Annotated in this window: 55 protein-coding genes and 2 pseudogenes (1 of these 57 only partly in view); 22 read left to right on the top strand and 35 right to left on the bottom strand. The window is 61.3% G+C overall.

What is annotated here, in order from left to right; translation table 11 throughout:
- The 5 genes in view from aroE to RPS27_RS21980 are tightly spaced (at most 13 nt apart) and all read right to left on the bottom strand, a layout consistent with a single transcriptional unit that may run on beyond the window.
- A protein-coding gene (gene aroE, locus RPS27_RS22000) for a shikimate dehydrogenase (RefSeq protein ID WP_313754376.1) crosses the window boundary here: on the bottom strand, window positions 1–610 show its 5' portion. Its footprint begins 218 nt before the window's first position; the window shows 610 of its 828 coding nt (coding positions 1–610); it begins with the start codon at window positions 608–610; its stop codon lies beyond the left edge, outside the window.
- A gap of 3 nt (window positions 611–613) precedes the next feature.
- A complete protein-coding gene (locus tag RPS27_RS21995; protein WP_313754375.1) occupies window positions 614–1,840 on the bottom strand; it encodes a CoA transferase in 1,227 nt (408 codons plus the stop codon).
- On the bottom strand, window positions 1,837–2,307 hold the full coding sequence (locus tag RPS27_RS21990; protein WP_313754374.1) for a MaoC/PaaZ C-terminal domain-containing protein: 471 nt from the start codon (window positions 2,305–2,307) through the stop codon (window positions 1,837–1,839). The genes RPS27_RS21995 and RPS27_RS21990 overlap by 4 nt, the downstream gene beginning before the upstream one ends.
- A gap of 13 nt (window positions 2,308–2,320) precedes the next feature.
- Entirely contained in the window at window positions 2,321–2,707 is a 387-nt protein-coding gene (locus RPS27_RS21985; protein ID WP_313754373.1) for a VOC family protein, read from the bottom strand.
- A gap of 4 nt (window positions 2,708–2,711) precedes the next feature.
- Complete coding sequence (locus RPS27_RS21980) at window positions 2,712–3,656, bottom strand: ketopantoate reductase family protein (RefSeq protein WP_313754372.1); 945 nt, start codon at window positions 3,654–3,656, stop codon at window positions 2,712–2,714.
- A 102-nt stretch (window positions 3,657–3,758) separates the two neighbouring features.
- On the opposite strand from RPS27_RS21980, the gene RPS27_RS21975 reads away from it, so the two are divergent.
- Window positions 3,759–4,739 (top strand): LysR family transcriptional regulator, encoded by a 981-nt coding sequence (locus tag RPS27_RS21975; protein ID WP_313754371.1) that lies wholly within the window; start codon window positions 3,759–3,761, stop codon window positions 4,737–4,739.
- A gap of 79 nt (window positions 4,740–4,818) precedes the next feature.
- Here the strand turns inward: RPS27_RS21975 and RPS27_RS21970 are convergent, their stop codons facing one another.
- On the bottom strand, window positions 4,819–5,643 hold the full coding sequence (locus RPS27_RS21970) for a YiiX/YebB-like N1pC/P60 family cysteine hydrolase (RefSeq protein ID WP_313754370.1): 825 nt from the start codon (window positions 5,641–5,643) through the stop codon (window positions 4,819–4,821).
- A gap of 406 nt (window positions 5,644–6,049) precedes the next feature.
- On the opposite strand from RPS27_RS21970, the gene RPS27_RS21965 reads away from it, so the two are divergent.
- Together RPS27_RS21965 and RPS27_RS21960 are read left to right on the top strand one after the other, a co-directional pair.
- Window positions 6,050–6,328, top strand: a complete 279-nt coding sequence (locus RPS27_RS21965) for a hypothetical protein (RefSeq protein WP_313754369.1) — start codon at window positions 6,050–6,052, stop codon at window positions 6,326–6,328.
- Between the two features lie 21 nt (window positions 6,329–6,349).
- Window positions 6,350–7,270, top strand: a complete 921-nt coding sequence (locus RPS27_RS21960; RefSeq protein ID WP_313754368.1) for a catalase — start codon at window positions 6,350–6,352, stop codon at window positions 7,268–7,270.
- Window positions 7,271–7,278: 8 nt separating this feature from the next.
- Here the strand turns inward: RPS27_RS21960 and RPS27_RS21955 are convergent, their stop codons facing one another.
- Window positions 7,279–8,211 carry an AraC family transcriptional regulator gene (locus tag RPS27_RS21955; RefSeq protein ID WP_313754567.1) on the bottom strand — a complete coding sequence of 311 codons (933 nt, stop codon included), beginning with the start codon at window positions 8,209–8,211 and terminating at the stop codon, window positions 7,279–7,281.
- Between the two features lie 435 nt (window positions 8,212–8,646).
- Here RPS27_RS21955 and RPS27_RS21950 point away from each other — a divergent pair, with 435 nt between their 5' ends.
- The 10 genes from RPS27_RS21950 to RPS27_RS21905 all read left to right on the top strand — a co-directional run bounded on the left by RPS27_RS21950 (window position 8,647) and on the right by RPS27_RS21905 (window position 20,710).
- On the top strand, window positions 8,647–9,591 hold the full coding sequence (locus RPS27_RS21950; protein WP_259217268.1) for a helix-turn-helix domain-containing protein: 945 nt from the start codon (window positions 8,647–8,649) through the stop codon (window positions 9,589–9,591).
- Window positions 9,592–9,642: 51 nt separating this feature from the next.
- On the top strand, window positions 9,643–10,587 hold the full coding sequence (locus RPS27_RS21945; RefSeq protein ID WP_313754367.1) for an AraC family transcriptional regulator: 945 nt from the start codon (window positions 9,643–9,645) through the stop codon (window positions 10,585–10,587).
- Window positions 10,588–11,115: 528 nt separating this feature from the next.
- A complete protein-coding gene (locus RPS27_RS21940; protein WP_313754365.1) occupies window positions 11,116–12,333 on the top strand; it encodes an NAD(P)/FAD-dependent oxidoreductase in 1,218 nt (405 codons plus the stop codon).
- Window positions 12,334–12,423: 90 nt separating this feature from the next.
- Window positions 12,424–13,335 carry an MBL fold metallo-hydrolase gene (locus tag RPS27_RS21935; protein WP_212067518.1) on the top strand — a complete coding sequence of 304 codons (912 nt, stop codon included), beginning with the start codon at window positions 12,424–12,426 and terminating at the stop codon, window positions 13,333–13,335.
- A 118-nt stretch (window positions 13,336–13,453) separates the two neighbouring features.
- Window positions 13,454–14,242, top strand: coding sequence for an acetoacetate decarboxylase (locus RPS27_RS21930; RefSeq protein WP_313754364.1), 789 nt, complete (start codon window positions 13,454–13,456; stop codon window positions 14,240–14,242).
- A 32-nt stretch (window positions 14,243–14,274) separates the two neighbouring features.
- On the top strand, window positions 14,275–15,453 hold the full coding sequence (locus tag RPS27_RS21925) for a patatin-like phospholipase family protein (protein ID WP_313754363.1): 1,179 nt from the start codon (window positions 14,275–14,277) through the stop codon (window positions 15,451–15,453).
- A gap of 34 nt (window positions 15,454–15,487) precedes the next feature.
- Window positions 15,488–16,639, top strand: coding sequence for an HlyD family secretion protein (locus RPS27_RS21920; RefSeq protein ID WP_313754362.1), 1,152 nt, complete (start codon window positions 15,488–15,490; stop codon window positions 16,637–16,639).
- Between the two features lie 21 nt (window positions 16,640–16,660).
- A complete protein-coding gene (locus RPS27_RS21915) occupies window positions 16,661–18,277 on the top strand; it encodes an MDR family MFS transporter (protein WP_313754361.1) in 1,617 nt (538 codons plus the stop codon).
- Window positions 18,278–18,356: 79 nt separating this feature from the next.
- On the top strand, window positions 18,357–19,139 hold the full coding sequence (locus tag RPS27_RS21910) for a 3-hydroxybutyrate dehydrogenase (protein ID WP_313754566.1): 783 nt from the start codon (window positions 18,357–18,359) through the stop codon (window positions 19,137–19,139).
- Window positions 19,140–19,939: 800 nt separating this feature from the next.
- Complete coding sequence (locus RPS27_RS21905) at window positions 19,940–20,710, top strand: hypothetical protein (RefSeq protein WP_313754360.1); 771 nt, start codon at window positions 19,940–19,942, stop codon at window positions 20,708–20,710.
- Window positions 20,711–20,746: 36 nt separating this feature from the next.
- Here the strand turns inward: RPS27_RS21905 and RPS27_RS21900 are convergent, their stop codons facing one another.
- The 15 genes from RPS27_RS21900 to RPS27_RS21830 all read right to left on the bottom strand — a co-directional run bounded on the left by RPS27_RS21900 (window position 20,747) and on the right by RPS27_RS21830 (window position 34,043).
- Entirely contained in the window at window positions 20,747–21,283 is a 537-nt protein-coding gene (locus RPS27_RS21900; protein WP_313754359.1) for a tetratricopeptide repeat protein, read from the bottom strand.
- An 80-nt stretch (window positions 21,284–21,363) separates the two neighbouring features.
- The gene (locus RPS27_RS21895; RefSeq protein WP_313754358.1) at window positions 21,364–21,768 is read right to left on the bottom strand and encodes a hypothetical protein; all 405 of its coding nucleotides are present in this window, start codon (window positions 21,766–21,768) and stop codon (window positions 21,364–21,366) included.
- Between the two features lie 12 nt (window positions 21,769–21,780).
- Complete coding sequence (locus RPS27_RS21890; protein ID WP_313754357.1) at window positions 21,781–23,454, bottom strand: type II and III secretion system protein family protein; 1,674 nt, start codon at window positions 23,452–23,454, stop codon at window positions 21,781–21,783.
- Between the two features lie 428 nt (window positions 23,455–23,882).
- The gene (locus RPS27_RS21885) at window positions 23,883–24,302 is read right to left on the bottom strand and encodes a pilus assembly protein (protein WP_313754356.1); all 420 of its coding nucleotides are present in this window, start codon (window positions 24,300–24,302) and stop codon (window positions 23,883–23,885) included.
- Window positions 24,299–25,636: a TadG family pilus assembly protein gene (locus RPS27_RS21880; RefSeq protein ID WP_313754355.1), complete on the bottom strand. Its 1,338-nt coding sequence runs from the start codon at window positions 25,634–25,636 to the stop codon at window positions 24,299–24,301. The genes RPS27_RS21885 and RPS27_RS21880 overlap by 4 nt, the downstream gene beginning before the upstream one ends.
- A 495-nt stretch (window positions 25,637–26,131) precedes the next feature.
- Window positions 26,132–26,779 carry an isoprenylcysteine carboxylmethyltransferase family protein gene (locus RPS27_RS21875; RefSeq protein WP_313754354.1) on the bottom strand — a complete coding sequence of 216 codons (648 nt, stop codon included), beginning with the start codon at window positions 26,777–26,779 and terminating at the stop codon, window positions 26,132–26,134.
- 2 nt (window positions 26,780–26,781) lie between these two features.
- Window positions 26,782–27,690 (bottom strand): type II secretion system F family protein, encoded by a 909-nt coding sequence (locus tag RPS27_RS21870; protein ID WP_313754353.1) that lies wholly within the window; start codon window positions 27,688–27,690, stop codon window positions 26,782–26,784.
- On the bottom strand, window positions 27,687–28,619 hold the full coding sequence (locus tag RPS27_RS21865) for a type II secretion system F family protein (protein ID WP_313754352.1): 933 nt from the start codon (window positions 28,617–28,619) through the stop codon (window positions 27,687–27,689). Before RPS27_RS21865 ends, RPS27_RS21870 begins: the two co-directional genes overlap by 4 nt.
- Window positions 28,616–30,061, bottom strand: coding sequence for a CpaF family protein (locus RPS27_RS21860; protein WP_409517557.1), 1,446 nt, complete (start codon window positions 30,059–30,061; stop codon window positions 28,616–28,618). The genes RPS27_RS21865 and RPS27_RS21860 overlap by 4 nt, the downstream gene beginning before the upstream one ends.
- Window positions 30,058–31,263, bottom strand: a complete 1,206-nt coding sequence (locus RPS27_RS21855) for a pilus assembly protein CpaE (protein ID WP_313754350.1) — start codon at window positions 31,261–31,263, stop codon at window positions 30,058–30,060. The genes RPS27_RS21860 and RPS27_RS21855 overlap by 4 nt, the downstream gene beginning before the upstream one ends.
- A complete protein-coding gene (gene cpaB / locus RPS27_RS21850) occupies window positions 31,263–32,222 on the bottom strand; it encodes a Flp pilus assembly protein CpaB (RefSeq protein ID WP_313754349.1) in 960 nt (319 codons plus the stop codon). The genes RPS27_RS21855 and cpaB overlap by 1 nt, the downstream gene beginning before the upstream one ends.
- A 1-nt stretch (window position 32,223) precedes the next feature.
- Complete coding sequence (locus tag RPS27_RS21845) at window positions 32,224–32,730, bottom strand: A24 family peptidase (protein WP_313754348.1); 507 nt, start codon at window positions 32,728–32,730, stop codon at window positions 32,224–32,226.
- A gap of 105 nt (window positions 32,731–32,835) precedes the next feature.
- Complete coding sequence (locus RPS27_RS21840; RefSeq protein ID WP_313754347.1) at window positions 32,836–33,144, bottom strand: hypothetical protein; 309 nt, start codon at window positions 33,142–33,144, stop codon at window positions 32,836–32,838.
- A gap of 124 nt (window positions 33,145–33,268) precedes the next feature.
- Window positions 33,269–33,496 (bottom strand): hypothetical protein, encoded by a 228-nt coding sequence (locus tag RPS27_RS21835; protein WP_313754346.1) that lies wholly within the window; start codon window positions 33,494–33,496, stop codon window positions 33,269–33,271.
- The gene (locus tag RPS27_RS21830) at window positions 33,486–34,043 is read right to left on the bottom strand and encodes a hypothetical protein (protein ID WP_313754345.1); all 558 of its coding nucleotides are present in this window, start codon (window positions 34,041–34,043) and stop codon (window positions 33,486–33,488) included. The genes RPS27_RS21835 and RPS27_RS21830 overlap by 11 nt, the downstream gene beginning before the upstream one ends.
- A 949-nt stretch (window positions 34,044–34,992) precedes the next feature.
- Here RPS27_RS21830 and RPS27_RS21825 point away from each other — a divergent pair.
- Together RPS27_RS21825 and RPS27_RS21820 are read left to right on the top strand one after the other, a co-directional pair.
- The gene (locus tag RPS27_RS21825; protein WP_313754344.1) at window positions 34,993–35,367 is read left to right on the top strand and encodes a DUF2235 domain-containing protein; all 375 of its coding nucleotides are present in this window, start codon (window positions 34,993–34,995) and stop codon (window positions 35,365–35,367) included.
- 5 nt (window positions 35,368–35,372) lie between these two features.
- On the top strand, window positions 35,373–35,744 hold the full coding sequence (locus RPS27_RS21820) for a hypothetical protein (protein WP_313754343.1): 372 nt from the start codon (window positions 35,373–35,375) through the stop codon (window positions 35,742–35,744).
- A gap of 474 nt (window positions 35,745–36,218) precedes the next feature.
- On the opposite strand, the gene RPS27_RS21815 is transcribed toward RPS27_RS21820, so the two are convergent.
- Window positions 36,219–36,440: a thermonuclease family protein gene (locus RPS27_RS21815; protein ID WP_313754565.1), complete on the bottom strand. Its 222-nt coding sequence runs from the start codon at window positions 36,438–36,440 to the stop codon at window positions 36,219–36,221.
- Between the two features lie 689 nt (window positions 36,441–37,129).
- Between RPS27_RS21815 and RPS27_RS21810 the strand changes: the two genes are divergently transcribed.
- A complete protein-coding gene (locus RPS27_RS21810; protein ID WP_313754342.1) occupies window positions 37,130–38,488 on the top strand; it encodes an integrase family protein in 1,359 nt (452 codons plus the stop codon).
- Between the two features lie 32 nt (window positions 38,489–38,520).
- Here the strand turns inward: RPS27_RS21810 and RPS27_RS21805 are convergent.
- The 8 genes and pseudogenes from RPS27_RS21805 to RPS27_RS21770 all read right to left on the bottom strand — a co-directional run bounded on the left by RPS27_RS21805 (window position 38,521) and on the right by RPS27_RS21770 (window position 46,851).
- A pseudogene (locus RPS27_RS21805) lies at window positions 38,521–39,657 on the bottom strand (mandelate racemase/muconate lactonizing enzyme family protein).
- A 39-nt stretch (window positions 39,658–39,696) separates the two neighbouring features.
- Entirely contained in the window at window positions 39,697–40,734 is a 1,038-nt protein-coding gene (locus RPS27_RS21800; protein WP_313754341.1) for a tagatose 1,6-diphosphate aldolase, read from the bottom strand.
- Window positions 40,731–41,681 carry a sugar kinase gene (locus RPS27_RS21795; RefSeq protein WP_313754340.1) on the bottom strand — a complete coding sequence of 317 codons (951 nt, stop codon included), beginning with the start codon at window positions 41,679–41,681 and terminating at the stop codon, window positions 40,731–40,733. Before RPS27_RS21795 ends, RPS27_RS21800 begins: the two co-directional genes overlap by 4 nt.
- Window positions 41,678–42,751: a sn-glycerol-3-phosphate ABC transporter ATP-binding protein UgpC gene (locus RPS27_RS21790; RefSeq protein WP_313754339.1), complete on the bottom strand. Its 1,074-nt coding sequence runs from the start codon at window positions 42,749–42,751 to the stop codon at window positions 41,678–41,680. The genes RPS27_RS21795 and RPS27_RS21790 overlap by 4 nt, the downstream gene beginning before the upstream one ends.
- Window positions 42,752–42,757: 6 nt before the next feature.
- The gene (locus RPS27_RS21785; protein WP_313754338.1) at window positions 42,758–43,762 is read right to left on the bottom strand and encodes a zinc-binding dehydrogenase; all 1,005 of its coding nucleotides are present in this window, start codon (window positions 43,760–43,762) and stop codon (window positions 42,758–42,760) included.
- Between the two features lie 7 nt (window positions 43,763–43,769).
- Entirely contained in the window at window positions 43,770–44,597 is an 828-nt protein-coding gene (locus RPS27_RS21780; protein WP_313754337.1) for a carbohydrate ABC transporter permease, read from the bottom strand.
- 4 nt (window positions 44,598–44,601) lie between these two features.
- Complete coding sequence (locus tag RPS27_RS21775) at window positions 44,602–45,489, bottom strand: sugar ABC transporter permease (RefSeq protein WP_313754336.1); 888 nt, start codon at window positions 45,487–45,489, stop codon at window positions 44,602–44,604.
- A 60-nt stretch (window positions 45,490–45,549) separates the two neighbouring features.
- On the bottom strand, window positions 45,550–46,851 hold the full coding sequence (locus tag RPS27_RS21770; protein ID WP_313754335.1) for a sugar ABC transporter substrate-binding protein: 1,302 nt from the start codon (window positions 46,849–46,851) through the stop codon (window positions 45,550–45,552).
- Window positions 46,852–47,042: 191 nt separating this feature from the next.
- Here RPS27_RS21770 and RPS27_RS21765 point away from each other — a divergent pair, with 191 nt between their 5' ends.
- Window positions 47,043–48,077, top strand: a complete 1,035-nt coding sequence (locus RPS27_RS21765; RefSeq protein ID WP_313754334.1) for a LacI family DNA-binding transcriptional regulator — start codon at window positions 47,043–47,045, stop codon at window positions 48,075–48,077.
- Window positions 48,078–48,092: 15 nt separating this feature from the next.
- Complete coding sequence (locus tag RPS27_RS21760; RefSeq protein WP_313754333.1) at window positions 48,093–48,827, top strand: SDR family oxidoreductase; 735 nt, start codon at window positions 48,093–48,095, stop codon at window positions 48,825–48,827.
- Between the two features lie 273 nt (window positions 48,828–49,100).
- Here RPS27_RS21760 and RPS27_RS21755 read toward each other — a convergent pair whose 3' ends face one another.
- Entirely contained in the window at window positions 49,101–50,453 is a 1,353-nt protein-coding gene (locus tag RPS27_RS21755; protein ID WP_313754564.1) for an IS1182 family transposase, read from the bottom strand.
- A gap of 167 nt (window positions 50,454–50,620) precedes the next feature.
- Window positions 50,621–50,791 (bottom strand): DUF1127 domain-containing protein, encoded by a 171-nt coding sequence (locus RPS27_RS21750; RefSeq protein WP_246776518.1) that lies wholly within the window; start codon window positions 50,789–50,791, stop codon window positions 50,621–50,623.
- A 408-nt stretch (window positions 50,792–51,199) separates the two neighbouring features.
- On the opposite strand from RPS27_RS21750, the gene RPS27_RS21745 reads away from it, so the two are divergent.
- Complete coding sequence (locus tag RPS27_RS21745) at window positions 51,200–52,591, top strand: adenylate cyclase 3 (RefSeq protein WP_313754332.1); 1,392 nt, start codon at window positions 51,200–51,202, stop codon at window positions 52,589–52,591.
- Window positions 52,592–52,727: 136 nt separating this feature from the next.
- Here RPS27_RS21745 and RPS27_RS21740 read toward each other — a convergent pair whose 3' ends face one another.
- Together RPS27_RS21740 and RPS27_RS21735 are read right to left on the bottom strand one after the other, a co-directional pair.
- Entirely contained in the window at window positions 52,728–53,051 is a 324-nt protein-coding gene (locus RPS27_RS21740) for a hypothetical protein (RefSeq protein ID WP_246776337.1), read from the bottom strand.
- Between the two features lie 130 nt (window positions 53,052–53,181).
- A complete protein-coding gene (locus RPS27_RS21735; protein ID WP_313754331.1) occupies window positions 53,182–53,904 on the bottom strand; it encodes a hypothetical protein in 723 nt (240 codons plus the stop codon).
- Window positions 53,905–54,061: 157 nt separating this feature from the next.
- Here RPS27_RS21735 and RPS27_RS21730 point away from each other — a divergent pair, with 157 nt between their 5' ends.
- From RPS27_RS21730 to RPS27_RS21720, 3 genes and pseudogenes are all read left to right on the top strand, one after another.
- Entirely contained in the window at window positions 54,062–55,621 is a 1,560-nt protein-coding gene (locus RPS27_RS21730; protein WP_313754330.1) for a winged helix-turn-helix domain-containing tetratricopeptide repeat protein, read from the top strand.
- 238 nt (window positions 55,622–55,859) lie between these two features.
- Window positions 55,860–56,075, top strand: a pseudogene (locus tag RPS27_RS21725) (DUF5939 domain-containing protein); the annotation flags it as partial.
- 14 nt (window positions 56,076–56,089) lie between these two features.
- Window positions 56,090–56,731 (top strand): DUF5939 domain-containing protein, encoded by a 642-nt coding sequence (locus RPS27_RS21720; protein ID WP_313754329.1) that lies wholly within the window; start codon window positions 56,090–56,092, stop codon window positions 56,729–56,731.
- Window positions 56,732–56,780: the final 49 nt, after the last annotated feature.

Here is a 56,780-nt window from a genome sequence, read left to right as displayed (position 1 = left end):
GAAGCGGCGGCATTTGACCCCGCAGGCTGGCCGATGTCGCGTTGACCACGACGTCGTACCCCTCGGCGAGATCGGCCAGCTCGGTGTAGCCGCTGACCATCAGGGGACCACAGCCGGCAAACTCCTCGGCCAATGCCACCGCCTTCGCCAGCGTTCGATTGACCAGAACCAGCTCGGACGGCTCTTCGCGCAGAAACGGCAGCAGCGCACCACGTGCCGCCCCGCCGGCGCCGAGCATCAGGACGCGGCGGCCTTTCATCTTCACATCGAGATTGACGGTGATGTCGCGCACAAGGCCGACACCATCGAAGTTCTCGGCAATGATCCGATCGCCTTCGAACTTCATGCAGTTTGCGGCGCCTGCGCGTGTGGCGCTCTCGGAATGCTCGTTTGCGTAGACGAAGGCATCGAGCTTGAACGGGGCGGTGATGTTCAGCCCCTTGGCACCCTCGGCGCGGAATTGATCGACCCGTTCGCTGAAGCCATTAAGGGGGCTCTCGATCGCCTCATAGACGAGGTCCTGGCCCGTCATCTTGGCGAACGCGCCATGGATGAGAGGTGATTTGCTGAAGCCGATCGGATTGCCGATTACCGCATAACGATCGCTCATGGCTCACTCCCGCACTGCGGCTTCGTTGTAGAGCACGCCATCGCGCACCATCGCATCGACCGCTTCGGCCGACAGTCCCAGCGAGGCGGCAATGCGGCGGTTGTCCTGGCCAAGCAGAGGTGCTGGAGTGCGCACCATGGTGTCGCAATCGGAGAATCGGAACGGCAGGTTCGGCAGGGTGACCTTGCCGAGCACGGGATGCTCCTGCTCGACCAGCATGCCGCGCGCATGGATCTGCGGATCCTTCACGACCTCCTCGATAGTCTGCACGGGAGCGGACGGAACACCCGCCTCCTCGAGTGCGGCGAGGCAGGCATCGCGAGAAGGTTGCGACAGCGTCCAGTTGCGCACGATATCCATCGCTTCGGCATAATGGGCGTTGCGCGCGGCAGGCTTGGCAAAGCGCTCGTCGGATGCCAACGTGTCCCCCCCGATCAGGCTCGCCAATCGTCGCCACGCATCATCGACTTGTGCGGCGATGACAAGATTGCCGTCCTTTGCCGGAAAGACGCCGTAGACGGTCGAGTCCGGCTGACCGCTGCCGGTCTGCTTTGGCAGGTCGGTACCGCCAGAAAAGAAGTAACGCTGAACCGCATAGTCGTGCATCGAGACCACGCAATCGTACAGCGCCAGATCGATATGTTGACCGCGCCCGGACGATGCGCGGCCGACCAGCGCGGCATTGACGGCAGCAACGCCGTGAATGCCGGTGTACATGTCGGCCAACGGCATCCGCAGCAGCGGCGGCGCTTCGCCGGGAGAGCCCAGTTGCGCCAAGGCACCCGACATCGCCTCCGCAATCAGGCCGAATCCGGGACGGTCGGCATAGGGACCGGTATGGCCGTAGGCGGAGACCGAGCAGTAGATCAATTTGGGGTTTCGCGCCGACAGCGCCTTGTAACCCAGTCCGAGGCGTTCGAGTGCGCCGGGACGGTAGTTTTCGATGAAGACGTCGGCCGTGTTGATGAGCTTCATCATCATGTCGAGACCGCGCTTGTCGCGCAGGTCGATGCACAATCCCTGCTTGCCCATGTTCTGCTGCAGGAAGTAGCCGGATTGTCCGTCCTTGAAATAGCCATGGGCGCGGCCCGCATCACCTTGCTTCGGACGCTCCACCTTGATCACCTCGGCGCCCATCGCGGCGAGGCAGCGGCCCATGAACGGGCCTGCAAGGAAATGGCTGTAGTCGATGACGCGAATGCCTCTCAGCGGCAGATCTTGCACTGTCATGCCTGCTCTCCTGCGGCGTTGGTCTTCGGGCGCATCGGAATCATCAGTCGATGCTCGCCGAGCTGCACCACTTCGCCGCGCTGGTTGATCAGCTCCGAGGGCAGCACCACGATGCCCCACCCTTCCCGCTTGGTGGCGCGCATTGAACCGATGCGGAACTTTACATGCACGGTGTCGCCGAGCTTGATCGGCAGCTTGAAATCCCACGTCCAGCCCAGCGACATTCCCGGAAGGAAGCGATAATCGGCACGGGTCTTCAAACCGTCAGCGAGCGACAGACCAAACAGCCCGTGCGCGACGCGCGTGCCGAAGGGCGTGGTCTTGGCGTAGTCCTCGTCGACGTGCACAGGCGTGAAATCACCCGTTAGTTCGGCATAGGCGTTCACCATCGCTTCGGTGACCGTCACCGCGGGGGTGACGCACTCGTCACCGACCTTGGCATCGTCCCAGTAGCGCTCGTCGGTCATGTCGCGTCTTCCTCTAGGCACGGGGATTGATCGCCAAAGCGGCTTCCACGGCGCCAGCGCTCGCTTGCAAGATCTCGACGTTCAACCCGCCCGGCAACGCGAGCCAGTTCGGCCCGGCCGGCAACGCCTTGGCGCCCCAGGCGGCGGCCCGGGCGAGCACGCCCTCGTAATCGTCGACCATGATGCCGAGATGGGCGAGACGCCCCTCCGGTCCGGCAAAATGCGGATCCTCGATGAGTTGCACGCTTCCGAGCACCCATACCTGACGTGGGCACGCACCGTCGGCGAGTTGCTCGTCGCGAACGGCAAGACCGAGCACCTCACGGAAGAAGTCGACGTGACGATCAACGTCCGGCACACGGATCGCGACGTGCTCGACATAGGCGCGCGGCAACGACATCGTCTCAGGCCTTTCCCGGATAATTGCTGCGGGCGTATTCGAGCCCTTTGACCAACGCGACGAGGGTCGCGTTGACGGGGGTCGGCACGTTGAGCTTGGCGCCCCAACGCACGACGGAGCCGTGAATGTAATCAACTTCAGTCAGATTCCCGGACTGCAGGCTCTGCAGCATCGACGTCTTGAACTCGGGCGGCAGTCCAGCGGACGCCATCGTCCAGGCGCGGCGCGGATCGGCGATTGAGATCTTCACACCGGCGGCCTGTGCGACCGCGATGCCCTCCGAGATTGCGGCCAGCGCGCAATCTTCCAGGATCGCCAGTGAATAGAGACCGCCATAGGTCAACCCGGTAACGGTGGTAATTCCTCCTCCGGCGACGTTGATGAACAACTTGTCCCACATCGTGCCCAGGATGTTGTCGCTGAGCTGCGTGAGAATGCCCGCACGATTGAACGTCTCTGAAATTCGCCGCGCGCGGTCCGTCAGGCGGCCATCAAGTTCGCCGATGATGGTTTCCTTGCCGATGACCCCGGAGCGAACATGGCCTGGGCCAAGCAGCACGCCACCAACGTAGGTCTTGCCGGCCATGACCCGGTCACGGCCAACTTCCTCCGCAAGGATGTCCTCGTGACCGAGACCGTTTTGAAGCGACATCACGACCGTCTGCGGTCCGATGATCGGCGTCGCCGCTCGGATCGCATCGCGCGTATGGTAGGATTTGACGAGGACAATGACGAGGTCCGCGACGCTGCCGACCTCCGTCGCGGAGGCGCAGGCGGAGACCTTCACGACGCTCTCGGCTTCACCTTCGAGAATCCGCAAACCACCGGCATTGATCGCGTCGACATGAGCCTGGAACGGATCAATTAGCCAGACCTCGGCTCCACCGCGCGCCAACGTGCCGCCGATGGTCGAACCGAGGGCTCCCGCTCCGATAAAGCAGATCCTCATCCGAACGCTTCTCCCTCGCCCGTTTTGGCGTTGGAAGCGTGCTAGCAGGCGGCCCGGTATTTGGATATTCTATGATCCTTATAACCATTATTTCAGATCGCAATGAAGCACCGGGATCCCTCCAAGACGAGCCTGCTGGAGCCGCGCCTGCTCCGGCTCTTTGACGCATTGTTCTCCACGGGCAGTGTCACCAAAGCAGCCGAGAAGCTCGGTCAAAGCCAACCGACCATTTCGATTGGGCTGGCGCGCCTGCGAAAGGAACTGCACGATCCGCTCTTCATCAGATCAGCGGAGGGAATGCTACCGACTCCGCGCGCCGAGGCCTTGATCGGCACGGCCAGACAGGCCCTGGAGATGCTGCGTCGCCTGGCGGAGCTTCGCCCGGAGTTCGATCCGGCGACTGCAAAGCGCCGCTTCGTCATCTGCATGACGGATGCGAGCCACATCACGCTGCTGCCCGCCATTCTTGGCTACGTCCGCCAAGTTGCGCCGGGCATCCGCATCGAGGCGGCGCAGATCGGCGGCGATACTCCGCGGATGCTGCAGTCTGGCGAGGCTGATCTGGCGCTCGGCTACATCTCGGACCTCGATGCCGGGCACTTCCAACAGGTGCTGTTTCCGCAGGATTGGGTTTGCCTGGCGAACGCAAACCATGCCCGGATCCGCGACCGCATCACCGCAAGGGATTTCAGGCGTGAGGCCCACGTCCTCATTCGCTCCGGCACTGGACATCTCTTGCTCGGGGACGCGCTACGGGAGCAGCGCATGGTCCTTGACGTTGCGCTCGAACTCCCGGGCTTTCTGGGGTTGCCCGCAATCGTCGGGACAACTGACCTGATCGCCACCCTTCCAAGACACATTGGCGAGACGTTGGCTCATTATTACGGACTGCGCGTGCTCGATTGCCCGCTGGCGATCGCCGGCTTTACGGTGAAGCAATATTGGCACGCCCGCTTCCATCACGACCCGGCAAACCAATGGTTGCGTGACGTCTGCGGCGAGCTGTTTCAACAGCAGGAGGTGCGGGGTCTCCATCGTTCCGGCCGGCCCAAGAAACGAAGGCCACGCGACTTGACGTCGTAGTCCCGAATGGAGCGGAAGGAAGAAAGCCTCCCGCCTCGGATCGTGGAATTCCGCGTTTTCCGCCCGGATACTCCGCATGTCATTGGTCCAGCGGGAAATTCGGGCGCATGCCACTTGCGCGATCGCGCCTCTCCATCTCTGGAGCGAGCGTGTGCTGTGGAGTGCGACCCTGGGCGGTCCAATGCATGTCCTTATAGTTGAAGCCGCGCGCGAGCGTGGGCTTCACCACCATGAAGTAAGGCGAAATATCGAAGTCGCGTGGCGCGTAGAGTGATGAGTGACGAGGCTCGGCGATTTCGCGCCGCGCAGTCTGGCTATCGATGTGCGTGATCGTGGGGAGGATCGGATAACGCACGGCTTCGAAGGCTTGCGCAATCAGCGAAGAACAGATGATGCGGCTCGCATCGCCCGAGCCAAGTGCGATCGTTCGGCGGCGACAACGCTGCGCCATTGGCCATGGGAACAGATGCCGCATCAGGTCGATGACGTTCTTGAAATCGTAGCCGAGGCCAATGCGTTCGGAAGCGTAGCGGCAGACCTTCTCGCAGTCCGCTCCGCTGAGGCCCACCGGCCGGCAGATACGGGTTTGGCAATGCAGATATTTCGACAGCGGCGCCGCCACGACACCTTCGTCTATATTGGCTTCGATCAGGACATGAGGCTCACCGTCAGTTGCGGAACCCGCCATCGGCCCGACGTACAGCGCCGAGTGCGACCAGGCCGATTGAGTGAGATACTTGATGCCGCTGGAAATGCGACCTTTGCCCTCGACCAGCAAAACGTCACCTGGTCGAAGAGTGTCGCGCAAGGCCGTCGAATCGTTCGGCGGCAACGGCGCACCGCGGTTGGCCTGCTTCTGAAGCCGCGCAATCAATCGTCCAACGCTGTCGATCATCCAGCCCATCGCTCGTCTCCTCTTTTTGGAGTGGGCACTGTGAGGATCTAGCGAATCGAATCCGGAGCTGCGCCAGAGCGATTGTCGTACCCATAGAGCGATTGCTGTTACCGAACGCGCGGGCGCCAATCGGCTGGGGGTCCGTCGGTCAGCTTACCAAGCGCCGCAGCGAAGGCTGTTTGGGAAGCATATGTTCTGCGGCAGGCCGCGAGCGTTTCCGGCCGCCCTTGACCTGGCAACAGCACGACTAGGTCGATCGCGGCGCCATGACATTCGCCTGTTCGGCCGCAGGCCATCGCGACACCGCACAACTGCCCGCAATCGCTCTGCAATTGGATCAATCGCTCTGGGGCAGTGCTGCGCCAGCTCCCTACCATCACCGTATCGACGTCAACGGTAGATGGAAGGACACGCGATGATCTGGAAGAATCTCGTCAACCAATCTGCGACCCTCGCATCGCGGCCGAAAGTCCTCTCCACCACCTTCATGTGCGCCCTTTCAGCGACGGTGCGCTTGGCTTCGACCGGAGATGAAGGAGCGAGGATTGCGGCGCAACCGGTTCACACACGAGATCCCATGGTCTCGATCATGACCAGAGACAGCGTTCCGATCTTCCGCCTGGGCTGGAGGCCAAAGCCCGCCCAGCCGCTTGTGTTTCAAAGCCCGAATGCCTGCCGCGCCTGGCCGCTTTAGCAAGACGCCGGAGGTATCGTCATGATCCGGGTCCCAACCGGCGCTGCCACGCCCGCGTCGATCGTCGACACGCTGAAAGCGTCGGCCGGTGTGTCGCCAAAGACACGCGCCAGCTTCGCCAGAGGCCGCTGTGTCCGCGGCACCTTTATCCCGTCAGACAGAGCGGAAGAAATTACGAAGTCGCAGAGTTTCACGGCCGCATCACGCGTGCTGGCGCGCTTCTCGCTGGACGGCGGCAATCCCCGCTTGCCGAACACTGATAATTTCGTGCTGCGCGGGTTCAGCTTCAGGCTCGGAGATACGGAGCATCGTTCCGACATTCTCACACAGAGCGCGCCCGTTCACTATGCGAGGACCCCGGCGCAGATGTTGGCGTATCTGAAGGCGCGCGTTCCCGGGTCCGGCCAACGACCCGATCCGGAAAAAGTCGAGGCGTTCTCCGCCGCCAATCCTGAGACTTCGCATCAGGCAAGCTATGTGGCTGCCCATCCGCTTCCCGCAAGCGTTGCCGATACCACCTACTGGGCCGTCCACGCCTTTCCCGCGACAAATCGGTATGGCGAGACTCAATTCATCAAATTCAAGGTCGTCCCGGTCGGCAGCCAAGGTGCTGCGCCGACCGAAGGCGCGGCCAGGACGAAGCCTGAAGAGTTCCTGCACGACGATTTGGAAAGCCGGATCGCGGCACGCGATATCCGGTTCAGCCTGATGGCGGTGCTCGGCCGCCTCGGAGACCCCATATTGGATGTCACGATCCGATGGCCGGACGAGGACCGCCGGGAGACGGTGCGCCTCGGAACAATCGTGATCACTGCAATCGAAAAGCGCGATGCATACGTCTTCGATCCGGCAGTCCTCGCCGAAGGCATCGGGCATCCGCCCGACGAGATCTTTGCGGCCCGCCGCGCCGCCTACACGATCTCACGGGCCAGGCGCCGCTGATCGAAGGATCAGCTTCCGCTTTCCCTGGTGCCCTGCGTTTCGCGGCGCCATGCCGCGGGGCTGGTGCCGACTTGCGCCGAAAACACCTTTGTAAAGTGGCTTTGATTGGCGAATCCTGCCGATACCGCAACTTCCGACAATGGCAGGTCCCGTACGATGGTCATCAACTGCTTGGCCGCTTCCACGCGCTGGCGCAGCAGCCATTGGTGCGGCGGCAGGCCGGTCGAAATTCGAAACGCGCGCGAAAAATGACCGACCGAGAGGCCAAACTCGGCCGCGATCTGTTGCAGTGAAAGTGTCCCGCCGAGGTCGGAGTCGAGCTTTTCGCAGGCACGCTTTACTTGCCACGGGGCAAGGCCGCCGCGAGCGGGCCCGGTCGTGCTCTGCAACCCGCCATAGGCCTGGGCAATGTGCGCGGTGAACGCCAGCATCATGTGATCGATGAAAAGCTGGTTGACCTCGGCCGGTCGGCTGAGCCCTTGCAGCAGCAATGTGCCGATATGACGCATGACCTCGTCGTCATGGCCGAAGCCGAACTGGCAGGCGAGGTCGCCAACAGGCGGTGTGCCGGATTCCCTCGCGATGCGGTCAAGCGCTGAACGCGGAAGATAAAAGTGGAGGGAATGAAATGGTTTGTCGATGATGAAACCCGGATCGCGCCTGAGATCGTACAGATATGTCGTACCGGCCCTAACATCCGCCTTCCCGACGGACTTGCCGTTTTCCCAGAGCTCGCAGTCCGGGTAATCGTGAAGCTTCAGACTGACGAAATAGGCTTCATCGGCCACGGAGCCGGAACGACCCGGTATCGGGTTATCAACCTGGGTTTCGGTGACCGCGAGTTCGATGCCGCGCAGTGAACGCGTGATCAGCGAGGGCGGTGCATCCCTCAGGTGCAACTGCTGCCTGACCCTCTGTCCGAAGGTGCTCGCATGCGTCATGTGTTTGAACCATTCGTGGAGGTCGATCGGGCCGTTCGACGCACCGCCGGCACTCCGTTCCGGCGCGCAGTATCCGGTATCCGGGTGCGGAGGTCTAGGTTCACGGCGGCGGTCAACGCAATTGTGAGGACTGGCCACCATGATGGTCACAAAGCGATTTTTCGAAGTGATTTCAATGCCCACCGCGCCTGGTTGCGATACTCGCCCCCTCGTCAATCCGACCACGGCAGCCGATCAAAAATGGCCGCCAGCGCGCTTTGAGCAGAATCAGACAAGACGCGGTTGCTTTAAGAAAGACCACGTAGTTCTACGCGCCTAGAACGCACCCGACAAACTCGCGGCGCCTAGCGGCACGATACCGCGGAAGGAAGCAGAGGCTTCACGCAGGCAGGCCACTCCGGCGCGGGTGCAATTCCCTCAAGCAAGCGCATCGCCATGAGCAAGCCGATCGATCCCTCTACAAGCCTGTCCGATGCAACCACAGCACATCGGGACAAGTCGCCAAACGCCGACCGGCATGCCGCTGATGTGGAGATGGCGCGCGTCCTCAACACCGAACCGATCCGCATGGCATTGGATCCCTCCGGTGCTGCGATCGCCCATTGGAAACATGACCCATTGCACGACGTCGTCGAGCCCATGAGCGACCACGTCATCATGGCTTACAATGGCACGGTGCAGCACGTGGAGCGCCGATCGGGAAGATCGGTCGCGAAGGGAACGTTCCGTCCCGGGGCTGTGATCGTCATTCCGGAAGGATCGAGCTCCCGGTGGGATATCCCAAAACCCGTGGATGTGGTTCAGCTCTATCTTCCGACCGCGACGCTCGAGCGGGTTGCCCGTGAAACCAACACTGCCGCAGCGGTCGATCTCCTCGAACGAACGGGGCATCCCGATCCCGTTACATCCCGATTGCTGTTGAGCGCGGCCGATGGGCTGGAGGGCAACAGCGCACTCGACACGCTGTTCAGGCATCAACTCATAGACCTCCTCGCCACGCGTCTGCTGGCTGTGCACACCGCCTCGCCAACCACGTTCGAGCCGGCCACGGGCGGGCTTTCGCCAAAGGTCCTGCTTCGCGCCATCGAACGCCTGCGCTCCGACAGCGATTCCGACGTCTCGCTTGCGGCTCTCGCTTCGGACGCCGGCCTGTCGCGCTCGCACTTCTGCCGCGCGTTCAAGGAAAGTACCGGGCTCTCCCCTCATGCCTGGCTGCGGCAATACCGCCTTGAGCAGGCCATGAACATGCTGCGCGACACCGACACATCGATCGTGTCGGTGGCGGCCGAGCTTGGCTATGCCTCGCAGACCGCATTCGCGGCCGCCTTCAGGCGCTTGACCGGCAAAACCCCGAGCGATTGGCGACAAGGCGTGCAGTAGCGGCAACTGCTTGCGGATGACGAGTAGCATTCCAAGCGCGAGAACGGCTCGATGAAGAGACCGGTCGACAACGATCCCCTGGAGGACCTGCTGGCCGCACCCGGCCGCGAGGCTCCAACGGATACCCGGCAGCGCGCTGCCGAAGCGGAGATGGCGCGCGTCTTGAAGACCGTACCGCTGCAGGTGGCGTCAGACCCCTCCAATGGAGCCATCGCCCATTGGAAGCATGGGGCCCTGCACGACGTGGTCGAGCCTATGCGTGACCACGTCATCATGACCTACCCCACCGGCGTTCAGCGTCTGGAGCGGCGCACCGGGAGATCGGCTGTGACCGGGACGGCGCGTTCGGGAGTTGTGACGATCATTCCGGCTGGTTCAAGCGCCAGATGGGATATTCCCGGCGCTGTCGATGTCATCCAGCTCTATCTTCCACACATGACGCTCGAACGCGTGGCTCGCGAAGCCGGCGCTTCCGCTCCCGGCGATCTTCTGGAACGGACGGGACATCCCGATTCCATCACATCCGGATTGCTGATGAGTGCCGCGGATGTGCTGGAGGGCAACGCGACCCTGGATGCCCTGTTCAGACACCAGCTTACAGATCTCCTGACCACACGTCTGTTGGCTGCGCATACTGGCGAGTTGGTCACGTTCGAACCGATTATAGGTGGGCTGTCCCCACATGCTCTGCGCCGCGCGATCGAACGCCTGCGCTCGGGCAGCGATGCCGACGTTTCGCTCGCTGCGCTGGCATCGGACGCCGGCCTGTCGCGCTTCCATTTCTGCCGCGCCTTCAAGGAAAGCACCGGGCTCTCGCCGCACGCCTGGCTGCGCCAGCAGCGGCTCGAGCGAGCCATGAACATGCTGTGCGATACCGATACGTCGATCGAGGTGGTGGCCGCAGAACTCGGTTACGCATCGCAGACCGCATTTACGGCGGCGTTCAAGAAGCTGACCGGCGACACGCCGAGCCAATGGCGCCGTCGCATGCGTTAACAGCAATCTCTCTGCAACCGCGTCAATCGCGCTGGCGCGGCCGCAGCTCCGATCCCGTAGATTTGCGGTATCGAACATCGACAACGGACGGAGACGAGCAATGGCCTGGAAGCACTGTGTCGCCCTCCTTGCAATTGTGCCGCGACGCCGGGTCATCGCGACCGCGCTGGTGTACGGACTGTCACTCAGCGTCCGCTTTACCTCGGCAACGGGGGAGGAAGTCGAAATTCCGATCCCGTCGACAACGTCGATCATGACCAGAGCCGGGGTCTCCATCTTCCACGATGACTGGCCCTTGAGGCCCAGCGAGTCGATCGCCTTTCAAATTCGCCGGCCGGCGGTTTCCCGTGGCTGTCACGCAGCGTGCGAGCGTCCTTCCATGATAACGCCGGGCTGCACCGCGCCTTAGGCGCTCGACCAATCCATTTCACGCCTTCGCGTCATCGCCGATCGTGACAAGCCATTCCGGATGCGGGAGCGGCAACGGTGACGCGCGAGTCCGAGAAGTCAAACCAGAGGAGTAGACACATGCGATTAGTCATCATCGGCGCCGGCTTCGCCGGCATGTACGCCGCACTTTCCGCCGCCCGCCTGCGCGACATCCAGGGCGTCTCACCCGAAGAGCTCGAGATCGCGCTGGTCGCACCCGAGCCGACACTCGTGGTTCGCCCGCGCCTGTATGAACCGAAGCCCGAGACCCTGACGGCGCCCCTCACGGATGTCCTCAAGGCTATCGACGTTGTCTATGTGCAAGGCAGCGCGGAGACGATCGACACCAGGTCTCGCACCGTGGAAATCGGCGGCGCCAAAGGTACGAAGAGGAGCCTTTCCTACGATCGGCTTGTCGTGGCGACCGGCAGCCGGCTGTTCCGTCCGGACATTCCGGGCCTCGCCGAACATGGCTTCAGCGTCGACAATCTCAATGATGCGATGACCCTCGACCGGCACCTGCACAGCCTGGCCGATCGGCCGGCGGTAAACGGGCGCGACACCGTCGTCGTTGCCGGCGGCGGATTCACCGGAATCGAGGCGGCGACGGAATTGCCGGCGCGACTTCGCGCGATCTTCGGCAAGGACGCCAAGCCGCGCGTCATCATCGTCGACCGCAACAGCGCGATCGCTTCCGCCATGGGCGAAGGACCCCGCCCCGTTATCGAGGACGCCCTGCACAAGCGCGGCGTGGAGACCAGGCTCGGCGCCGGCGTCGCCTCGCTCGACCAATCGGGCGTCACGTTGACGTCAGGCGAACACATTGAGGCCGAGACCGTGATCTGGGCGGGCGGCATTCGCGCGGCTCCGTTGACCGCACAGGTCGCCGCCGAGCGCGACAATTCCGGCCGGCTGCTCGTCGACCGTGATTTGCGCGTGCCGTCGGTACCTGGCGTGTTCGCCACAGGCGACGCCGCCCGCGCCGCCTGCGATGATGAGGGCAATTACGCATTGATGTCGTGCCAGCACGCCACGCGAATGGGCGCCTTTGCCGGCCATAACGCCGCCGCCGAGCTGCTCGGCGTTCCGACCAAGCGCTACCACCAGGAGAAATACGTCACCTGTCTCGACCTCGGCGAAGCCGACGCGGTGTTCACCCGCGGCTGGGAGCGCGAGGTGACGATGGTCGGCGACACCGCCAAGAAGACCAAGCGGGAGATCAACACCGTCTGGATCTATCCGCCGAAGGCCGAGCGCGCTGCCGCTCTTGCCTCGGCCGATCCGGAGCGTGTCGGCGATGTCAGCGGCTTCTTCTAGACCGTCACGCGAACCGGCCGCGCTCCGCGCTGGCTGCACGGCCTACCCGAACAAGACCAGCCAGCACCAACCATGTAACAGGAGAGAAATATGAATCTGCACGACCCCTCATACACCGGCAACAAGGTGCCCGATGAGTTGGTTCCGTCGCGTTACGCGCTGCGGATCGGCGAGATCGACGTGATGGTGGTCAGCGACGGCGTGCTGACGCTGCCGGGCGCGATGTTGGCTCACAACGCAGCACCCGCTATCCGCGCGGCCTGGCTGAAAGACAATTTCCTGCCACCGGACGCCTTCGATTGGGCGCTCAACGTGGTCGTGGTGCGCAGCGGCGGCCGGACCATCCTGATCGACGCCGGGATGGGTGCGGAGTTTCCCCTTCCTCGGGCCGGACAATTGATCCATCGGCTGGAGGCCGCTGGCATCGATCTCGCCTCCGTGACCGACGTGGTGCTTACCCACATGCACATGGACCACGTTGGCGGGCTGCTCGTCGAAGGCGTGAAGGAGCAACTGCGCCCGGACCTGCAGATCCACGTGGCGGCCGCCGAGGTCAAGTTCTGGGAATCGCCCGATTTCTCCCAGGTTTCGATGCCGGACGGTTTCCCGGATGCGCTTCGGGCTACGGCCAAACGGTTCGCGAAGGAGTACCGTAGCCAGCTTCGGCTCTTCGAGGATGAGCACGAAGTGGCGCCGGGCGTGGTCATTCACCGCACCGGCGGTCACACGCCCGGGCACAGCATCGTCCGCCTGGCGTCCGGCGGCGACCGGCTGACGTTCGCCGGCGACCTCGTGTTTGCCGTCGGGTTCGAACACCCCGACTGGCACAACGGCTTCGAACACTACCCCGAGGAAGCGGCCCGCGCCCGCACCAGCCTTTTGCGCGAGCTGGCGGAAACCGGCGGGTTGCTGGTGGCCACGCATATGCCGTTCCCATCCGTCGGCCATGTGGCTGTGGCCGGCGACGCCTTTCGTTGGGTGCCTGCGTTCTGGGACTACTGATTGCTTGTCGGGTTAGTGCCGACAGGCACGCCCGATCAGCGCTTCATCCGATACGGGCCGCGTTTCCCGCGCCGAAGCGCGGCCCGCGCAACCACACCCCTCCTGGAGCTCGACCTCGATGAAACACGAGACCCTGCGCGCGAGCGCGTTTGCGATGCCGCTGACGAACCCGGCCTTTCCGCCTGGCCCGTATCGCTTCGTCAATCGCGAGTATTTCATCATTCAGTACCGAACCGATCCCGAGGCGTTGCGCCGGATCGTGCCGGAACCGCTCGAACTGACCGAGCCGGTAGTGAATTACGAATTCATCCGCATGCCCGACTCCACCGGCTTCGGCGACTACACCGAAAGCGGTCAAGTGATTCCGGTATCCTTCCGGGGCGAGACCGGCAGCTTCACGCACCAGATGTTTCTCAACGATCATCCGCCGATTGCCGGCGGGCGCGAACTCTGGGGCTTTCCGAAGAAACTTGCGCAGCCGAAACTCGCCGTCGAGACCGATACGCTGGTCGGGACCTTGAACTACGGTTCGGTCCGGGTTGCCACCGGCACCATGGGCTACAAGCACCGGACGCTCGACACAGCGCTCGAAGCCCGAAAGCTCGCAGGCCCCAACTTCCTGCTCAAGATCATCCCTCACGTCGACGGCACGGCGCGCATCTGCGAACTGGTGCGCTACCACCTCGAAGACATCAATGTGAAGGGCGCGTGGACCGGGCCCGCCGCGCTGGACCTCTATTCGCATGCGCTGGCTCCCGTCGCCGAGCTGCCGGTTCTCCAAGTGTTGTCCGCCAAGCACATCGTTGCCGACCTGACGCTTGGGCTCGGCAACGTGATCCACGACTACCTCACCCCTGGCGCTGCCGTTCGTGGACCAAGGGTTCTGATCGAAGCGAATGCCGGCTGATCGGATCGACCATCATGCAAGGAGTTCTGGCAATGCTAAACGTGATACGCGAACGGACCAACCCAACGCCACAACAGCAAGGCAACGCGCTTCCCTACGACGTCGTCGCCCTCGTGCTGCAAGGCGGCGGTGCGCTCGGCGCCTATCAGGCGGGAGTCTATGAGGGCCTGCACGAGGCCGGCATCCGGCCGAACTGGCTGGCCGGCATTTCGATCGGCGCGCTCAACGCTGCGATCATCGCGGGCTCGCCTGAAGGCGAGCGGGTACAGCGGCTGCGCGAATTCTGGGAGTCCATCTGCGCCTTTTCGATCGAGTGGCCCGCCGGCGAAGGGCTCGCCAATGCACTGCCGTTTGCGTTCGACATCAGCTCGGTGCGCAACGCGCTGGCGGCGACCCGGGCCCTGGTGCAGGGCCAGCCCGGCTTCTTCAAGCCGCGTTTCCCGCCGCCCCTCTGGTCCCCGTTCACGGGCGATGCAGCGACAAGCTTTTACGACACGGCGCCGTTGCAACAGACGCTGGAGCGACTGGTCGACTTTGACCGCCTGAACTCGGGCGAAATGCGCGTCAGCGTCGGCGCGGTCAATGTCCGCACCGGCAACCTGACCTATTTCGACACCGCTGAGCGCCGGCTCGGAGCCAAGCATTTCATGGCTTCCGGCGCCCTGCCGCCCGGATTCCCCGCCGTCGAAATCGACGGCGAGCACTATTGGGACGGCGGCGTCGTGTCCAACACGCCCCTCTCCCGCGTGCTGTCCGGCGAGCCGCGCGACACGCTGACGTTCCAGATCGATCTCTGGTCGGCCAGGGGCCGTGTTCCCCATGACATGATGGAAGTGTCGAGCCGCCAAAAGGACATTCAATATTCCAGCCGCACGCGCGCCATCACCGACCACATGACGCGGATGCAGACAATGCGTCAGGCGCTGCAGCGGACGATGGAGAAATTGCCGGCAAGCGCAAAGGACGATCCGGAAATCCGCGCCATTGCCGACCTGGCCCGCCATCGCTCCTACAACATCATCCACCTGATCTACCAGTCCAAGCTCTACGAAGGCCACTCCAGGGACTACGAGTTCGGGTTGAGCGCGATGCGCACGCATTGGCAGAGCGGGCTGGATGACATCCGCCGCACGCTGGCAGAGCCACGACGCCTCGACCGACCGCCCCCCGAACTAGGCATGGTCACCCACGACGTCCATCGCCGCGACTGAGCTTCAACGCATCCTGCAGATTTGGGAGAACGCCGTGTCCACACTTGCCTATGCCGATGAGCAAAAAGCCAAAACCAGCCTTCGTCCCTCACGGCAGGCGATTAAGCGTGCGGCCCTGGTGCTGGCGGCGGCGCTTGGCGTCGCTGCGGCCGCCACGTTCGGCCACTACTACTTCACCACCGGCCGCTATCTGGAAACGACCGACGATGCCTATGTCAAAGCCGACTCCACGATCGTCGCGCCGAAGGTTTCGGGCTATATCGGCGAAGTCCTCGTTGCCGACAACGAGCCGGTCAAGGCCGGGCAGTTGCTGGCGCGAATCGACGATCGCGACTTCAGGGCCGCACTCGATCAGGCTCGCGCCGATGTCGCCGCGGCAAGTGCCGCGGTGCGCAACCTCAATGCGCAGATCGAATTGCAGGAGCCGGTCATTCAGCAACAGGCTGCCCTGGTCGAAGCCAGCGAGGCCGCGCTGAAGTTCGCGCGGGAAGAACAGGCCCGCTACGACGGCCTGATGAAGTCCGGTTCCGGCACCATTCAACGCGCGCAGCAGACCGACGCGGCGCTGCGCGAAAAGTCCGCCCAGTTGGCCGGCGAAAGATCGGCATTGATCGCCGCCAACAAGCGGATCGAGGTGCTCGCCACCGAACGCGCCAAGGCGGCGGCCCAGCTCGACCGCGCCCGCGCCGTCGAGCAACAGGCGGCGCTCAACCTGTCCTATACGCAGATCACCGCGCCCGTAGAGGGTACGGTCGGTGCGCGCTCGTTACGTGTGGGCCAGTTCGTGCAAGCCGGCACGCAGTTGATGGCGGTGGTTCCGCTCGATGCCGTGTACGTCATCGCCAATTTCAAGGAGACCCAGCTCACCCATGTGCGAACCGGTCAGCCGGTCGAACTGACCATCGACGGTTTCCACGACATCAGGCTGCGGGGCCGTGTCGACAGCCTCTCGCCGGCCAGCGGCCTCGAATTCGCGTTGCTGCCGCCCGACAACGCCACCGGCAACTTCACCAAGATCGTGCAGCGCGTGCCGGTCAAGATCGTGCTCGACGATCACGATCTGAAAGGCCTGCTGCGTCCGGGCATGTCGGCTGAACCGACGATCAACACCAAGTCGGCGGCCGTTGCCGCGCGTGAAGCGAAAAAGCGCCTCGCCTCGCGCGGCACGAGCGCCACGGCTGAATGAATCCGGATCCTGGAGAGTGTCATGAGCACGCTGCAAACCGCTGCCGATGCAAACGCCGCCGGTGAAGGCCGGACAACGGCGGCGCCGGCGGATCCCGCCGTAACCGCAAAGACCTGGATCGCGGTGGGCGGCGCGACACTCGGCGCCTTCATGGCGGTGCTCAACATCCAGATCGTCAATGCCTCACTCGCCGACATCCAGGGCGCGATCGGCGCCGGAACCGACGACGGCGGCTGGATTTCGACCTCGTATCTGATCGCCGAGATCGTGGTAATCCCGCTCTCCGGCTGGCTGGCCCAGGTGTTCTCGATCCGGGTGTATCTTCTCACCAACGCGATCCTGTTCCTGCTGTTCTCGGCGGCCTGCGCACTGGCCCAAAACCTGCCGCAGATGATCGTATTGCGCGCGGTGCAGGGCTTTACCGGCGGCGTGCTGATCCCGATGGCATTCACGCTCATCATCACACTGTTGCCGAAGGCGAAGCAGCCGATCGGGCTCGCGCTGTTTGCGATCTCCGCGACGTTCGCTCCCGCAATCGGGCCAACGATCGGCGGCTATCTCACCGAGAACTGGGGCTGGGAGTATATTTTCTACGTCAACCTGGTACCCGGCACCGTGATGATTGCGATGCTGTGGTTCTCACTCGAGCCCGCCTCGATGAATCTGTCGCTGCTTGGCGAAGGCGACTGGCCGGGCATCGTTACGATGGCAATCGGCCTGTCCGCGCTGCAGACGGTGCTGGAGGAAGGCAACAAGGACGACTGGTTCGGTTCACCCTTCATCGTCAAAATGTCAGTTATCGCCGCGGTCGCGCTGTCCGCCTTCCTGTGGATCGAATTGACGGCGAAGAAGCCATTGCTAAATCTGCGGCTGCTGGCTCGCCGCAATTTCGGCTTCGGCATCCTTGCCAACTTCCTGCTCGGCATCGCGTTGTACGGCTCGGTGTTCATCCTGCCGGTCTATCTGTCGCGTATCCAGGGCTACAACGCTGAACAGATCGGCATGGTGCTGGCGTGGACCGGACTGCCGCAATTGCTGTTCATCCCGCTGGTGCCGCAACTGACGCGGCGTTTCGATGCCCGGATCATCATCGGCATCGGCTTCGCGCTGTTCGCCGCCTCCAATTTCATGAACGTCCACATGACCAATGATTACGCTACCGACCAGTTGTTCTGGCCCAATGTCGTTCGTGCGGTCGGTCAGGCGTTCGTGTTTGCACCGCTGTCGGCCGTCGCTACGGCAGGCATCGAGGCCGAGAACGCCGGCTCGGCCTCCGGCCTGTTCAACATGATGCGCAACCTCGGCGGCGCCGTCGGCATCGCACTGTTGCAGACGTTGCTGACCAAGCGCGAACACTATCACTCCAACGTGCTGATGCAGTCTGTCTCGATGCTGGAACAGGCGACGCAGGCGAGGGTCGAGAAGCTGACGCAGTATTTCATCAGCCACGGCGTGATCGACCGCAGCGATGCTGCGCACCGGGCCTATGTCGCGATCGGCAGGATCGTGCAGAAGCAGGCGTTCATCCTCGCCTTCAGCGACATGTTCTTCCTGCTCGGCGCCGCGCTGATCGTGGCACTCGCGGCCTCCATGTTGCTGAAAAAGCCCGGCCAGCTCGATGCCGGCGGCGCCCACTAACCATCCGTTCAACCCGCACCTCAGGAGTACGACCATGAACCCGCGCATGAATCTCGACCAGGCGTCGAAAGCAATTCCGATGTTGAAGGGCAAGGTGGCAATCGTCACTGGCTCGACCAGCGGCATTGGGCTCGGAATTGCGCGAGAACTCGCGCGGCTCGGCGCCGACCTTGTCTTGAACGGCTTCGGCGAGCCAGGCGAGATCGAGGCGATCCGCGACAGAATCGAGAGAGACCACGGCGTGCGCGTCGTCTACGACGGTGCCGACATGTCGAAAGCGGCCGCCGTGCGCAGACTCGTTTCCGCGACGATCGAGAAATTCGGTCGTCTCGACATCCTGGTGAGCAATGCCGGTATCCAGTTCACTGCCCCGGTCGATGAGTTCCCGGCTGCCAAGTGGGATGCAATCCTCGACATCAACCTGTCGGCCGCGTTCCACGGCATTGCGGCAGCGGTGCCTCAGATGAAAAAGCAGGGCTGGGGACGGATTATCAACATTGCCTCCACCCACGGACTTGTCGCTTCAACACACAAGGCCGCCTATGTCGCGGCCAAGCACGGACTGGTCGGCCTGACCAAAGTCGTCGGCCTGGAGACGGCAGGAAGCGGCGTCACCTGCAATGCGGTCTGCCCCGGCTGGGTGCGCACGCCTCTGGTCGAGAAGCAGATCAGCGACATGGCCACGCAACGCGGCATCAGTCAGACGCAAGCCGTCGAGGAACTGCTGTCCGAGAAACAACCGTCGCTCGACTTTGCCTCGCCGGAGCAACTTGGAGGCACCGTGGCCTTCCTGTGCTCGCCGGCAGCAGACCAGATTACGGGAACAACGATCGCCGTCGATGGCGGCTGGACCGCGCAATAGCCGGGAGTCGAGCCATCCGGCAGACAGTCGATATCGGAGCAGCCCACGGGTGATGGAGCAGAGCTGTCGCGTCTGGAGGCGCGGCTGCCGCTGTCGCTCAGCATGATCGCCGGAACGGTCGACTCCACGGATTTCCCTTGCCGGGAGACTTGAACGGCCGCGTTCAATTCTCTAGCCGCGGTCGCGCAATGCCAGCCGTGCCGAGCTCAGGGACTGAAGCCCCTCACACGAGTTGTCGCCAGATTTTTTTGATCTCCGGTGCACACGTCGTGCAACGCCACTCCCGCTCCAGTCCATCATTGGAGAAATCCGGGACCAGCCCAACCACCAAACATCCCGGCTGCTTAGCTATGCAAAGAGCAGCCCATCGCGCGCTGGCTGGTCTTTCAAAACAAACATCGTTTGAGAAATTAGTTACTCAAACAGTCTTTCTCGCTAAGGCCTTGATATGGTGGGCGCACCAGGGCTCGAACCTGGGACCCGCTGATTAAGAATCAACGGCGAGTTGAGCACAATCAATGGCTTATTGGTCGCACCACTGGACTTGTCCCGACTGAAAGTGGGCATTCGTCGCACGATCATAGTGCTTCATTTGACCGGCTACGTCGGCGTGGTCGGAGCATCCGCGGGGGTGAACTCTAGCAACTAGTTGGCTCTCTATCTTGAAGCTGCCCTTGGAGCGGCTCACGCCGCGGCTTAGAGCCTTTTCCGTTCCGATTGATCGAATCCTCGGGTACCCTTCTGGCCGCGTCGGCGCAACTGCTGAAGTTGGTTAATAGATGGCTGCATGGAGAGCGGAGATGGCCCGGCTCGATAAGCAGATGGATCCCCTCCACCCTGCCGCTCATCTGACGACGACGGATCGCGTCCCTGACAATCCAGGGCTTGAGCAAGTCGACACGGCGTCGTTCATCGATCCGGCGCGAGAGCAATCCGCCTCGTCACCCTCGCATTTTGGGTCGGGCCGGGCGGCAACCGTCGTAACGGGCTCCACCAATTGGATCGACCGAGCACGTCGCATCTGGCGGCGCCATCTCCAGCGCGATCAACTCGCCCGGACCACCGGAGGGTCGATGAGAAACTTCGAGCGGTGGCTGATCGCACTGCTGAGCGTCGGCTTCGTCGTGAGTTGCGTTTGCGCGATCATTGTCTTCATGCAGGTCAACGCGCGCAAATCGGAGATCGCAACGCTGCAACGCGACATCATCGCGCTCAAGCTACGCGTAGCCAGGCTCGATCAAATCGCAAGCACCAATGAGATACGTGAAAAGGCTGGCAGCGGAGCACCCAAACCGCTGTCGGAGGCCCAACCTGACCAGGCGCCGCTGATCCTGTCACGTGAGGAGATTCAGCTTGTCCGAGACTACATCAAGCCTGCACCGGTTGCCGGCCCCGCGACCGAGACGATAAAGGTCGGCGATCCCGTCGTAGGAGAAACCGTTCCTTTTCCCTCTCCGATCACGGAGAAGGTGCGGAAACTGCTCGGCGCGCGATTCACCGTTCGCAATGGCGTTGTTGTCATCGTACGCAGCGGCAGCCGTCAGGCTGATGCTGTGATTGGGCCAAATTGACGAGAACTGGCCGCGATCGCAGTAGCCGATCGTCAGTTAAGGCTGGTTGTTTGGTGGTCTTTCAATGAACCGCCGGCTGCCATTGAGAAGCTCGAGGTTATTGGCGATAACCGGGTTGCCTGGGTCGAGCGAATAAGCCTTCTCAAACTTTCGGCGCGCCGCACTCAGATTGCCGCGCAGCATGTACGAATATCCCTGGTCATTCAGGACTTGCACAGTTTCGCCGCCGAGCCGGATCGCCCGGGCATAGGCCTGATCAGCAAGGTCAAACCGACGCAGCTTGTCGTAGCTCGCCGCGAGCCCAATCCAGGCGGTGACGTCCCTGGGTGATTTCTCGACCGCATCCTTGAAATAGCGCTGTGAGAGTCCGTAACTGCCGCGATTGTAGTGCTCCAGGCCGAGCCGCACAGGCTCGTCGGAGGGATAGTACTTGACGTCGGTCGGCTCCTGCACGGGGTCCCCGCCCGGTGGCTCGACCGGAGCCACGATGGCAGCTTCCCTCGTTGTGTAGTCACAGCCTGCAAGGCCTGGCGCCAGCCAGCAACAGGTCAGCAGTATGATGGCACGCCGCATAACCCTTTTCCCCGCTCGGCCTAACATTTCCCACTCCACCGAGCGCAAATACGCGTCGCTAAACTCACCTACCAACACCGCTACCTAGCCCCCGCTGCCGGACCGCCGACCGGCACCGATATTCCCGCCGATGCTCCCGCGCCCAGGCCGGTGACATTGACATTCTGCGTGACCGGAGGCCGCTGGCCCATGAGCTTCGTCGGATCGCCCATGTCGGGGAGTTGATCCACCGGCTGTTGCTGGTTGCCGTAACGCGTCACGGCGGCCCCCACGCGCCGCGCGTCGTACGCAATCCGACGGTCACCGACGTTTCGCGGCCATGGATGGATGGTATGGGTGACGGCGTTGACCTGCTTGGCATCGCCGGCGGTCACCGTGATGCTGTCGGAACGCTGAAAGTAGCGGTCCACCTCGTCGTGACCGGCGACGCCGTAACATCCCCCAAGGAGGAACGGCGCAAACAGAGCCAGATACCTGATCGTCATCTCGCGCGTCCTCTAGTTTAGAGTTTTGACGACCGTCTGATCGGCACTCGCGGCCGGGACGACGACGGGGGCCCTGAGTTCAGGCGCGATGATGTGGCCGTACGGTCCTTTCACCTCGCCTCCGGAATTGACGTAATCATGGTACCGCTTGCGGACCTCCATCTGACCATTGAGGAAGAAATCGACATCGTTGGCCGGAAGCCGCGAGTCGAGCGGCGACGCCAGTTGCTGACCGGGCGCCGCCGGGGCGACCAGGCGCGGCGTCACGATGATCACCAGATCCGTTTCCTCCTGCTGATACGACTTGCTGCTGAACAGGCTTCCAATCACCGGCACCGAGCCGATCCACGGCAATTGCGAAACGTCCTGGCGGTTGCGGGTCTGCAGCAGGCCGGCGATGGCAAAGCTCTGACCGTCGCGCAACTCAATCGTGGTGCGCGCGTCGCGGCGGGTCAGCGCCGGAACGGTCGTCCCCTGGATCGTCACGGCGTTGGCGAAATCAAGTTCGCTGACCGACGGCTCGACGCGAAGATTGATCACACCGCGCGAGAGCACAGTGGGGACGAAGGCGAGCTCAACGCCGAACTTCTTGTAGTCGATTGTGATGGTGGGAAAGCCGTTCGTCGTCTGCGTCGGTATCGGCACCGGAAACTCGCCGCCAGCGAGGAAGCGGGCGGCATCGCCGGACAGGGTGGTCAGATTTGGCTCCGCCAGCCGACGTGCCAATCCTTTGGTTTCCAACGCCGAGATCAATAGGTCCACCGAGCCGCCGCTGCTGGTCCTGATAATGCTGGTCAACAAGCTACCGAACGGGGCCGGCGCGATGCCGCCTGCGGTCCCGGCGAGTGTTCCCAAAGTTCCGAGTATCGGAAGACTGCCGGCAGGATTTGCGCCAACAGGGGTGCTGCTGCCACTAAGGCTGCTAGTGTTGCCGGTGGTTGGGGCCCGCGTGATGTTATTGATGCCGCCAATCGGCGCCCGCCCGACGGCGGTAGTTGAACCAAGCCCGGTATTGCCGACGTTGGTGCCATTAGCGTTCGCAGCATAAAGGTTTACGCCTAGGTTGCGGCCAGCTTCCCGACTTACCTCGAGAAAGCGCACCTCCAACATCACCTGCTGCGGGGCCGCGACGCTCATCGCGTTGACGACCGTGCCCCCCTTCGCCACCGTGCTGGTGGCGATGGCCATGGCCCGCTCGGCCGTAACCGCATCGGCGGCCGTTCCGCTGAGCACCACTTGCCCTTCGGAAGCCGAGACGCGAATCCCGTGCCCGCCAGTGCTGCTGCGGATGTTCTGCTGGAGATTGCCGGTATCGATCACCACCTCGACGTCGAGGATGCCGATCTGCTTCATCGAGGAGTCGAGCAGGATGACGTTTGTCGTGCCGGTCTGCTTGCCCTGGACGTAGATCAGGTGATCGCTGAGCGACTTCACGTCCACAATATCAGGCGAGCCGGCCACGATGGTCGCGAATGCCGTGTCGACCCTGAAGGTACGTGACTTGTTGACGACGAGCTTGACCCGCTGGACGTCATTCATCTCGCTAACGAAGACGCCGCCGGAGCGCCGGTCTGCAGCCGTCGCGCGGTCCGCGGACGCAAAGGAGGCGAGCGCAGCACCAAGGCCCATCACGCCGAAGGCGAGAAGCCTCCCTACAGCCCTACCCGAAACGCGATCACCACCCATTCGAGTCCCCCCCAACTGTAATCCGCGGCCACCCCCGCAAATCTACGTGCTCGATGTCCCCAACAATTTGCCTCCGCGTATCACGTCGCAGAGTTTACTAGCTGTCCCACTACAATTCGTTACTTGCGTGCTTCCAAGATCATCCTCCCTCAAACAGCCTCCTTGCAAGAAGAGACGATTACCGCGCTGCCTCAAGCGACAAAGAAAACTTTCCAATGTTGCCGGCAAGCATCATTTCTTCTCCTCTCGTCGTCGAACGAATCGCTGGCTCGCAGGCATGGAGACGCCCAAGCACGCGCCACGCGACCGGCGCGGCAACGGCGAATCTCAGGTAAAAACGCGTAAGCTATGCTGCCATATTTCAAGCTGCGCTGAGGTGCCTTTCTTGGCATTGGCCTGGAGGTTGGGTGTCATCGGCTGGGACTGCACTAGAAAGGAATTTGCGTTGACGCGCTCGGCGCATTGAGTGCCGTGCCCCATATCGGCATCAGCATGGTAAACTGGGCCTGGGAAGCTGTAACGGTCAAATTGTTGGCGTTGGCGCCGACAGTCAGCGTTGGTGTGAGGTGGCCGAAATACAGGAAGGGCGCCGCGTTCTGCTTGGCCGCCGTGGAGAGTGGATCCCCGGTGCAGCCGGCCGGCGACTGCGGCGGGCTTTGCAGCATGGCGGGCGTATAGCAGCTAATCATGACCGCTCGGGCACCGGCGCTCGCGAGCGTCCGCAAGGACTGCATCGTGATGGCATAGCGTCCGAGATCGAAGATAACGAACATCAACGTAAAAAGCGGCACGAACACCATGATGAATTCAAACGGCGCGGTACCGCGATTGTCGAGCTTTCTCATCATTGCACCAAAGCGACCATTTGAGTGTAAATGATCGTGGCCGGAGCACACCCGTCTGTGCTCAGGTAGCCGCCACCGCTCATGTCGATCGTTTTCGCGATCACTTGCGAACAGGTCGTATTGGTGCTGGCCGTCGTACCGGCCCAGCTAACATCGACCTTGGGGAAGTAGATCGCTCCGCCCAGGCTAACCAGACCGCCACCGTTGATGGTGACCTTGTTGCTGGTCTTGCTCGGAGCCTGATCGTCAATCAGGACGCCATTTAGATCGGAGGAGAACGTGTTAGTGGCAGGTGCGGAGAGATCAGCCGTACCCCCGTTGATGGTAAGCTGCGAGTCTCCGAGCAAGACGAGGGTTACGCCTACGCCTTTCAGTTGTCCGCCGGTCATCTTTATATTTGCCTTGTAGAAGAAGTATGTTCCCGGGTCCAAAACGTACTTGTCGCCGTTCTGCACCGTGAAACTGCCGTAAGCTCCGGTCCCGGCGCTATTTGGCGTGCAATGCTTCCACCCATCCGGCTGAAGGGTGCATGGCATGTTTGTATTGCCCGTCCTGCTGTTGAACGACGCGGTGTCCAGTTTGCTGAGCGGATTGCTAGCGTACGTCATGAAATAGTTGTGCGACACGCTAAGACCGCTGCAGGTGCCTGATGGGGTGCAGCCACTTACACCATAGACCGCCCATCCCGAGCCGGTGAAAGATGGAGCGCTGGCGAGTTGGACACTCGTATCGGACATCAGCGCGCAGCCAGTTCCGTTGTTGCTGAGATTGCCAGCCAGCTTGAGTGCGCCTGAATCAGGTCCAAGCGCGAGGACGCATGCCTTGGTCGGCTGCTGGACCAGCGCTATGGCTTGGGCGGGGATGTTGACGGTCGTCAAACCCAGCACTGCCGACAAGTAGGCCGGTTGTTGCTGGCTGACCCTGGCGCGAACGGCGTTGCCGGTGCCTGTTGGCGGCGTTGTGAACGTGCCCGCATTGTAGATGCCGATATCGATCTGCACGGCTCGCGAGACTCTGGTCGGTAGGCTTGTCGGACACTGGCTGTCCGGATAGGGCGTGGTGTCCATCGGGCTGGAGTTGCAAAACCCGTTCTGTGCCGCGAATTCCTTGCCACGATAATCTACTGATTGCGTGTCGCAGGCTGCACCCGCCATCGTGCATGATAGTCGCAAGGCGCCCGAGAAGGCGGCTGAGTCAGCGGCGTTCTGCGCGTGCTTGTGGGTGACGAGCCACGATCCGGCCTCGGCCCCGAGGGCAACCGCTCCGATGAGCGGCACGAGGGCGATGCCTGTTGCGAATACTGCCGAGCCTCGCTCGGAATTGAGCAGACGGCGCATGGAAGCACCTATTGGAAGCGTTCTGAGTAACGCAGCGTGTACGTACAAGTGGTGGGACATAGCAGCCCTCTCCACACAATCGGAGCCAAAGTGATAGTCGTCGAAAATGTAATGTACTTCGGAGAACCAAGATTACTCGGCGAGCAGGCCGCTCCTGCGTCTCCGCACTTGACCTGGATGTTGCCGATCGCATGACCAGCAACTGTCGTCTGTAGCCCTGGCCGCCAAGTCACCGTGCCGTCAGGGCCGAGCGGATTATAGTACTGCACATACTGCCCGAAGGAGCGCAAAGCGCTCCACGCTGAGATATACTGGAAGCCCGCAGCAGCTAAGTCGGCGAGCGCCATGAGCAAGCACGCCACCAAGACTGGGTACACAATCAGTGTCTCAAGGGCGACGGCGCCGCGTTGATTTCCGATGAAAGATGTCTTGTGGCTCATGAGCCTACCTCTGATCGATACTCACCGCTCCCGGTCGTCACCGGATCAATAGCCGTCACCAAACATAAGGAATCAATCTCCAGCGCGAGGCCTCGTAACTCGAATATTCCGGGCAGTTGCGCCGAAGCAGGTCCTCTTCGTAATGAATTCGGCAAATCTGGACGCCGATATGCAGGACGAGCAGGATGGCTGTCAGCAGCGACGGGTTTTTCAGCACCACACCCAACACCGCGACTTCTTCCGCAAGGTAGAGCGGGTGCTTGATCCACCGATACGGACCCGTTTGCACCACGTTGCGCGCCTGTGGCACCAGGCTGAACGACCTGCCCAGATGCCTGATCGTGACCAGCATCATGATCATGCCGATCAACACGCAAGCGGTGGATGCCAGGTTTGGTAGCGCCTTGTCGGTCTGGCCGAAGATGGCGATCGTCCACGGCATATATGTGCCGACGAACGCCGCTATTCTCGGGAGAAGACCTTCCGCCTGCGCCTTTGCCGGCGGCCGCGAGATGGTCAACAGCGCCAGCACTACGTAGAAGATCGCAAGGCATACGCTCGACAAGAGCGAGGGCCAGGGATCATTGGGCAACGCGCCAATCTTGATGGCGACGCCAACTGCCAGCAACATGAACCACATGCCGCCGAACAGCTGCATCGTCCGATCGTAGGAGGGGGTTTTCGACAGGACAACCGTGCTCATGGCTATTTACCGAAGCTGGCAAATGAACGGACGAGATGCAGAATGGGACTTCCTCCCAAAATGACGAACATGGCTGGAAGCAGGAACAGCACCATGGGAATGGTCAGCTTGGCGCCCAGCTTGTGTGCTCTTTCTTCCAGCTTGGTAATACGTTCTCGCCGCAGGTCGACGGCGATGCTCCGCAGCGCCTGGCCGATCGGCGTCCCGTATTGCAGACTTTGAGCGAGCATAGTCCCGAATCGGCGCAGCCCATCCGACGTAGCTCCCAGCTTCTCGAATGCCTCGCTGCGGCTAGGCAGTATCCGGAGATCATCAAGAAGATTCCTCAAGACCCCGGCTATGGAGGGATTGGTCTCGTTCATTTCCTGCGCTACGCGTGCCAGCCCGCTCTCCAGGCCCATTCCCGCTTCGCTGCACACGACCAGCAAATCGATCATATCCGGCGTGCCCAGACGAATGGCGGCATCAAACCGCCGCTTCAGCATCGCCAGTATCAACCGCGGTCCCACGATCCCGACCGCCACGCCCATCAGTGTGAAGACCAGCACGTCCAGCAGCGGCTTCCCCAAGAGCTGGGCGACCCCTCCGGCAAGGATCGGGCACAAGAACATGCTGACCGCCTTGACACCGATCCAGGTCGGCAGGGCTCGACGATGATTGAAACCGGCTGATTGAAGAATCGCTCGCAGTTGATCGAGATTTTCCTCTGCGTAGAAACGGCGGTACCGCATGCCGAGCGACGAAAACCAACCAGTCATGTCCTGGAAGGGTGCTGACCGTCCGGCAACGCCCAGCACGGCATTCGACACCCGCACGTCCAAAGCGCGAATGTGCATTTCGCGGATGATCAACACGCAGCTCGCAGCACCGGCTGCGAATGCGAGGGCCACCAGGCCAATATCAAGCGTCATAGTGCCGTTTCCCGTCTGACCATCCAGCTTATCACCAAGGCCCCGACAAGCACCGAGACCACTGCATAAGCCAGCAGCTTGTTTCCAACCGGATCCGTGAACAACAGATCGACCGTTTGCGGATTGGCCGCGTACAGCACCCCGCCCCCAAGCAAGGGCGAGATCGTCAGCGCCCGCGAGGAAAAGATCACCTCTCCTGCCAGCGCCTTGGCCCGCGCAGCCAGTGCAACACGTTGCCTCACGGTGTCTCCCAGGTTCTGTAAGGTCTCCGCCAGGCTGCCACCCGATCTCAGCTGAACTGCAAGGGTCACTGCGAACATCGCGTATTCCGCCACTTGCGTTCGCCGATAGACATTTTGGACGGCGTCCTCGGGAGGTCTTCCGAGATTCACCTCGCTGCATACGATGGCAAACTGCCCAGCCGTCGGTTGCGGCATGTCGCGCGCCAGGGCGCGAAAAGCTTCGTGCACGGGCAGACCCGATCGAACGGTGCTCGTCACGAGCTGGATCGCATCAGGCAGCTGTCGAAAAAGCTGCCTGGCGAAGCGACGTTGCTGCCATCCAAAGAGACCTCGCACGACGACTATGGCGGCAAATGTCGCCGCGACGGACACGTAGAGAATGGAGAATCCCAGCAGGCGATTGGTGTAGAGGATTGCCGCTGCTGCGATGGCGCCGGCAAGCAGCACGTAGGTTGGATGCCAGGTGTAAGGTATCTCGCGATTGTAATTTGCCACGCGATGGAGCAACAGCGACGGAGACCCGGTCTCCAAGCGGCGAATGGATGGCAGGTTTGCCGGATGGGAAGCTGGCAGAGCACCCGCCAGCCGGCGATTGATGCGCCGCTCCCGAGCGTCGAGCCACAGCGAAATGGCTGCTGCGCACATCGCGAGCGCCAGAAAAGACGCGATTACGGACTCCGGCATCATATCTGCCTCATTGCCTCGGCCCACGCTCCATCCAGCCCGTAATAGACAAGACGGCTCTTGAATTTCGGGGTTGCAAGGTTGCACCTATAGGTGCCCGTTAGACGACCCTGCTCATCCTCCTCCTTGTATTCGAAGGCTGCGATGTCATTGGTGGTGATCACCTCCCCTTCGAGGCCAATGACTTCACTGATCTGAACGATGCGACGTTGCCCGTCCCGCATGCGTTCGACCTGCACAATGAGATCGAGTGCAGCGACGATCTGAGCTCGAATGGCCCGCGACGGCAAATTGACTTGTCCCATCTGCACCATGTTTTCGATGCGGGTCAGGGCATCCCGGGTACTATTCGCGTGGACGGTAGAGATAGATCCGTCATGGCCGGTGTTCATCGCCTGGAGCATGTCGAAAGCTTCCGCGCCGCGGACTTCGCCGACCACGATTCGGTCGGGCCGCATGCGCAGGGCATTCACGAGCAGATCGCGTTGCGTCACCTGGCCCGTGCCCTCCAGGCTGGGAGGCCGGGTCTCCAGGCTGATCACGTGCGGCTGCTGAAGCTGCAACTCCGCCGCATCCTCGATCGTTACGATGCGTTCGCTGTGATCGATGAATTGACTCATCGCGTTCAGGAGCGTCGTCTTGCCGGATCCGGTACCGCCCGAGACCAGGATATTGAGCCGAGACCGGGCGGCGATCTCCAGCAGTTTACCGATGGCCGCGGTCATTGAGCCATTTTCGATCAATCCGGCGATATCCAAACGGCGGCTTGGAAATTTCCGGATGGAGATGCACGGACTGTGGATCGCCAGCGGCGGGAGAATGATGTTGACGCGGCTGCCATCCAGCAGGCGGCAGTCCACCATCGGGCTGGATTCGTCGACGCGCCGGCCAACCTGTGCCGCAATCTTCTGAGCGACGGAGGCGATATGATCATTGTCGCGGAATCGCACCGCAATTCGTTCCAGCCTGCCGCTTCGCTCCACGTAGACGTTGCTCGGACCGTTCACCATGATATCGTCGATCGATTGATCGAGCAGCAGCGGACGGAGCGGCCCGTAGCCCGTCATGTCGTCGGCAATCTCGTCCGCAAGCTGAAGCTGCTCGCGCCCCGACAGTTCGAGCCGCTCCTGGTTGGCAATTTGATGGATGATTTCCTCGATCTGCCGCCGAAGAACTTCCCGCGAAACCGTTGCGGCCACCGCTGGCTCGATCTGCTCGATGACCCGTTCACGCAACGAAGCCGGTATCACCGGGTGGTGGATCGGGGGTTCGTCGCGCCTGGGCGCGGATGCGGGCACGTTTGACGCGGGTGGAGGCGCGCTTGGCGCAGATGCAGCAACGTTGGGCATCGACAGAGGCAAGCTTGCCGCAGGACCAGGCAGCCCAGTCCCTGACGCAGCTACAAAAACGGACGCCTCTTCGTCGCGCCGACCGAACTTTTTCATCGCAGATGTGCTGTGAGCACCCTCCTCCACCAACTCTTCCGCTCGGCGCCGACACCGCTGATCTCCCGTACAATCGGTGCAAGGTGACGTCGCAACTTCCTGACGTGCTTCAGAGCTGGAATTCCGAGATTGACAGCCTCGGTCATCCCCTTGCCGAGATCGGGAACGACGATGTCCGGCTCTGCGCCCATCGCCTTGACAACTGCCGCCCTGGGAAGTCCACCGGGACGACCGGCCCGGTTGAGCAAGGTAAAGACCCGATCTTTGCCGGCGATGTTGGTGATGGCGGTGCGCAGTGCGTGGGCATTGCGAAGTCCGGTCACCTCGGCTTCGAGCAGCACCATCACGTGACGGGAAAGCGTAATCACCGGATAGATCGACGGGGGGAATGGGACGGGCACATCGACGACGATGTAGTTGAACCGTTGACGGAGCAGACCCAGCACGTGTCGTACGCCGGCTTCCGTGATTTCGAGCTGCGCATCGAGATCCTCGTCAGCCGAGACCAGACAGACCCGCTCGTTGACTTCGATTGCCGCCCGCTCGAGGAACAGTGTGTCCGCCCGCATCGGATTCTCCAGGGCGATGCGCAGCCCCGGCCCGGGACGGACACCCAGCATCACGGCGGCTTCGCCGCCCTGCAGATGAAGGTCAAGCAGCGCCACCTTGGCCTTGGTGGTTTCGGCCAGTTGCAGTGCCAGATTGATCGCAATGCTCGTGGCGCCGGCCCCGCCCTGCGCCCCACAGATCGAGACCACGTGACCGCCACGATCGATTTGGTTAGCCGCAACGTCGCCCAGCAGCTTTGGGCGCAACTGGTCCAGCACCAAATCACGCGTGAGCGGCCGCGGCAGATACTCGGCCAGGCCGAGTTCCAGAAGCTCACGGTAGAAGGTGATCTCCCTGTTCTCGCCAATCACAGCTACGCGGACATCGGGCGGACAGACGCCGGCCAGCCTTTCCAGTTCAGTGAAGGGATCATCGATGCCGCTGATGTCTATTACCAGCGCGCACAGATCTGTGTCGGATTCCAGCATCCGTATCGCATTGCGGATCGTGCCGCGCCTGATCGAGAGGTTGGCGCCTTCGAGCCCCTTGCGCAAAGCCGCGGCACTGATCTCATCGTTTACGAAACAGACGATGCGGTTACGCGTGACGATCGATGTCGTTTCTTCGGGCGGAGCGGCTATGGCAATGTTCATCAACGTCTCTCCGAAAACCTGTTGGCATAATCTTCGGCCGTTGCGGTCTGGTGCACGACTTCCGAGGCCCCCTCGCAGCTGACGAGCGCGTCCTCGTCTTGCTTTCTGACGGTGTATTGCTTGGTCTCGCCGCCCGAATGAATGACGACTGCCGTTCTCTGACGTGCGATCGCGTACTGGCGAGCAAGTTCAGGGGACACATCACAGCTCGACATCGCGCCAGTGTCGGCCTTGTCCCATTGATCGACTGCTGCACGTACGGCCAGGGACAGTGTTCCGAGCTGCTTTGCGACGATGATTTTTTTGACCTGCTCCTGCGCAAGCTCCAGGGACACTGTTTGCATTTGCTTGCCTGCCATTCCGCCGATTGGTCGTGCGCCCTGCACGATCTCCTGGTCGATCGCGATGACCCGAACGTTGCGCAGAACGGTCTCGCTCAGGGCTCGACGTGCGGTGTCGGCCTTCTCGAACACCTGGGTCAACACGACGTCCACGTGATCACCCGGCCTGATCAGGCCGGAGACACCCGCCTCCTCGTCGACCTTGATGCTGATGGCACGGCTGTCCGGTGCCAGGACGCTGGCCAGGAAGCCTCGATCCCGCGGACGCAGGATGTCTTGCAACGTCACGGGACTCCCTGCTTCAACGAACCTGCGGATCAGAGAACCGGGAAGTCCGGCCTTGGACTCGGGCGTCTCGAGGATCGCGCCCTGGGGAATGCGCTCCGGCGGCACCGACCGCACGGTGAAATCTTCTTCGCGGGCCAAAGTCCCCTTCGGCAAGGAACGCGCCGCGACGAAGTATCCGGCGGTCGTCGCCGGGGCCGGGGCCGTCTCCGTGACTTGCACCGGGGCCGGAGCGGGCGCCTTCGGCAGGTTCATGTTGTAGGCGATCAGCCCGAACGCAGTGGTTGCGAGCAGAAGCACCATGATGATCGACAGACGCAACGCGGATGACATCTCACAATCCTTTGCTCAAAATCGTCCAGATGCCCCCGCACGCTATTGCAACCCCATAGGGCAGCGGGGCGTGTCGCAAATGGCGCCAACGCTCGATCGCGTAGACTCGGCGCGGGAGTGACGATCTGGCGGGTGCCAGTTTGGGATGAGGCAGGTGGCGCATCATCAGATGCACCAGGGCAAGAACGCCGCCGGCCAGCGCCGTTATGGTCAGGAGCTGAATCTGGCCGGTCGGTGTAAATCCGATCGCCAGCGCAGTCAGCAATTTGACATCGCCGCCGCCGATGCCTCCGCGCGTGTACAGGACGAACAGCAGCAGAAAGAGGATCGCGGCCGATATCAGCGACTCGGCAACTTGCATCGGATTGGGCAATTGACTGGCGATCCCGAGGGCCGTCAGCGCAAGACACATTTCGTTTCGGATCAGACGCGTCGCGACATCGATCGTTGCGACGTAGAGCAACAACACGATTTCAAGAATCGAGGCGATGTATGAAACCCAGCTCATGAAAATGCATGCCTCAAAGAGGTGGAAGGCACACTAGGAACGCAGGAAGGAACATTCGAGAGGGGGACACATTCCGATGCCCCCCTCTGGAGTCAAATCGCCGTTTCAGCCGGCGATCGCAGTGGCGAAGGCGGTGGTGATAGCGCTGATCCCGGTCGTCAAGGCGGCCCCGATTTGGCCACCAGCTCCACCGCCGAACACGGCACCTACTGCGCCAACGATGCAAACGGCGACGATGATGTATTCGAATGACACCACGCCGTCCTGGTCCGTCCGCAGACGCTTCAACGCTTCCTTGGTCTCGATGAAATGATGCAACATAGGAGAAATCCCTTCTCTCAAGATTTGCAGACACCTCGGCAACTTCAGCGGCTGCGGATTTATCTCCGGCCCCGCCAGCGATAAACTATTCATTAAATGTTTATTATCGTCAACTTTTAATGTATTAATGCCTTAATTGAATAACCATCGCAAAACCACCGCATCGCGACCATCCGGAAATCGACAAAAACGTCGTGAAACAAAGAAGATAGCTACCTCACCAATCGAATTCTGGGCAGGGCACTGGCTGGAGTCGGGAAGGAATCACCGGATTATTACGGATGAGCATCGCTATAATAAAATTAAACGATGCCGCAGTGCCGGCCTGATTTGCGACATAGCTCGTGGTCGTGCCGTCCCCGAATGCGACGTCGAGCAGATCCAGGTGGTCATCTTCGTTGAACCCGGACACGACACCGCCGAAGTCGAAGGGGTCATGGAGCACGATTGTCCCGGTGGCCCGCGGCATCAAGCCCAACATGCGCAGATGAAGCCGCTCCGAATTCGATCGTAGCCACGCCATCCATCAATGCGGTGCCGCCGCCGCTTACGATGCCATTGAGAGTGATGTTGGCGCCATGCGCCCACAGCAGCCCCGAATTGTCCACGTTGCTGTCGATGACCAGACCGCCGCTGCCGCTGACCGCAATCGTTCCAGAATTGACGATGATGTTGCTACCGGTATCGATCTCGAGCGCGTCGATGCCCGTCGCATTGATTGTACCTTGGTTGACAAGACTCAATGTCCCCTCGCCAAGCTGTCCGGCTCCCGACATGGTGTTATCGATGTTGGTCAGCGTGACGTCGGAAACAGCTCCACTGACACTATTCTCGCTATTGTCGGACAACAGCACCTGACCGCCACCTTCAAGCAAAATGCCGTGCCCGACAAGTTGGAGGTCGGTCTCCGCGCCGGTCGAGTTCAACGAGATCGTGCCCGTATTGTGGATGTTACCGGACAACGGCAACATTGCGCCGTTGCCGATCGTCATCGTGATACCGGTGCTTGGAGGCATGGCCATAGCTAGCGCACTTGCGATCTGCGTGATGGTCTAGCTGAAGCGCTGGAGGGGGCGCCGCTGTGAAGATCGACGAGAATCTCAAGCGCGCGATGGCCCCACTTCTAGTCGTGGTGTCCTCTGAAGCGTCGCCGAACCGCATTCCACGCTCGAAAGACTGGAAGGAGGAGCACGACGAAAAGAACTCTGATTGCGACCGGCGTCATCCCGCGCTGCAGAAGTGGTGGGTCTTGATGGTCCGGACGACCGGCCGTCGTGTTGATCCTCACCGGAGATGGAATTCCTGCGCGCCGAGCAGGCGCCGGTCTGCGTGCGGGCATGACAAGTACGACGAACAGAACGTTCACCAGTAGCCATATTCCCAAAATGAGAAGGACAGTGCGCACGGGAACGACCATCGTTGAGCCAATCTGCCGAGCTTGCTCCTGCCTCATACCCGGCACGCAGCGGCAACACTGCGTTCGCGGACGGAGCCGCTTCAGCGCAGCCGGCACATTTGGCATCCGCTGATGCTGTTAGGCCCTGAGCGCTTCACCAGCGTCCAGGATGCTCGCAGCCTAGTCGGGCGCAATACTCGCGTCTGTCCGCTTTCGAACATTCATGGCTCCTCAGGTATGCTAGTTCTATGCATCATCGGGCGAGAGCCGGACTGCGGCATCCCGCGCCACATGCCTGACGGCCCGCCGTTGCGCCGCGATCCGAAGAGCATTCATGAGCTGGCTGAGCACGCAGTCAAGGACGTCTATCAGTTCTGTCCGTCCTATAGCCGCAAGGATGCTTATGGCTGCTGGAAGTTTCTGTTGGACACCCGCGCAGAGATTGCCGCCCCATTCCGGCATCAGTACGGCTGCTCGAAGACGTACTGATTGGCCTTCACTACCTTGGAAGCTGGCTCGAGCCTTCCTACCCATGGGCCGGACATGTGACGCGTGACCTGAGCTATCTCGGAATCTTCACGGCCCTGATCTTAACGAAGAACTATCTGAAGATTGCACCGGCCTTGCCAGGCCATGGCTTTTTCAAGCGGCTCGTTACGCTACATTTCGCGCCGCCCAAGCATAAATTCTACGACACGACGCTCAATCCGAACGTTCCCTACGCCAAGCATGCGATCTCGATCGATGAGAACCGCGAAGATTTCGCGCGCGTGAAGCGGAATCCACTCGATGGCTCTCGGACTTACACGCGCGACGCTCTAGGCAACATCTTCTTTGAACGGGTCTGGTTTCCTGGCGTGCATGCGGACGTTGGCGGAGGCTATCTAGAGAACGAGACTCGGCTGTCGACGTTGCGCTGAACTGGATGTTAGCAGCAGCATCCCTCATCCCTAACGGGCTCAAGCATGACGGCAGCGTTCTGCGCCTGTCACCAGATCCTGCTGGGCCACAGCATAATGAGCAGGCGGGCAGCTTTCTTAAACTGGGCTTCCGTGAGATCCCGGCTGACGAGACAACGGGGCTGTCCAAATCGCCAATTCACAAGTCGGTCTATCGCCACTTTGAGGCCGGTCCGGTACTGGTCTACGACCGCATGTCCTCCTATCGGCCGGACAATATGCGGGTGCATGTCGACTTCAGGCATTATTTCGATCAGAGCGCGGTCCAAGCGCCGCAATGCGTAGCCGATGATCTCGAACTGAAATGGGAAAAAGCCGGTTATGTCGGCAGGCTTTGATCTATTCTTTTCGTAGATTGTCTGGATATGTCTTCCACACACGTGTTCCAACGCGCGGCGCGCAAGCGGGAAAAACCCGCCAATGGGAGGATCTAAATTTCCTCGCGCGCATTCGTCTGCGCGTCATAGATCCTGATCTGAAGCAAACGCTTCTTTAGTTCTTCTCCACCTGCTCTGGCGCCGTCTCTGGTTGCAAATTCGGCTTTGAGTCGACCGTCCACTTCAAGCGCGTAACCGAGGCCGGCAGTTCACGGTTGGCTCCAACCCTTTCATTCCCATTTGTGCAGTGAGATCATGAGAATGATGGGTTAGCGTGGGTCGCCCGAACCTCGCTAGAGCCACCAGCGTAAGTCCGGTAATCGGCCATCACATTGTGGATTGAAAGCCTTGCAGTTGAGGCCATCAACGATGGGCATTTGCGTCGTCCAAATAGGCGGACGGCTTCCCGCTTGCGCGGATGCATGCACGATAGAGCTAGGGCTCGACGTAGCTCCCTGTCCAGAGTCCCCGAACGGCGCGCTTAGCTTCGCGCTGGGCTTCGTGATATCTGCCCTTCGAATATTGGAGCCAATCCAATGCAAGACCGTTGCGTACAAGCCATTCCCCAAGATCCCTGCCCTCAACCGAACATGTCGCGACCGTGCGGCCACATGGATCATCCGCCCCCGCCCTTCCCGACTCACTTGTATTCGGCAGCTTGACACTCCCCTCGATTCAAAGCCGCCCAAAGTTCCCGATACCGAAGCGCGCAGACCATCGTGAAGCACTACCGCGCCCGAAATGCGGCTCGCGCTGATTCTGGCACCGACAGGCTCGAACTGCAGGTTCGAAAGGAAGGAATGAAGGGCTAAACGGACGGCGGCAGAATTTCGTTTGTCCGGCTGTGCCTTAAGATCGCAGTCGCCGGGGGGGCGCACTTAATCAATCCCGCAACGCTTTCCGCCTTCGTAAGACGCGACGTACGCTTTGGCATTGGGTCATCCAACTCTGCCAACGCCGTCCGCGAGCAACGACCTTCTGCGCTCGTTCCGATGAATAAGGTCCCGAATATCTGTCAGGTCGCACGGCGTGCGACGTGCGACCACTAAAAGCGTCGCACGAGACTCGATTAGTTCTATTCAAGAAATGAAAATAGCCCTTGCGGGCCAATATCTTAAGGGTGGTGGGCGCACCAGGGCTCGAACCTGGGACCCGCTGATTAAGAGTTCAAAACCGGCGCCTCGCTTCGATTTCTGAATCTGCGCCACATTACGATGAGGTCGCAGAAGACCTTTTATTTATAGGGACTTGTCGCATAGCTTCGCAGTCCGGCGAACGCAGACCTTCAAACACCTCGGCTCGCCAAACCCGTTTGAAAACCGTTTTAGCAGTTCACGTCGCCCCTCATGACCGACATTCGCATTGCTCTCAGCGATAAGGCCATCGCTCGGCTGCCGACTCCTGAGGATGGCTGGTATTTGGCTCGGGACACCGAGTTGAAAGGCTTCTTCGTGGTTGTCGGGAAGCGAAAACGGACCTTCACTGTTCAAGGTGATCTTAGACAACGAGGAAAGCGGGCCTCCTCCATCAGAGTATCGATTGGTGACGCCAGCGAGTTGACGACCAGGGCAGCCCGCGCGATTGCCAAGGAATATCTTGCTCAGATCAGCAAAGGACAGCACCCGAAAGCGAGGCAAGACGGAAAGGCCCAACAGGCTGAGACCGATGGGAATGGTGCTGTAGCGGTCGCTACCCTGAAGCAGGCTTGGCAACGCTATCTGGAAGCCCACTTGATCCGAAAAGGCCGCAGCGAGAAAACGATAAGCGGGTATCGCGATCATGTTGAACGTCTCTTTTCGGAATGGCTGGACATCCCATTACTGGATCTCGCGAATGATCCCGCTCGCGTCGCCGAAAAGCATGATCAACTTACCAAGGAGAACGGTCCCTACATGGCAAATGGCAGCATGCGGACGCTGAGGGCCATTTACAATCATGCGCGTAAGACCAATCGATCGCTGCCGCGTGACAATCCCGCAGATGCTGTCGATTGGAATCAGGAGGAGCGCAGGAATACTGGTATGGGCACCGGCGATTTGAAAGAATGGTTTCTCGAGCTGGCCAACCTAGATAATCCAATCCGGCGTGAATTCCATCTCTTCACGCTGCTGTGTGGGTCTAGGCCTACCGCATTGCAGCAGGCCAAGCCCGAACACGTCAATTTTCGACGGCGGACTCTCCACATCCCAAAGCCCAAGGGAGGCAGCAAGCGAGCGTTCGACATCCCGTTGTCTCGGGAAATGATCCTGAGTCTCATTCGGGTGCTTCGTTTCGGCAGGCAAATGCATCCGTCTCAAGCGCAAAAATGGTTGTTCCCAGCTGAGAGCGCCTCAGGACATTTAGCGGAAACAAAGGAGGGTCGAGATGTTTTGTCAAAATGGGGCAATGACCTTCGTCAGACATTTCGGACGATTGCCACCGCTGCCGGCGTTTCCGAATTCGATGCCAAGCTCCTCATGAACCATTCTATCCCTGGTGTGAACGCAGGCTATGTCACTCGACACAAGCTGGTTGAAGACCACCTGCGCAGTCAACAACAAGCTATCAGTACCGTCGTGTTTTCCGCACTCGGTAATTCGCTCACCGAACAGGAAGCCCTGATCAATTGGCTTGGCCGCGGAGCTAGCCGAAGAGCCGTACCCCAATTCCGGTTGGAGCCAAACACTCTGGGCGAGCAGCAAAAAAGAATTCGGCAGGCCGCATGACCTTCGATTTGGCCGCCGGAAACTCTGGAGCCTCATCTTCTGGCCTGGATGCTGCGATAGCACTCGATAGCGGAGAGATCAGGCACTATTCCAAGCCAGAGATTTTGGTTCAATTCAATCGTGCCCTCCCTCACATCGGCAGCCGGGCCGCAAAACAAATCGCGCAACGGATTATCATTGGTATCGACCTCCAGCCAGCCATCACCGCCGACAGCGGCAAGGAGATGTGCAGACGCAAGCAGGCCGATGCCTCCACCGAGATAGTGCGGACAGAACGTCTTGCCTACCCCCAGGATCTGGCGGGCGAGTTCTACACAAACGGTAAGCCCGCCCCATTTTGCGATGTCGGGCTGAATCACGCCGAGCACATCGTCCCCGAGAGCCGCCGCGAAATCTTCGACACTGGAAATGTTCTCGCCCGCGGCGATCGGCATATTTGCGTTCGCGCGCAGCTTGCGCCACTCCTCGCGCGGCCGGTCGGCGCGGATCGGCTCCTCCAGCCAGTTTAGATCGAACTCGGAGAGCCGCGGCAGCATCTCCAGCGCCTGATCCACCGACCAGCCCTGATTGGCATCGGTCGCGAGCATGCCGGCACCGACGATGGTTCGCAGCGCCGAGAGGTTCGCAATGTCAGTTTCGGCGCCAAAGCCGACCTTCAGCTTCAACGCACCGATGGCCGCGCTTAAGCGCCGCTTCAGCCGTCTGCGCGGCGCCGCCGGGATTGATGCCGCTGGCATAGACCTTGATCTTGCTCGACTGGCCGCCGAGCAATCGCCACAGCGGCAGATTCCGACGCCGCGCGAAAAGATCCCACAGTGCGAGATCAATGCCCGAGATTGCCTGCGCGAATGGTCCGGGCTCGCCACATTGAAGTGCAAGGACTTCGGTACCTTTACTCATGGCCTCGAAGGCCCGAGCGGGATCTTCGAACTTGCGACCGACGAGGCCGGGCGCAAGCACCTCGTTGACCAGCCGAGCGCGATGCTCCGCGCCCGGTGCCGGGAAGTTGGACCAGGCTTCACCCCATCCCTCCACGCCGTCTTCGTCGACGACACGAACGAAGAGGCGGGACGATTCAGCATCTTCCCGAACGACGTCACGACGGGCGTTGCCAGCGGGTAACGATAGCAGAACGCCTCCATCGAGCGGATGGTGAAGCTGTCAGTCATGTTGCAGATCCTGCGAGAGCACGCAGCACCACTATCATCTCAGTAGGCGCGCGCGAAGTCACCTTCCTGCTTGATGTCGGTGAAGCCAGGATAGCGCGCCTTCCACTGGGAGCCCTTGGCCGTGGTCAGCTCGCTAAGCCGGTCGAGCACATTGAGACCATCCTTGCGCAGGCTGGCCGCGACCGCCGCGCGGTCCGGGAAGTTTTTGAGGACGGCGTCGAGCCAGATGGTGCGACCGGCGAGGAAGCCGCTTGCGCCAGCGGCATAGGAATAGTCCAGCACGCGCTCGAACTTCTCGGGCGCAGCGCCGCCGGATAGCAGCACCCAGGGAATATTGCGTGCGCGGCAGATGTCGCCGATCGCATCGAACTCCTTTTGCGCGGCCTTGGCTTCTGCGCCGCCGTCACGGGCCGGCAGGCTGTTGGCCGCCAGCGGGCTCTCCAGCTTGAGCAGATCGACATTGTACTCGGGCTTGGCAAATTCGCGCACGCTGTCGATAACGAGGGCCGGAAGCTTGCCGGGCGATTCCACGTAGTCCGCAGTGTGATTGGCGCTGCCGAGGAACGGATAGACCAGCAGTTCCAGCACATAGGGAATGTCGTGACGGGCGCAGTCCTCGCCGATCTCGCGCACGAACTTCTTCTGGTGCTCGTTCACCGCGGCATCCGCATCGGGCCGGTACCACGCCAGCACCTTGACGGCGTCGCCGCCCATGGCGCGGATCTTGTCGACGCTCCAGTTGGTGATGGCGCGCGACTTGCGGCCGCCGGCGGTCTCCTCGACGCGGTGCTCTTCGAGAGTCATGATCAGGCCGCAGCGCGGCGGCAACAGATCGATCGCGGCGGGTACCGCAAAATTCGGGTCGAATAGCATCGAACTGCAATGTGGCGCGAGGTTTTCGACCAGCAGGCGCTTGGCCGCAGTCACATCGGAATATTCGACCTGGTCCCGCGTGATGCCCTTTGCCTTGGCGATGGCATCGAACAATGGCGGCCGCTGATCCAGCGCGACCATGCGAAAGTGGCCATCCGCGTCAGCGAGCCGTGCCAGGCCGCGGTTCTTTCCAATCGTTCTCATGGTTTCGTCCTCATGAATACAAGACACTCGTTGATGGTGGGGATTCCATTGCGGCCGCCGGCATGGCGGCATTTCATGGCGGCCGTTGCCGCCGAAAAATTCATGGCGGCGCGCACGTCGAGACCGGCGCCGATCGCCAGCGTATAGGCGCCGTGGAAGACGTCCCCTGCGCCGGTGGTGTCGACGACGTCGACGCTAAAGGCTGCCTGCCGTTGTAGTTCGTCGTTCTGGTACCAGCTGACGCCGCCCTCGCCGCGCGTCACCGCAATGACGCGGCAGCCGAAGCGCGCAAGCGCTGCGAGAGACTCGTCCTTGGCCGAACCGGCGAAGGCGGTGAGCGCGGGCTCGGAGAAGATGGCGTGATCGGTCAGCGGCAGCAGCCGCTCGAACACCTCGGGGCCAGCCATGTCGCCGTCGAGCACGGTCGGGATTCCGCGCGAGCGCGCTTCGCGGAACAGCGTCGCGGCGCCCTCGACCCAGCGCGGATCGGCCAGGACGGCGGATGCGCGCGCGACGGCGTCGAGCGGAAGCCAGTCTGCGGCTTCAGGGAATAGACCGCGGAAATTGACGATCTGCCGCTCGCCTGAGCTATCGACGATGATCCCGGAGACGGAGGAACGTCCATCGGGAAACAGCCGGAAGTTCTCGACATCGACGCCTTCAGCGGTAAAGGCCGATTTCATCTCATGGCCGGCGGCATCGTTCCCTGCCCGGCCCCAGAACGCGACGGAGGCGCCAAGCTTGGCCACGGCCACGCTCGCATTGGCGGCCATACCGCCGCCGAGTGTGCCGTACGCGACGGCCTTGATCTTCTCGCTACCGCCTGCGAACGGCCGATCAACGCGCCAGACCTGATCGAGCGCGGATAGTCCGAGGCAGATCACATGCACGGGCTTCGCGCCGGATGCGACGTTCGCGAGATCTCCGATCTTCGCTGACGCACTCACCGCAGGACCTCTCCGCTGGCCGAGTCGAACAGATGCGTCTTGCCTGGCTGTGGCCGCAGATTGATGCGATCGCCGACCTTCGGCCGTAGCGCCGGATCGACCCTCGCGATGGACGAGCCGCCGGCGAGGTCGAAATGGATCAGCGTGTCGGACCCGAGCGGCTCGACCAGCTTGATGGTGACGGCAATGCCATCGGCTCCATCGGCCGCGACGGCGAAATGCTCAGGGCGGATGCCGAGCACGGCGCTGCCGGACTTGCTCAGCCGGGCCGCCGGCTCGCCTTCCAACGGCACCAACGCTCCACCTTCCGAGAGAACTGCGCGCTCCTGGCGCCATTCGACCGGGAAGAAGTTCATCGCGGGCGAGCCGATGAAGCCGGCGACGAACTGATTGGCCGGCCGCTCATAGACCGTCTCGGGCGTGTCGTATTGCTGGATCGTGCCGCTCTGGAGCACCACGATGCGGTCGGCCATGGTCATGGCCTCGATCTGGTCGTGGGTAACGAAGACCATAGTGGTTTTCAGCTCCTGCGACAACGCCTTGATCTCGGCGCGCACCTGCCCGCGCAACTTGGCGTCGAGATTGGAGAGCGGCTCGTCGAACAGGAAGGCCTTGGGATTGCGCACGATGGCGCGGCCCATGGCGACGCGCTGGCGCTGCCCGCCGGAGAGTTCCTTCGGCTTGCGATTGAGATAGGGCTCGATGTGCAACAGGGCGGCCGCGCGCTTCACGCGCGTGTCGATCTCGCTCTTCGGCGTTCCCCGCAACTCCAGGGCAAACGACATGTTGTCGTAGACGCTCATGTGCGGATACAGCGCGTAATCCTGGAACACCATGGCGATATCGCGGTGCGCGGCCTGCACGCCGTTGACGCGCTTGTCGCCGATATAGAGGTCGCCCGATGAGATCGGCTCGAGGCCGGCGATGATCCGCAGCAAGGTTGACTTGCCGCAGCCAGACGGGCCGACGAACACGACGAATTCGTGGTCCGCGATCTCCAGGTTGAGGTCGGGGATCACGGTGAAATTGCCGTAGCGTTTGGTGAGGTTGCGGATCGAGATCGAGGCCATGATCGCTCAGTCCAGCGCCAGCACAGGCTTGATCAGCTCGCCCTTGGCGAAGCGGGCGAAATTTTCAGGCAGAGCCGAGAGGCCGAACTCGCCGTCAACGAGGACGCGGTATTCGTCCTTGTACCTACGCAGCAGCTCGACATTCGGCTCGAAATCCGAGACCGGGAAGTAGAAGGTCCGGATCATATAGAAGTCCTTGCGGCGGAAGACCTTGCCTTCCTCGATGGTCCAGGGCGCGGCGTTCTCGCCGACCAGCACCAGCGCGCCGCGCGGCAGCACGAGCTCGATGCCGAGGTTGCGCGCTGCGTGCGCGCCCGAGCACTCCATGATGAGGGCGAAGCGCTTCGAGGTGTCACCGACGGGATGCGCCTTCGCGCCGAAGGATTGCGCGATCTTCAGACGCGCCGCATTGGGATCGGCGACGTAGATATCGTCGTAGCCGAGCGCGCGGAGCGCCAGCACGACCCCGAGGCCGACGGGCCCCGCGCCCGTCACGAGAACAGGTCCAGCCCCGCTCGCCGGCACCACCCGGCTGACGAAGCGCACGGCATGGCCTGACGTACCGATCGTGTCGAGCAGCAGCGGGGCGAGGCTGTCCTCGATGTCATCGGGCACCGGCAGCAGGCAGTTCTCCGGCACCGGTACATATTCGGCATAGCCGCCCGGCCTGTTCCAGCCGATCAGGCTGGAGACCTCGAGGCACATCTGGGTATCACCGCGCTTGCAGGCGGCGCAGTGACCGCAATGCAGCGGGATATAGACGGCGCAGCGACGGCCATGCAGGCGATGGCCCGGCTGCTCGACGACGCCGAAGATCTCGTGGCCGGCGGTGAACTCGGCGCCCTTGTGCCAGAGCTTGAAGTCGGAGCCGCACAGCGCCGTGCGGCAGACACGGACCAGGACTTCGCCGGCACCGACATCAGGCATCGCCACGCGCTCGATGGTGATGCGATCACTGCCGTGGAAGACCGCGGCCTGCATGACCGAATTCGGACGGGATGATATGTTCATCAATTACCTAGCCTTTCACCGCGCCGAGCGTCAGCCCCGACACCAGCCAGCGCTGAACCAGGGCGGCCAGCACCAGCGGCGGCAACGCGATCAGCGTCGCTGCAGCCATGAGTGCGCCCCATTGCGTCGAGCCTTCGCCGATGAAGTTGAAGGCCGCCGCGATCAGCGTCTTGGTGTCGCCATTGGAGAGCACCAGCGCAAACAGGAAGTAGTTCCACGAGAATACGAAGGCGAGGATCGCCGAGACAGCGACGCCGGATGCCACCAGCGGCAGCGCGATGCGCCAGAGGATGCGCGTGACGCTGCAGCCGTCGACCTGGGCGGCCTCGAACACGCTGCGCGGGATGCCGTCGAAAGACGGCAGCAGAACCCAGATCACAATCGGCAGCGTGATCACGGCATGGCTGAGAATCAGCGCGGTGTAGGAGCCGATCATGCCGATCTGCCGGAACATAACGTACCAGGGCAGCAGGAACAGCGTGCCGGGCGCCATGCGCGCCGCCAGTGTCAGGATCGCCGGCCACGAGATCCGCGTCCAGGAGACGGCGAACGCGGCGGGGATTCCAAACAGCAACCCGAGCGCGGTCGAACCGACGGTGACGATGAGGCTGTTGAGCGCGTAGCTCAGGAACGGCGTCGTCTTGGTCAGCTCGACGTAATTCTCGAGCGTCGGCGAGAAGATCAGCGTCGGCGGATAGGCGGTGACCTCGAAGGACGGCTTGAACGAGGACAGCACCATCCAGACCGTCGGCGCCATGATGAGCACGCCGGCGAGCACGAGCTGCAGCGTGTTGAGCCAGCGGATCCAGCGATCGGTGTTGGCGGCATCAGTCATGGCGTCACCAGGCGACTGCGCCGCGCAGGCGGTTGAAGGCGAGCACGGCACCGAACACGATCGCCGTCAGTGTCAGCATCAGGGCGCTGGCATAGCCGATGTTGAAGAATTCGAAGCCGACCCGGAAGCCGTAGATGTTGAGCGTGTTCGAGGCGTTGCCTGGGCCGCCTTGGGTGGTGATGTAGATGATGTCGAAGAAGCGCAGGAGATCGACGCTGCGCAGGATCGCCGCGGTGACGATGGTCGGCAGCAGCAAGGGCAATGTGATGCGTTGAAAGGTCTTGAACGCCGATGCACCGTCGATCTGTGCGGCCTCGTAGACGCTCGGCGGCAGCGACTGCAGGCCGCCCAGCACGATCAATGCAACGTAGGGCGTCCACTGCCAGCTGTCGATCAGCGCGAAGGTCGGAATCACCCATGTCGGCGAGGCCAGCCAGTCCGACGGCGGCAGGCCGAACGACTGCAGGATGTAGTTGGCCGCGCCCAGCGAGGGATCGAGAATTACCAGCCACATCATGCCGGCCACGACAGGCGGCATCATGAAGGGCGAGATGAACAGTGAGCGAACGATGCCCGGCAGACGCTTGGCATGGAACAGCACCAGCGCGAGCCAGACGCCGAACACGAGCTGCAACACGAGCGACAGCACGAACAGCGCAATGGTGATCCACAGCCCGTGCCAGAACTCGACGTCGGAGACGAGCTTGGAATAGTTGGCGAGGCCCGCGAAAGACTGCTTGCCGGTCGAGGTGAACGTCTGGAAGCCGAGCCAGATCGTATAGACGACCGGAAACGCGATCATCGCGACCGTGAACAGCACGGCCGGCGCCGAAAGCGCTGCCATCTCCAGCTTCTGCCGGTCCTGCGTGAGTGTCGCAGCCGTATCGGACATGCGTCCTTGTCCCTGGGAAGGAAGAGCCGGCAGACCGCAAGCCTGCCGGCATGAGGGCCGTTACTTCTGGGCGATCAACGCATCGAGCGCCTTGTCGGCGTCGGCGCAGGCCTGATCGATCGGCTTCTGCTTCAGGATCAGGTCCTGCACCGCCTGGCCGATGAATTCCCGCGATTCCGGATTGGCGACGATAGGATAGCCGACTTCGGAAGACCCCTTGGTGGCGAGCACGTCGAGCGCGGCCTGCCATTCCTTGCGGACCGGCTCCTCGTCGATCCACTTGCGATATTCGGGATCCTTGGCGACCGACGGGCGCGGCGGGGCGATACCCTGGAGCGCCATCTTCTTCTGCACCTCGGGGCTGGTCGCCCATTGCACGAAATACCAGGCCGCTTCGGGCTGCTTGCTATGCGATGACACCGCCATGCCCCAGCCGATCGTGGTCGGCACCTGGCCGGCCTCGCCTGCCGGGAACGGTAGCAGGCCGGTGTCCTTCAGCCGCGCACCGCCGTCCATCACCGTGCGCAACTCGTTGGACGATTCGAACGCCATGGCCGCGCGGCCGCTGCGATAGAGCGCGGAAATCTGCTGAAAGCTGTAATTGACGACGCCGGGCGGGCCGAAGTCGCGCAGCAGCCGGCTATAGGTGTCGAGCGCTTCCTTGCCCTTGGCCGAGCAGAGATTCGACTTGCCATTGGCGATGTACGTGCCGCCGATATTGTGCAGCATGTTGCTGAACGTATAGGCCACCGCGGGCTTGAGACCGCGCGAGACGAACGGCGTCACCGCGCTGTCGCAGGTCTTGATCTTCTCGGCAGCGGCTTCGACGTCCTCGATGGTCTTGGGCGCTTCGAGGCCGCACTTCTTGAAGATGTCGGTGCGGTAGTAGAAGATCGGACCCTCGATGTTCATTGACATGCTGGTCAGCTTGCCGCCGAAGGTCGCGGCCTTGAGCAATGCCTGGCTCAGCCCGGCCGGATCATAGTCCTTGGCGACCTCGTTCTTGGCCATGGTAGTGAGATCGCCATACCAGCCGGCGGCGGCGAACTGCTCGCCCTCGCGCGAGGGCAGCGTCATGAACACGTCGACCTCGTCGCTGTTCGCATTCATGACCGTGACCAGACGCTGGCGCATCTGCTGTTCCTGATAGGCGTCGACCTTCAGGGTCATGCCGGTCAGCTTCTCGAAATCGGCCTTGTAGGTCAGCAGTGCCTGCGCGACCGGATTGTTGTTGGCGAGAAAGGTGACGGTCTTGCCCTTGAACTTCATCCAGTCGAAATCGGCTGCGTGTGCCGGCGCGCTGACGGCAGCAATCGCGAAAACGGGCAACGCGACATGGGTCGCGAGCATCCTGGCCTTCATCGAATTCTCCTCCCGGCTGGCCGCCTTAAGCTGGCGGACCATTTTGAGTACGTTTGATCACTATCTGAAAACGGTTACAAAATAGACCTCGCATCCCCCGTGTCAAGCGATGGACAAGTTGCACAATCTACGGCAGATTTGCGACACTCCCGCTTGCGCTCGGGTTGCGCCGCAGCATAATGTAACGTTACATGAGACTGACCAACGCCAAATCCGTGAAACAGGGCATCCGCGCCGTCGCGGCCCGCGCCGGCGTTTCGACTGCCTCGGTCTCGCGCGCTCTCAACAATCCGGATGCGGTGAGCCCGTCGCTGCGTGTGCGCATCGAACAAGCCATCGATGCGCTCGGCTACATCCCGCATGCGCCGGCGCGCATTCTCTCGTCGCGGCGCTCGCGCACCCTAGGAGCGATCGTGCCGACCATCGACAATACAATGTTCGCGCGCGGCATCGCTTCGCTGCAGCAATATCTATCGTCGGTCGGCTACATGCTGTTCCTCACCACGAGCGGCTACGATCTCGATGTCGAGTTGCAGCAGGCGCGCAATCTGATCAGCCGCGGCGTCGACGGCCTCGTGCTACGCGGCGATTGCCATCACGACGGGTTGCGCAAGTTGCTTGCCGACAACAAAGTCCCCTTCATCAACGTCGGCATCTACCAGCCCGACCGGCCGTACCCTTGCGTCGGCACCGACAACGAGGCCGCAGCCCATCGCGCCGCCACACACGTCATCGAACTCGGCCATCGCTGCGTCGGCATCGTCTCGGCGCTCCAGCGCAACAACGACCGCGCCAGCGCGCGCGTCGCCGGGTTCCGCCGCGCGCTCGCCGAGAACGGCCTTGAGCTACCTCCGCAATGGCATGTGGAGGTGCCCTATACGCTCGACGACGCACGCGAGGCGGCCCGCTATCTCCTGAACCTGAAAGACCGTCCGACAGCCGTGGTGTGCGGCAACGACGTCATCGCCTATGGCGTATTGCTCGAGGCGGAACGTGACGGATTCTCCGTGCCGCGCGACCTGTCAGTGGTCGGTTTCGACGACCTCGACTGGAGCCGGCATTTACGGCCGAGCCTGACCACGATCCATGTTCCGACCGGAGAAACCTGGCAGCGCGCCGGCGAATATCTGGTGCGCAACCTCGCCGGCGAGCAGACCATCATGCACCGCGAGATCGACTTCTCGCTCGTGGTCCGCGAATCGACGGCTCCCCGCCGAAATCCCTGACGTGAGGCCTTGCCGATGACTTCGAATTTTTCTCTCGCCCCCGGATTCCATGCCGTCGTGATCGGCGGCGCCGGCGACATTGGCGCGGCGATCAGCAGCCAGTTCTGCGATCTCGGCGCGACAGTCACGGCGACCGGCGCCAACGAGGCTGACCTCGCCCGCACGCTGCTCAAGCCGCGCGGCGGCCTGACCCTGGCGACGCTTGATGTCACGGATGATGCGGCTGTCACGGCGTTTGCCAAGAAGCAGGAGCGCGTCGACGCCCTGGTCAATTGTGCCGGCATTCTGGCACGGGACAAGGAATTCGAGATCGAGACCTTCATGAAGGTGATCAACGTCAACCTCGCCGGCACGTTCCGGACCTGCATGGCATTCCAGCCGCTACTGTCGGAATTCAGAGGCTCGATCGTCAACATCGCCTCGATGAACGCGACCCTAGCCTTGCCGCGGATACCGGCCTATTGCGCTAGCAAGGGCGGTGTGGTGATGCTGACCAAGGCACTGGCTTTGAAGTGGGCCGAAGACGGCATTCGCGTCAACGCTGTTGCACCCGGCTATATCGAAACAGCGATCAATGCCGCCGGCCGCACCGACCTTGCGCATTATCAGCGCATCGCCGACCGTACCGCGTTCAAGCGCTGGGGTCAGCCGGAGGACATTGCCGGGGCCGTCGCATTCCTCTGCATGCCGGCGTCGCAATATGCGACCGGAACTGTTGTGGCGGTGGACGGAGGGTTTCTGGCTGGATGAACTTGAAAACGCGATTTGCTTGCCAATTCCTGCAAGGCAACAAGATTATCGGCATGTTAAGGCCGTCGTCCGTAACGTCCTCCAGCAGGGGCGACTGATAAGCGTATGAAAGCTTATCGGTCGGACGGTGGAAAGAGGTCTGCTTTATGCCAAATAGCAGACCGAAGTTGCAGCCTTCTGAACTTCTGCAATGGGCCGATTCCGTTGAAAAAGGCGGGCAGTATTTCCTTGTAATGGCTCGGTCGCGATGTGGCCGAACTGCTCTACCGATCGCTATGCGAGCCTCGGGGTGGACATCGGGATCAGCTTGGCCATCTTTCTTAGGTTCTGGGCGGTGGCCGCCAGGATGAACTCGTCACGCGCACCGTTTGGACCTCGTAAGCGTAGACGGTCGAGTTTGAGGATGCGCTTGAGGTGCGCGAACAGCATCTCGATCTTCTTGCGGAGCCGACGCGAGGTGCGGCCCTCCCATGATCTTGCGATCTGGCGCGCCATGTCGCGAGCGCCCTCGTAGATCGAGCGTGGCACCCTCCGTGATGGCTGCTTGGGGCAGCATCGGGACTTCAATGCGCAGCGATCACAATCGTGCTTGCTGGCAAGGTAAAGCATGGTGGCGCCATCATTCACCAGCGTTCCGGTCGTGGTAAGAACTTTGCCGCCGGGGCAACGATAAACGTCCCCGGCGTGGTCATAGGTGAAGTCGTCGCGCGAGAAGATCCCGTCTGTGCGAGCCGACTTGTCGAAGACTGTAACGTGCGGCTCGATGCCATGCTCATAGACCAGCCAGGCGAGCATCTCGGCCGAGCCATAGCCGCTGTCGCCGAGGAGCCGGCTCGGATAGAGATCAAACCGCTCCAGCGAGCGCTCAATCATGCGCTTGGCAGCCAATACATCCGCCTGCCGGATTGCCGTCGTCGCCTCAACATCGACGATGATCGCGTTCTCGATGTCGATCAGGTAGTTCGTCGAGTAGGCAAAGAAGGCTTGGCCGCCGTGCGCTCCCGTCCAGCGCGCCGCTGGGTCGGAGGGCGACACGAACTTCGGGGTCACTTCGGTGGCTGCTCCGAACGCGGCATCATCGAGGACAGCCACATACTCGTCGATCGCTCGGCCGGCAGCCTCCGGTGGAAGTCCCTTGTCGCCTTCGATCCCCTTCTGCCGATTGGCATCGGCCTTGATCAGGCTCGCATCGACGGCGAATCCTTCACCACCGACCAGCCGCTCCTCGATACAGCGACGCAAAACGCTCTCGAACACGCACCGGAAGAGGTCGCTCTGTCGGAAGCGCCCATGCCTGTTCTTGGAGAACGTCGAGTGATCAGGTACTGCGCCATCTAGACCAAGCCGGCAGAACCATCGGTAGGCCAAGTTAAGGTGGACCTCATCGCACAGGCGCCGCTCCGATCGAATGCCGAAGCAGTAACCGATCAGCAGCATCCGGATCATCAGCTCGGGATCGATCGAAGGTCGACCGATACTACTGTAGAAAGGCGCCAGGTCCTGTCTGACCTCTTCAAGGTCGACAAATCTATCGATCGACCGGAGCAAGTGGTCGGCCGGGATATGCCTTTCCAGCGAGAACTCATAGAACAACGCGGCCTGCTCGACTTGCCGATGTCCCATCATGATCTTCAGTCCTGCCAATTAGACTGACTGAATCATTGATCCCTCTGCGTCGCAACCGCCGCCTTTTTCAACAGAATCGACCCATACCGGAAGTCGGTGTCTGGGCCGCGACGCGGCTCGCGTCGGCCTTTTTCCGAGGGACTGTCCATCGCTGCCGTCGGTCGACATCATTCGGCCGATGGTATACCTCGCGGGTTCGTAGTTCGGTTTGAGGTCACGTAATCGATCTCGGAATACGTAATGCCCATATCCATCAGCTCCCGATCACTCAGGTTGCAAAGATCGCGTCGCAGCCGCTCCCATTTTCGCCATTCCTTAAAGGCGGTCCAACAATTCATGAACGCACCCACGTTGCCTCGCTGCGCTACGGTCGTCTGGACCAAGCCCGTTGTCTGGTAAATCGTGCTCATTTGCAGCATCCTCGGGTGCCTTGTTTCCACCCAGATAAGCTGCCAAGATTTGGCCCAACACGCTTGACGTGCTGCTTACATTTTCCTTATGGGCAGCTTATTCTTTACCTGCGAATTGTTGCCGCTTTTAACCGGCGACCGCCTAGAGGGATTTCGCATCTTGCGCTATCTCTTCGAAGATCTTGAACTAGATTCCGGCCGCCGCGAGCTATACCGCGACACAAACGTCGTTGCCCTGGCGCCACAGACCTTTGACCTGCTCGACTATCTCATTCGCAACCGCGAGCGCGTAGTTGGCAGGACGAGCTCATCACCGCCATTTGGAAGGGACGGTTCGTGTCCGATGCCGCGCTGACGACCCGGCTAAATGCAGCTCGATCCGCGATTGGCGATTCCGGAGAGCGCCAGCGTCTGATCAAGACGCTGCCGAGGAAGGGCTATCGCTTTATCGGTACGGTGCAGGAAGCTGACAGAGCCCCCACGGTGGCAGTAAACGAATTCCAAAGGGAGACCGCCAAACCTGCCCTCACACTTCCCGACAAGCCGTCGCTCGCCGTTCTCCCATTCACCAACCTGAGCTCGGATCCAGAACAGGAGTATTTCGCCGATGGCATGGTCGAGGACATCATCACCGGCCTTTCACGGTCGCTGTTCGTCATCGCGCGACAATCTACTTTTAGCTATAAGAGCAAGCCTATCGACATTAGGCAGGTCGGGCGCGAGCTAGGCGTTCGGTACGTGCTCGAAGGCAGCGTGCGCAGATCGGGCGACCGGGTTCGCATTTCCGGAAAGTTGATCGAGGCCACGACGGGTGCCCACCTCTGGGCGGACCGCTTCGACAGCCAACTCAGTGATATCTTCGATCTGCAGGACCAAGTGACGGGTAGCGTGATTGGCGTACTCGTTCCTCAATTGGAGCGGGCCGAGATAGAGCGCGCAAAACGCAAGCCAACCGAAAATCTTCAGGCCTACGATTACTATCTTCGTGCACTCTCAAGCTTCTATCAATTCACTCGCGAACAAAACATTGAAGCCCTCAGACTGACTCGGCTTGCCGTCGAGATCGATCCCGGGTTGGCCGCAGCATACGCGCTGGGCGCTTATTGCTGCCTGCAACGAAAGGTCTTCGGCTGGACGGTCGATGCGGATCAGGAACGCGATGAGACCCGACGGCTGGCGAGGCGCGCAATTGAGCTCGATAAGGAAGATCCAACTGTCCTTGTGAGGGTCGGGCAGGCTATTGCCGGCGTACTGTATGAGCTCGACGAGGGCACGACCCTTGTTTTCCAGGCGCATGAGCTCAATTCAAATTTGGCTGTTGCACGATATAGTATCGGCTGGGAACACATACGGCGCGGCAATGCTGAGGAGGGGCTCAAACAGTTCCATGCCGGCGTGCGTTTAAGCCCTATGGATCCGTTTCTTTTTCTGATGCAGACCGGAATAGCGTTTGCTCATTTTTTGACAGATCGATACGAAGACGGTTCATCATGGGCCAAGTTGGCTGTGCTGCACCGGCCCAACTATCTCAACGCACAGTTTATTCTAGCGGCTTGCCACGCAATGTCTGGCAGGGTCGAGGAAGCCCGAGTGATCGGTGCACGCCTAATAGAAGCGAGGCCGGCTCTGCTCCTCTCTACGCTCGTTCCCAAGCTCGCTAGATTTTACCAGCCGAAACCTCTCGAAAAAATAACGATAGCTTGCCGCATCATGGGTCTCCCCCCCTGATTGCATGCGGCTGTTCGGGAAGTGCTGATCTCATTGCAATTCCTCTGAATTGCAAAGCCACGAGTTCACTGACTCAAGCACGGTCATTCAGAACGCCGCGACCCGGACTCCCTGCATGGAATTCCGGCGTACGTTCTCAGATCATGCTGCCGGGCAGAAAGCAGCGAACGCGCGGATGGCCATCGATGTAGTGCTTCCATACCATAGTCGGACCGGCGCGGTTCGGTTGCTTTAGGACGGCGCCCTCAGGAACCACGACCCACTCACCTTCGATGCGGACGCGGTAATGGCCACGGTCGGATTCCCAATCGGCGTCGAAGACGATGTATCCATCGGCATCCGTACAGCACTGCCCAAACTCGCTGTGCAAGCTCTCGAACCATGGCTTCAGCGGCGACTTGGCGTAGCGCCCGTCATCACGGGCGAGCACCGGTGTCGCCAACGCAATCAGGCCAAGCATCAGCGCTGCATGTATTCTCGCGGACATTCGTTCCTCTCTACGAGGCTGCAAGCGCACTATGCGCCGATCTGCTTCCTCACCCTGCGATATGCGGAAAATGGAAGTCCGACAAAATCGCTTTTACTTCTGGCTATGGAGCAAATGCCGCTGCCTGTGGAGGGCCGGGTGTATCAGGGCGAACGAATACAAAACGCGACCTCACCGGCAGGTCCAAACCGTCTTGGCCGTCCTGCCCGATCAGAATGAGGCCCGCTCCACCATTCGCCACTGTTAGGATGACCGGTTCACCAGCCCATGTCCTGATCGGCTCCATCGCCAGGATAAGGAATTCGCCGATCGGCTGGTCCAGATACTGAAGTCTTAGCTGCGCTGCGATTTCGGCGGGCGCAAGCAGAAGGCCCAGCAATTGTGCGCGCGCATAGACGTCCCGCAGCGCTGCCGTTTTGCCCTCAAAGCCAAGTTCGGCTGGCGACACGGCAACAAGCTCGACCTCGGCTTTCTTCCCGCTGAGGGTAAAGGCCGGTCTTCCGATAATCTCGTCAGCCGAGCTCCCAACACCGCAGCCCAGTGCACTCATCGCGCCCCGAAGAGCGGCCAAATCCCTAAAGGTCCCGACAGTAATCCTCTTCCAGAAAGGAACCTCGGCGGCGGAGCTGAATGACGTCCGGGTGTCGCGGGCTGGCGGAGCCCCCTTGAGCGCCAAGTGATTGCGCAGGACATCCTGCGCAGAGCATTGGGCTTCAGCAGCGTTGGCGCAGGCGATGACAAGCGCACCGCAGACAAGTAGAGTGGCACTCCGTTGTGCAAATGCAGCGGCCCGTCGCATTCTCCTGGATTCGTAGGTCGCACTCATCGTCGCCTCCGCTACGTTTCTCGCCGTCTAGACTGCCAAAGCGCGGTTCGGTAGGCTTTACGAGCGGCTTACATTTTCCTTATCGGCGGCTTATTCTCTTCATTCCGACTGGCGCAGGGGCGCAGCGTCGCTCCGAGACTGGCAACGGGGAAGGAAGTTGCGCTATCTGTTTGAGGAGTACGTCTTCCACACCGATCGGCGCGAGCTGCATCGCGAGGGGGAGCTCGTCCCTGTCGCACCACAGGTGTTCGATCTGCTTGGTTACCTGATCCGCAACAGGGAGCGAGTTGTCAGCAAGGACGACATCATCAAAGTCATTTGGAATGGGCGCAGCGTATCCGACGCGGCGCTGACAACCCGCCTGAATGCCGCCCGGACTGCAATCGGCGATTCCGGCGAGGAACAGCGCTTCATAAAAACACTACCGCGCAAGGGCTTCCGTTTCGTCGGAGCAGTCCGGGAAGTGAAGGAACCGGCAGGCGCAGCAGTTGCCGATAATCAGTTAGAACTTCAGAAAGCCGACCTTGCGCTCCCCGACAAACCGTCTATCGCTGTGCTGCCGTTTGAGAACCTGAGCGGCGATCCCGAGCAGGAATATTTCGCCGACGGCATGGTGGAAGAAATCATCACCGCGCTGTCGCGCTTTAAGTCTCTGTTCGTTATCGCACGTCACTCAAGTTTCACCTTCAAAGGCAAAGCTGTCGATATCCAGGAGGTCCGACGCAGGCTCGGCGTGCGCTACGTGCTTGAGGGGGCCGTGCGCAAGGCATCGGGGAAGGTTCGAATCACAGGGCAATTGATTGATGCGGTGACATGCGCGCATCTATGGGCGGACAGATTCGAGCGTGATCTGACGGACATTTTCGCTCTCCAAGACGAAGTTGCACTCGCCGTTGTCTCGGCTGTTCAGCCAAAGATGCTTCAAGCAGAGATTGAAGCGGCTACGCGGCGGCGACCAGAGAACCTCACTGCCTATGATTTTTTTCTCCGATCCATGCAACAGTATTACCTGACGACCCGCGAAAGTTTGGCCGAGGCGATTAAGTTGGCTCATCGGGCTTTGGAGCTAGAGCCGAGGTTCAGCTCTGCAGCGGCTCTGGCAGCTGACTGTCACGCGAGCAACTTCGCTTTAGGCTATGCCAACGATCCCGAGTTCGACGCCAAGGAAGCAATGCGGCTTGCACGTTTGGCGTTGAGCATCGATGATGATGACCCCGACACGTTGTCAAGGGTTGCCGTAATCTCAGCAGGCCTGGTCGGCGATAGTGAAGCTGAAATCGAAATGGCTGACCGGGCGGTCGCGCTCAACCCGAATTCCTGGCGCACTTGGAACAATAGAGGCTGGGTCTATACAATGGGGGGACTGCCCGAAGAGGCCATCCAAAGCTTTGAACGTGCAATTCGCATGAGCCCCGTAGACCCGCTGCTACACATGACGTTTCTGGGCATTGGGAATGCTCTTATGGGCCTTGGCCGGTTTGACGAGGCGATCATTGTCTTGAAGAAAGCCCTTCGTCAGAATCCTTCCTTTGTGCCAGCTTGCCGTGGACTTGCGTCTGCCTTCGCCCACCTCGGACGCGACGCTGAGGCGCACGCCGCGGCGGCGCGTGTGCTTGAGATCGATCCTGCCTTTACAATATCGGCGCATATCGCCCGGGCCCCCAAAAGCTCAAAGCTGTTGATCGAGGGCCTTCGGAAAGCGGGGCTGCCCGAATAACCTTCCTGCGCTGTGCGGACGGGGTGATCGATGACCGCTTCTGACCCATCGCTGCCGCATCGTACGGCCGAGGATATGTCGGCTGTCAGGGGTGGACCTGACCTAACTTAAACGGGCTAAACCGACGCGTTTGACCCATAAGCGACATGGAAGGATCAAAAGTCTTGCCATACAATGTCCCGTGGGCAGCGGTTGCTCAAGACGGCCCAGCGCAGATTGCATCGCCAGGAGCCGATCAATGACATTGATTGACGAACGGCTTCTCGAAAGCAAGATGACCCAGATCGAGCAGGCCCGCAGTTGGAGCCCGCGCGTCATCTCCAAGTTCGAAACGCTGATCCGTAGCGGTGACGAGGTCAGCCTGTACCGTGCCAATCCGCTGGCGTTCGCCCGCGACCGCAGCGTGGCTGAGCCGGAGTCGATCGATCTATTTCTCCACGCCGCTCGTGTCGGGCTGGTCGACATGCATTGGGACATTCTCTGCCCCCACTCGGGCCTGGTGCTGGAGAGTTTTGGGGGCTCCGTGCGCTCCGGAGCCATTTTGTCTGCGGGCTGTGCGATATCGAGGGCGAGACGGAGCTGGACGACTTCATCGAGGTTTCCTTCTCCGTGTCGCCGCAAGTCCGACCCCTCGCTTTGTATGACATCGATAATCTTTCGATTGAAGATCTGCACTGGAAGCTCAAGTTCGCCAACAGCGGGCGTCTGCCTGGCGGACAAACCCGATTTGTCGATTTCCTGCGCGGCCTCCTCCGCGGAATGACTTATCTGCCATCCGGCCTGACGACGACGCTGCAGGCCGAGATCGAGCCGGGCGCCCTCTCCGGCGTCAACGTCCAGACGCAGGCGGGCTTCATGCTTCCGGTCATGCTCGCTCCCTCTGCCGAGCAGGTTCCGAAGACTCAGATGATCGTTCGCATCGCCTATGACGGGCAACGGTTCACGCCAGCTGTTTCGGCCCTCCCTTCGGGCTCCGTGGTCTTCGAGATCAGCAACACCGGTCCCAGGCGCGGTTCGCTGCTCCTGATCAACTGGCCGCCTGAAATCCTAGCGATGCCTAAAAAGCCGACGCTCCAATTCGATCCCTACGTCTCCGGGGCATGCTGCTGACGCGCCAGACGTTCCGCAAGCTCTTCCGTTCGGAGCGCGTCGATGAAGA

This window comes from Bradyrhizobium sp. WYCCWR 12699, from assembly GCF_032144035.1.
Classification (GTDB): Bacteria; Pseudomonadota; Alphaproteobacteria; order Rhizobiales; family Xanthobacteraceae; genus Bradyrhizobium.
This window is presented reverse-complemented; position numbering and strand designations above follow the sequence as displayed.

Coding starts and splice junctions, on each gene's coding strand:
- RPS27_RS21995 (WP_313754375.1), bottom strand. CDS start 1,840: ATGACAGTGCAAGATCTGCCGCTGAGAGGCATTCGCGTCATCGACTAC.
- RPS27_RS21990 (WP_313754374.1), bottom strand. CDS start 2,307: ATGACCGACGAGCGCTACTGGGACGATGCCAAGGTCGGTGACGAGTGC.
- RPS27_RS21985 (WP_313754373.1), bottom strand. CDS start 2,707: ATGTCGTTGCCGCGCGCCTATGTCGAGCACGTCGCGATCCGTGTGCCG.
- RPS27_RS21980 (WP_313754372.1), bottom strand. CDS start 3,656: ATGAGGATCTGCTTTATCGGAGCGGGAGCCCTCGGTTCGACCATCGGC.
- RPS27_RS21975 (WP_313754371.1), top strand. CDS start 3,759: ATGAAGCACCGGGATCCCTCCAAGACGAGCCTGCTGGAGCCGCGCCTG.
- RPS27_RS21970 (WP_313754370.1), bottom strand. CDS start 5,643: ATGGGCTGGATGATCGACAGCGTTGGACGATTGATTGCGCGGCTTCAG.
- RPS27_RS21965 (WP_313754369.1), top strand. CDS start 6,050: ATGATCTGGAAGAATCTCGTCAACCAATCTGCGACCCTCGCATCGCGG.
- RPS27_RS21960 (WP_313754368.1), top strand. CDS start 6,350: ATGATCCGGGTCCCAACCGGCGCTGCCACGCCCGCGTCGATCGTCGAC.
- RPS27_RS21955 (WP_313754567.1), bottom strand. CDS start 8,211: ATGACGCATGCGAGCACCTTCGGACAGAGGGTCAGGCAGCAGTTGCAC.
- RPS27_RS21950 (WP_259217268.1), top strand. CDS start 8,647: ATGAGCAAGCCGATCGATCCCTCTACAAGCCTGTCCGATGCAACCACA.
- RPS27_RS21945 (WP_313754367.1), top strand. CDS start 9,643: ATGAAGAGACCGGTCGACAACGATCCCCTGGAGGACCTGCTGGCCGCA.
- RPS27_RS21940 (WP_313754365.1), top strand. CDS start 11,116: ATGCGATTAGTCATCATCGGCGCCGGCTTCGCCGGCATGTACGCCGCA.
- RPS27_RS21935 (WP_212067518.1), top strand. CDS start 12,424: ATGAATCTGCACGACCCCTCATACACCGGCAACAAGGTGCCCGATGAG.
- RPS27_RS21930 (WP_313754364.1), top strand. CDS start 13,454: ATGAAACACGAGACCCTGCGCGCGAGCGCGTTTGCGATGCCGCTGACG.
- RPS27_RS21925 (WP_313754363.1), top strand. CDS start 14,275: ATGCTAAACGTGATACGCGAACGGACCAACCCAACGCCACAACAGCAA.
- RPS27_RS21915 (WP_313754361.1), top strand. CDS start 16,661: ATGAGCACGCTGCAAACCGCTGCCGATGCAAACGCCGCCGGTGAAGGC.
- RPS27_RS21910 (WP_313754566.1), top strand. CDS start 18,357: ATGTTGAAGGGCAAGGTGGCAATCGTCACTGGCTCGACCAGCGGCATT.
- RPS27_RS21905 (WP_313754360.1), top strand. CDS start 19,940: ATGGCCCGGCTCGATAAGCAGATGGATCCCCTCCACCCTGCCGCTCAT.
- RPS27_RS21900 (WP_313754359.1), bottom strand. CDS start 21,283: ATGCGGCGTGCCATCATACTGCTGACCTGTTGCTGGCTGGCGCCAGGC.
- RPS27_RS21895 (WP_313754358.1), bottom strand. CDS start 21,768: ATGACGATCAGGTATCTGGCTCTGTTTGCGCCGTTCCTCCTTGGGGGA.
- RPS27_RS21890 (WP_313754357.1), bottom strand. CDS start 23,454: ATGGGTGGTGATCGCGTTTCGGGTAGGGCTGTAGGGAGGCTTCTCGCC.
- RPS27_RS21885 (WP_313754356.1), bottom strand. CDS start 24,302: ATGATGAGAAAGCTCGACAATCGCGGTACCGCGCCGTTTGAATTCATC.
- RPS27_RS21880 (WP_313754355.1), bottom strand. CDS start 25,636: ATGCGCCGTCTGCTCAATTCCGAGCGAGGCTCGGCAGTATTCGCAACA.
- RPS27_RS21875 (WP_313754354.1), bottom strand. CDS start 26,779: ATGAGCACGGTTGTCCTGTCGAAAACCCCCTCCTACGATCGGACGATG.
- RPS27_RS21870 (WP_313754353.1), bottom strand. CDS start 27,690: ATGACGCTTGATATTGGCCTGGTGGCCCTCGCATTCGCAGCCGGTGCT.
- RPS27_RS21865 (WP_313754352.1), bottom strand. CDS start 28,619: ATGATGCCGGAGTCCGTAATCGCGTCTTTTCTGGCGCTCGCGATGTGC.
- RPS27_RS21860 (WP_409517557.1), bottom strand. CDS start 30,061: ATGAAAAAGTTCGGTCGGCGCGACGAAGAGGCGTCCGTTTTTGTAGCT.
- RPS27_RS21855 (WP_313754350.1), bottom strand. CDS start 31,263: ATGAACATTGCCATAGCCGCTCCGCCCGAAGAAACGACATCGATCGTC.
- cpaB (WP_313754349.1), bottom strand. CDS start 32,222: ATGTCATCCGCGTTGCGTCTGTCGATCATCATGGTGCTTCTGCTCGCA.
- RPS27_RS21845 (WP_313754348.1), bottom strand. CDS start 32,730: ATGAGCTGGGTTTCATACATCGCCTCGATTCTTGAAATCGTGTTGTTG.
- RPS27_RS21840 (WP_313754347.1), bottom strand. CDS start 33,144: ATGAATAGTTTATCGCTGGCGGGGCCGGAGATAAATCCGCAGCCGCTG.
- RPS27_RS21830 (WP_313754345.1), bottom strand. CDS start 34,043: ATGACGATCGGCAACGGCGCAATGTTGCCGTTGTCCGGTAACATCCAC.
- RPS27_RS21820 (WP_313754343.1), top strand. CDS start 35,373: ATGTTAGCAGCAGCATCCCTCATCCCTAACGGGCTCAAGCATGACGGC.
- RPS27_RS21810 (WP_313754342.1), top strand. CDS start 37,130: ATGACCGACATTCGCATTGCTCTCAGCGATAAGGCCATCGCTCGGCTG.
- RPS27_RS21800 (WP_313754341.1), bottom strand. CDS start 40,734: ATGAGAACGATTGGAAAGAACCGCGGCCTGGCACGGCTCGCTGACGCG.
- RPS27_RS21790 (WP_313754339.1), bottom strand. CDS start 42,751: ATGGCCTCGATCTCGATCCGCAACCTCACCAAACGCTACGGCAATTTC.
- RPS27_RS21785 (WP_313754338.1), bottom strand. CDS start 43,762: ATGAACATATCATCCCGTCCGAATTCGGTCATGCAGGCCGCGGTCTTC.
- RPS27_RS21780 (WP_313754337.1), bottom strand. CDS start 44,597: ATGACTGATGCCGCCAACACCGATCGCTGGATCCGCTGGCTCAACACG.
- RPS27_RS21775 (WP_313754336.1), bottom strand. CDS start 45,489: ATGTCCGATACGGCTGCGACACTCACGCAGGACCGGCAGAAGCTGGAG.
- RPS27_RS21770 (WP_313754335.1), bottom strand. CDS start 46,851: ATGAAGGCCAGGATGCTCGCGACCCATGTCGCGTTGCCCGTTTTCGCG.
- RPS27_RS21765 (WP_313754334.1), top strand. CDS start 47,043: ATGAGACTGACCAACGCCAAATCCGTGAAACAGGGCATCCGCGCCGTC.
- RPS27_RS21760 (WP_313754333.1), top strand. CDS start 48,093: ATGACTTCGAATTTTTCTCTCGCCCCCGGATTCCATGCCGTCGTGATC.
- RPS27_RS21755 (WP_313754564.1), bottom strand. CDS start 50,453: ATGATGGGACATCGGCAAGTCGAGCAGGCCGCGTTGTTCTATGAGTTC.
- RPS27_RS21750 (WP_246776518.1), bottom strand. CDS start 50,791: ATGAATTGTTGGACCGCCTTTAAGGAATGGCGAAAATGGGAGCGGCTG.
- RPS27_RS21740 (WP_246776337.1), bottom strand. CDS start 53,051: ATGCTTGGCCTGATTGCGTTGGCGACACCGGTGCTCGCCCGTGATGAC.
- RPS27_RS21735 (WP_313754331.1), bottom strand. CDS start 53,904: ATGAGTGCGACCTACGAATCCAGGAGAATGCGACGGGCCGCTGCATTT.